The sequence below is a fragment of the Kribbella sp. NPDC000426 genome, assembly GCF_040300265.1.
Classification (GTDB): domain Bacteria; phylum Actinomycetota; class Actinomycetes; order Propionibacteriales; family Kribbellaceae; genus Kribbella.
On record NZ_JBEPDK010000006.1, the window covers coordinates 277,646 to 335,316 of the forward strand.

A 57,671-nucleotide genomic window follows, 5' to 3' on the forward strand; every position below is an offset into this window, starting at 1 on the left:
TGATCGCCGTCAAGGCCGAGCACGGCCTGCACCAGCCGCACGTCTTCGTCGGCGACGACGGCTCCGGCCGTGCCCTGTACCTGCACAGCGGCCGGGCCCTCCGCCGCGCGGCTGTCTGATTCCCGCTGATTCCCGGAGGCAACATTGCGATCCGTACGCACCACTCTGGCAGCCGGAGCCCTGGTCACCGGTCTCGTTGGCAGTCTGGCGCTCTCCGCCTGCAGCTCGGGCGAGCAGACCGCCGGCACCGGCGGCCAGGCCGCCGAGGGCAAGACGATGACCATGGCGATCAGCGCCGATCCTGGCAACCTCGATCCGCAGTTCACCTCGTTGTCGGTCACCATGCAGGTCGACTGGTTCCTGTACGACTCGCTGGTCGGCATCAGCCCGGACGGCAAGCAGGTGCCCGGGCTGGCCGACAAGTTCGAGGGCAACAGCACCACTGCGAAGTACACGCTGCGCAAGGGAGTCACATGCGCGGACGGGAGCCCGCTGACGGCCAGTACGGTCGCGCAGAACATCAACTTCGTCGGCGACCCGGCCAACAAGTCCACGCGGATCGGCGTGTTCATCCCACCGGGTGCCAAGGCGACGGCTGACGACGCGACCGGCATAATCACCGTGACTGCTCCGGCTCCGGATGCGTTCCTCGTCCGCAACGTCGGCGGGCTCCACATCGTGTGCAGCAAGGGAATGAAGGACCGCAGCATCCTCAAGCAAGGCTCGGACGGCACGGGCATGTACACAGTCGCAGAGGCCGTCCCGGGCGATCACTACACCCTCACCCGACGCAAGGAGTACGCGTGGGGACCAGGTGACTTCAAGCGGGGCCAGGCCGGTCTACCGGACAAGGTCGTCCTGAAGGTCGTCAGCAACGAGACCACAGCGGCCAACCTGCTGCTGTCCGGGCAGGTCAACATCGTCGCGATCGCCGGACCGGACAAGCAGCGGCTCCAAGCTCAGAAGACGTTCCAGCGTGAAGCAGGCACACCCCTTGGTGAGCTCTGGTTCAACCAGAAGGCCGGTCTGCCCACAGCGGACCTCGCAGTACGCAAGGCGCTCACACAGGCCCTCGACCTGACCCAGCTCGGCAAGGTGCTCACCAGTGGGACCGGTTCGCCGACCACCCGGCTGGTTGCCCCCGGCATGGGTCCGTGCTCCGACGACACCGTCACCGGCAACCTGCCCGGTCACGACCTGGACGCGGCCAAGGCAGCCCTCGACGCGGCAGGCTGGCGACCCGGACCGGGCGGCATTCGGCAGAAGGCCGGCCAGAAGCTGTCCTTGGTCTTCTACGCACCGACCAGCCTCGGCCCGACGATGCAGTCCGCCTCTGAACTCCTCCAGAAGGCGTGGAGCGACCTGGGTGTCGACGTGTCTCTCAAGCCCGTCTCGACCGCGGAGATCAGCACGGTCGTCCTCGCCGGCCAGGGCACCTGGCACGCCGGGCTGATCCCGCTGACGGTGTCGCTGCCGAGCCAGCTGGTCAGCTTCCTGTCGGGCACCGGTCCCCCGAACGGCAGCAACTTCTCCTCGATCAAGAACCCGGAGTACGACGCTGCCGTGGCCAAGGCCGCCGCGATCCCCGGAGCCGACGGCTGCGCGGACTGGGCGACCGCCGAACGGGCCCTCTTCAAGCAGGTCAACCTGGTGCCGTTCGTCAACGCCACCGTGCCGATCTTCGGCAAAGGCGCGACGTTCGACCTGAGGGAAGGCAGCGTGATGCCGTCGTCGATCAAGATGCTGAGCCAGTGACGGCCACCGTCAGCGCGCCGGTCCTCACCACTCACCCGTGGCTGGGGTTCGCCGTACGGCGACTCGGCCGGCTGGTCGGCTCGGTCCTCGTCCTGGTCAGCGCTGCGTTCCTGATGATCCACCTGATCCCCGGTGACCCGGTCCGCGGAGCACTGGGACCTGCTGCCGCGCAGAGCCTCGTCGACGCCCAGCGTGCTTCGCTGGGCCTCGACGACCCGCTCTGGCAGCAGTACCTGAACTTCCTGCACCACCTGGTGACCGGCAACCTCGGTACGTCGATCACGACCGGACTACCTGTCTCCGACGTCATCCGGGATCGCCTGCCGGCCACAGTCGAGCTGGCCGTCGCAGCGTTCCTGGTGGCGGTGCTGATCGCAGTACCGCTGGGGCTGGTTATGGGAGTCCTCACACGCGGCGGGCGGCGGCCACGGGCAGAGCTTGGCTTCACATCGACCGCTGTGGTGTTCGCTGCGATTCCTGAGTTCCTGTTGGCAGTTGGACTCGTCTACGTGTTCGCAGTGTCGCTGCACTGGTTCCCCGTCGCAGGACGCGGCAGCGTCGCGTCGTACGTGCTGCCGGTGTTGTCGCTGGCTATCGGTCCAGCTGCCGTGCTCGCGCGGATCTGCCGTGTGGAGCTGCTGGCAGTGCTGCAGACGGACTACCTGCGCACTGCCCGAGCAAAGCGACTGCCAGCCGCGGCCATCTACCTGCGGCACGCTCTGCCGAACGCGGTAACAGCAACGATCACGCTGGGCGGTCTGCTGCTCGGCGGCATGGTCGCCGGGACGGTACTGGTCGAGAACGTCTTCGGCTGGCCCGGACTCGGCAGCACGATCGTCTCCTCGATCATCGCGAAGGACTACCCGCTGGTGCAGGGAGTGGTCCTCGTGTACGGCGTCGGCGTACTGCTGGTGAATCTGGCCGTCGACGTGACGCTCGCCCTACTCGATCCCCGATCCACCATCAGGGAGAGCTGATGCGCCGTTGGACGGCCGTACTGCGAACCCCCGTAGGTGCCGGCGCCGGACTGCTGCTGCTCGGCGTACTGCTCCTCGCCGTGTTCGCTCCGGTCCTGTGGTCACACCAGGCGAACGCTATCGACACCGACCACCTGCTGCAGGGATCGTCTGCGCAGCACTGGCTCGGCACGGACAACCTGGGCCGGGACATCTTCTACCGGGTCCTGGTCGCATCGCGTACGTCGATCCTGCTGGCGCTGCTCGCGACCTCGATCGCTGTGGTCACCGGTCTTGCACTGGGCAGTGCTCCCGCGGTCCTCGGCAAGCGGGGCGGTCGATTCGCGACTGCTGTGGTGAACATCGCCGTCGCCTTTCCGGGGCTGTTGCTCGCGCTGTTCTTCGCGGTCGTGTTCGGAGTCGGAGCGAAGGGCGCCGTACTGGCGATCGGCTTCGCGGGCGCGCCGTCGTTCGCGCGGCTGACGCAGACGCTGGTCGCAGGGGTCGCGGAGCGCGACTTCGTCGCGGCTGCGCGGATCGCGGGCGTCGGCCGGTTCCGGATGCTCGTGCGCCACATCCTGCCGAACATCGCCGAGCCGCTGGTGGTCAACGCGACGATCGGCGCGGGCGGCACGTTGCTCGCATTCGCGGGGCTGTCGTTCATCGGACTGGGCGTACAGCCGCCCGCCTACGACTGGGGCCGGATGCTGGGCGAGAGCCTCAGCGGCATCTACGTGCACCCGGCCGCAGCACTCGCTCCTGGTGTCGCCGTGGTCATTGCGGGGCTGGCGTTCAACCTCTTCGGCGAGGCTGTGGCGAAGGGCCTCGGCGTACAGGTCCCTCGAGCGCGGTGGACCGACCGTACGCCGGAGGCCACGCCGGCTCGCGACGACGACAACGACGCCGTGCTGGTGGTGGAGGACCTGCACGTCAGCTTCCCCGGTCCGGTCACACCGGTCTCTCCGGTACGTGGTGTGAGCTTCACGATCCACAAGGGCGAGATCGTCGGCGTGGTTGGTGAATCCGGCTCCGGCAAGAGCCTCACCGCGCTCGCTGTCGCCCAGCTGATCGAGCAGCCGGGTGAGGTGCGTGCCGCCGAGCTGTCGTTCCTGGGCGCTCCCCTGCTCGGCCGGCTGCCGGTCCGCAGTACTGCGGCGGTCCGGCGACGGCTGCTGGGTACGTCGTTCGCCATGGTGTTCCAGGACCCGATGACGTCGTTCAACCCGACCAAGCGGATCGGCGTACAACTGGCTGAGGGTGCACGCGAGCATCAGGGCCTGACCCGGCGTGCAGCGATGGACCGGGCGATCGACCGGCTCCGGGCGGTCCGAGTGCCTGCGGCGGAGCGCCGGGCGCGGCAGTATCCGCACGAGTTCTCCGGCGGTATGCGGCAGCGTGCCATGATCGGCATGGGCCTGATGGGTGCGCCGGCGTTGATCGTCGCCGACGAGCCGACCACGGCACTCGACGTGACCGTCCAGCGGCAGGTCCTGCGGTTGCTGGAGACGATCCGCACCGAGGACGATGTCGCGGTGCTGCTGATCAGCCACGACATCAGCGTGGTCGCACAGATCTGCGACCGCGTGCTGGTGATGTACGCCGGACGCATCGTCGAGGACCTCCCTTCGACGGACCTGGCCACCGGCGCACGGCATCCGTACACGCGGGCGTTGCTGGCCGCCGTACCCGATCTGGACACCGCGCTCGACGAACCGCTCGCAGTCATTCCCGGGCGTCCGGTGGATCCGGCGCGGTTGCCGGAGGGGTGTGCCTTCGCGGCGCGGTGTGCGTTCGCGTCGGACCGGTGCCGGGCCGAGGACCCTGTGCTGGTCGATCAGGTGGCGTGCTGGCATCCACAGGCGCAGGCTGAGTACTCGAACTTCCGGACGGGGCAGCGATGAGCGAACTGCGCTTCGAAGGCGTGACGGTCCGGTACGGACGTGCGCTGACAGCCGTCGACGGCGTGGATCTGACAGTGCCGTCGGGACAGGTCGTCGGACTGGTCGGTGAGTCCGGGTCCGGCAAGTCGACCCTGGCGCGTGCGGCTGTCGGGCTGGCCGAGCCTGCGGACGGGCAGATCCTGCTGGACGGCGTACCGCTGCATCATCGGCCGGGAGCTCGGCGACCACTGCAGATGGTGTTCCAGGATCCGTACTCCTCACTGGATCCACGGATGACCATCAGTGACTCGATCGCCGAGGCAATGCCAAGAGGGCCGAGAGCGGACCGCCGAGACGAGGTGGTGCGGTTGCTCGAGCTCGTCGGACTGGACGCCGACCGCATCTCGGCGTACCCGGGTGCGTTGTCGGGCGGGCAGCGGCAGCGGGTCGCGATTGCCCGCGCGCTGGCAGGCAAACCAGAGGTGCTCATCGCCGACGAGATCACCTCGGCGCTGGACGTGTCGATCCAGGGCACGGTGCTGAATCTCGTCCGCACATTGCAACGCGAGCTGCGGTTGTCGATGCTGTTCATCTCGCACAACCTGGCCGTGGTGCGGTACGTCAGCGACATCGTCGCGGTCATGTACCTGGGCCGGATCGTCGAGGTCGGGCCGGCCCACGACGTACTCGGCAATCCGCAACACCCTTACACCAAAGAGCTTCTCGCGGCGGCTCCGCGACGCGGCTCGACCTCGTTGCCGCCGCCGGACGAGGCCTTGGTCGCGGACGCCGAGCCGGCTGATCCGCATCATCCGCCGGCCGGTTGCCGGTTCCATCCGAGGTGCCCGATCGGTCCGCTGATCCGGACCGACCGCGAGCACTGCCTGACCCTCGATCCCACCGCTGAGGCAGACCACCGTCTGCATCGCGCCGCCTGCCACCACGCAGCCGGCGCACTCCGGGCCGTCGGCCCGAGCCCGCTCATGGAACTCAAGGAGGACTCCCAGTGACACGTCTGCGCATCGACGACCTGACCGAGCTTGCCGTACCGGAGCAGCCGGCGCTGTCGCCGGACGCGGCCCAGCTCGTCTACGTCCTCCGGACCACCGACGCGAAGGCCGACCGGACGCTGCGGAGCCTGTGGCGGGTCCCTGCCTCCGGTGGTACACCGCAGCAGCTCACGCGCGGCGACGCGGACTCGACGCCCGTCTGGTCACCGGACGGGACGCAGCTGGCCTTCCTGCGGTCCAAAGACGGCCCGGCACAGATCTGGGTGCTGCCGGCCGGAGGCGGCGAGCCGGAGCAGCTCACCACGCTGCCACTGGGTGCAGGAACGCCGAGGTGGAGTCCTGACGGGACGCGGATCGCCTTCTCTGCGCCGGTCGACATCGCGGGGGCCGATGAGCACGCGCCCATCGCCACCGAGCGACTGGACTACCAAGCCGACGGCGCAGGCTGGCTGCGGACGGTCCGCAAGCACCTGCATGTCGCTGAGGTCGAGTCAAAGGAGTGCCGTCAGGCCACCGAGGGAGACTGGCACGCCGGCGACCCGGCCTGGTCACCGGACGGCGCCCGCCTGGCTTTTGGGGCTGCCACCTCACCTGACGCCGACCTGACACCGACGGCTCCTGCCTACGTGCTCGACGCGTCAGATGCCAAGGCTCGGCCGCAGCTGGTCGGTCTGACTGACGGACTTGCCGGCACGGTGACCTGGACTGCTGACGGCGCGGCACTGCTCATCGTCGGCATGCAGTCGGGGCCGGTCGGTCACGCCGGTCTGTTGCGGCTCTCGTTGGACAGCGGCGAGGTGGTGAACCTGGCTGCTCCGCTGGACCGCAACGTGATGTCCGGCGGAGCGGCGTACCCGGGTGCGCTGCCGACACTCACCGACGACGGCAGCACCGTCCTCTTCGCTGCTCGCGACCGTGGCTGCACACACCTGTACTCCGTGCCTGTTACGGGCGGCACGCCGCAGCACGTGTTCGGCGAGGCGGGACAGGTCGTGTCCGGGCTGTCCGTCGCCGCTGGTGTCGCGACGTTCGCGTTGAGCACGCCCACGTCGCTCGGAGAGATCGTCACGCTCGACCTGGCCACCGGTGCGCAGACCACGCTGACGACGCTGACGACGTACGGCGAGAAGGACGTCTTTGTCCGGGTAGAGCGCGAGTTCACCATCTCGGACGGGACTGTGGTCTCCGGCTGGCTCGTTCGCGACCCGGAGGCCGAAGGGCCGCAGCCGCTGCTGCTGGACATCCATGGCGGTCCGCACAACGCGTGGAACGCCGCCGCCGACGAGGTACACCTCTACCACCAGGAGCTGGCCGCCCACGGCTGGACTGTGCTGCTGCTCAACCCCCGTGGCAGCGACGGGTACGGCGAGGAGTTCTTCAACGCAGCGCTCGGAGCCTGGGGTACGGCGGACGCCCGCGACTTCCTCGAGCCGCTCGACGAACTGGTTGCCGAGGGCATCGCTGACGCCGACCGGCTGGCCGTGGCCGGCTACAGCTACGGCGGGTTCATGACGTGCTACCTGACCAGCCGCGACGACCGGTTCGCCGCAGCGGTCACCGGCGGCGTGGTCAGCGACCTCACCAGCATGGCCGGTACGTCGGACATGGGGCACTTCCTCGACGTGTACGAGCTGAACAGCGCCACCGACTACAGCTCCATGTCGCCGTTCGCCGAGGTCGGCAAGGTGGCAACGCCGACGCTGATCCTGCAGGGCGACGCCGACGTACGCTGCCCGGTCGGACAGGCCCAGCAGTGGCACACGGCGCTGCGTGAGAACGGCGTACCGAGTCAGCTGGTGCTCTACCCGGACGCCAGTCACCTGTTCATCGTCGAGGGCCGTCCGTCCCATCGCCTCGACTTCAACCGGCGCATCCGCGACTGGGTCGAGCAGTACGCCGGTGACGCGAGCGGTCCGGGCCGGGCGAAGATCGACGCGGCACACTGGCAGCGTCGACTCACCACGCTGGCTGCCCGGCACGGCGTACCTGGCGCGACGCTCGGGATCCTCCGGGTGCGGCCGGGGGCGGAGGACGAGCTGGTGGAGGCGGCAACCGGCGTACTGAGCAAGGACACCGGGGTGGAGACCACGACCGAGTCGGTCTTCCAGATCGGCTCTATGTCGAAGGTCTGGACTGCGACGCTCGCACTGCAGCTTGTCGACGAAGGCCTGCTCGAGCTGGACGCACCGATCAGCCAGGTGCTTCCCGAGCTGCAGCTCGGTGACCCTGACGTCGCCAAGCAGGTGACGATGCGACACCTCCTCACACACACCAGTGGGATCGACGGAGACGTCTTCACCGACACAGGTCGCGGCGACGACTGTCTGGAGAAGTACGTCGACCTGCTCGCGGACGTCGTACAGAATCACCCGCTGGGCGCTACCTGGTCGTACTGCAACTCCGGCTTCTCCTTGGCCGGCCGTGTGATCGAGAAGCTCACCAACTCCACCTGGGACCAGGCGCTGCGGGACCGGATCATCACACCGCTCGGTCTGAAGAACACGGTCACGCTGCCTGAGGAGGCGCTGCTCCGGTCGGCCGCGGTCGGACACGTCAGCGAGGGCGAAGAGGAACCGAAGCGCGCACCGGTTTGGGGACTCCCACGGTCGTTGGGGCCTGCCGGACTGATCACATCGACCGTGGCTGACGCGCTGGCATTCGCACGACTCCACCTGAACGACGGTGTCGCGCCTGACGGCACCCGGCTGATCAGCGAGGCTTCGGTGACTGCGATGGCCGAGCAGCAGGCGGAGCTGCCGGACAAGTACTCACTGGGCGACTCGTGGGGACTCGGCTGGATCCGATTCGGCTGGGACGGCCGGCGGCTGATCGGGCACGATGGCAACACGATCGGGCAGGCCGCGTTCCTGCGGGTGCTGCCGGACGAAGGGCTGGCCGTCGTACTGCTGACGAACGGCGGCCACACGCGTGACCTGTACGAGGACCTCTACCGGGAGATCTTCGCGGAGCTGGCCGGGGTCTCGATGCCCACACCGCTCTCGCCACCCGTGGAGCCTCTGACGGTCGACGTACGCCGGCACGTGGGCCGGTACGAGCGCTCCAGCACGATTCAGGAGGTGCTGGTCGACGACGAGGGCCCACTGCTGCGGATGACGATCACCGGACCGCTGGCCGAGCTCCTGCCGGACCCGACGGAGGAGCTGCGCATGACCCCAGTAGACGAGAGCGGCGACCTGTTCGTGGTGCGGGCGCCCGGTGCGCTCACGTGGACGCCGGTGACGTTCTACTCGCTGCCGACCGGTGAGAAGTACCTGCACTTCGGGGTCCGCGCCACACCGAAGGTCGGCGGATGACGGAGTCGGTCTTCGCGGCGCAGTTGCCGCAGATGCTCGCGGATCTCGAAACCCTGGTCACGTGTGAGTCGCCGTCGTCGGATGTCGCGGCGGTGGCTCACAGCGCGGACGTGGTGGCTCAGCTCGGAGCGGAGCGGCTCGGGTCCAAGCCGGAGTACATCGTCGTGGACGGCTGCACACATCTGCGCTGGCGTCTCGGCGACGGGCCGCGCCGGGTCCTGGTACTGGCACATCACGACACCGTCTGGCCTCTTGGTTCGCTGACCACGCACCAGTTCACGAACGAGGACGGCGTACTGCGAGGGCCGGGGTGCTTCGACATGAAGGCCGGCCTGGTGATGGCCTTGCATGCGATCTCGACGTTGCCATCAGCAACCGTCACGCTGCTGGTGACCGGTGACGAGGAGCTGGGCTCGCCGTCGTCGCGCGAGCTGATCGAGACCGAGGCTGCGGGCTGCGTCGCCGCGCTGGTGCTCGAGGCGTCGGCTGACGCCGGTGCGCTCAAGCTCGAGCGGAAGGGCGTCTCGCTCTACGACGTACGCATCACCGGGCGGGCGGCGCACGCGGGGCTCGAGCCCGAGCTCGGCATCAACGCCTCGGTCGAGGCCGCACACCAAGTGCTTGCTATCAGCAACCTTGGCGACGCCGAACTCAGTACGACGGTGACGCCGTCCCTACTGACGTCGGGGACCACGCGGAACACGGTGCCGGCCGCCGCGGCGTTCTTCGTCGACGTGCGGGCGTGGACCGCCGAGGAGCAACTGCGCGTGGACGAGGCGATGCAGGCACTCCGGCCGGTGCTGCCCGGGAGCTCGCTGGAGATCATCGGCGGACCGAACCGGCCGCCGCTGGAACGCAAGATGTCCGAGGAGCTGTACGCACGGGCCTCCCGGGTCGCGGCCGATCTGGGCCTGCCGGCCTTGCGCTCGGTCGCCGTCGGCGGCGCATCGGACGGCAACTTCACGGCCGGCATCGGTACGCCGACCCTCGACGGGCTGGGTGCCGTCGGTGGTGGCGCCCACGCCGACGACGAACACGTCCTGGTCGCCGAGCTCGCACCGCGGACAGCGTTGCTGGCGGCGCTGATGGCAGACCTGCTGGACACGCCATGACGCTCGATCTGAGCCCGTCGATTACCGCCGCCACGGAAGCGGGTATCGATGCGGCGGCTGCGGCCGGAGTGCGGGTGCGCGAGTTGCGCGAGCTGACCGAACTCGACGAGGTCTACCGCCTCTACGACTCGATCTGGCGGCCGGACCCAAGCAATCCGCCCGTGACGACCGAATTGCTGCGGGCGTTGACGAAGGCAGGCAACTACGTCGGGGGCGCCTACGACGGGGACGAACTCATCGGCGCCTGCGTAGGGTTCTTCTCGGCTCCGGCGGAGGTCTCGATGCACAGCCACGTGGCCGGGGTGTCGGGGTCGGCGCGCGGGCGGAATGTCGGGTTCGCGCTCAAGCTGCATCAACGCGCCTGGGCCCTGCGCCGGGGAGTGTCGTCGATCTCGTGGACGTTCGATCCGTTGATCCGGCGCAACGCCTACTTCAACGTGGCCAAGCTCGCGGCGCAGCCGACGGAGTACCTGACGAACTTCTACGGCGACATGCGCGACGGGATCAACAGCGGCGACGACACCGATCGGTTGCTGGTGCGCTGGCAGCTCGATGCTCCAGCTGTCGAGGCCGCTGCGGCTCGGCAGGCAGTCGTGGCCGACGTCGGGTTGATGCCTGAGGCAAGGGTTGCGCTGGCGTGCGGTGCGGACGGGTGGCCGGCGGTTGCCGGTCCTGCAGGCGACGGCGTCGTGCTGGTCGCCGTACCACCTGATGTCGAGGGGTTGCGGCGTACCGATCCCGGTGCGGCGAAGGCGTGGCGGGCCGCGTTACGTGAGGTCCTGGGCGGGTTGCTGGCCGACGGTGCGCGGGTGAGCGGGTTCGATCGGGCCGGGTGGTACGTCGTCGAGCAGAAAGGGTTGTGATGAAGCTGACCGGATTCGAACTGCGGCGGATCTCGATGCCGTTGGTATCGCCGTTCCGGACCTCGTTCGGCACCGAGACGACGCGGGACGTGCTGCTTGTGCGCGCCGTGAGCACGGAGGCCGAGGGGTGGGGCGAGTGCGTCGCGATGAGCGGGCCGCTGTATTCCTCGGAGTACGTCGATGCGGCGGCCGACGTACTGCGGCGGTTCTTCGTACCCGCGCTGGCTTCGGTGGACTCCGCGGTCGAGGTCGGCCCGGCGCTGGGCCGGTTCCACGGGCACCGGATGGCGAAGGCTGCCGTGGAGACCGCCGTACTCGATGCGGAGCTGCGGGCTGAGAACCGTCCGCTGGCTCGTGAGTTGGGTGCCGTGCGGGACCGGGTCCCGTGCGGGGTGTCGGTCGGGATCATGAACTCGATCGGCGAGTTGCTCGACGCGGTCGGCGGCTATCTCGAGCAGGGGTACGTGCGGATCAAGCTGAAGATCCAGCCCGGGTGGGACATCGAGCCGGTGCGCGCGGTGCGGGAGCAGTACGGCGACATCCTGCTGCAGGTCGACGCCAACACGGCGTACACGCTGGCCGACGCGCGGCACCTGGCGCGGCTCGATCCCTTCGATCTCCTGCTGATCGAGCAGCCGCTGGACGAGGAGGACGTGCTCGGGCACGCGGATCTGGCTCAGCTGATCAGTACTCCGGTGTGCCTGGACGAGTCGATCACGTCGGCGCGCGCGGCGGCCGCAGCGATCCGGCTGCGGGCCTGCGCGATCGTCAACATCAAGCCGGGTCGTGTCGGCGGCTATCTGGAGGCGCGGCGGATCCATGACGTCTGCGTCGCCAACGACATCCCGGTCTGGTGCGGCGGCATGCTGGAAACCGGCATCGGCCGCGCCGCGAACGTTGCCCTGGCCGCCCTACCCGGCTGCACGCTGCCCGGCGACACGTCGGCCTCGGACCGGTACTACCGCACCGACATCACCCCGCCGTTCACCCTCGACGACGGCCACCTGCCGGTGCCGACAAGCCCCGGCATCGGCATCGAGCCGCTCGAGACCGAACTGGCCGCGGTAACCACGAGCACCGAATGGCTGCCACTCTGAGGCCTAGGCTGGGGGCCGGAGGTGATCGGTGACGAATCGACCGCGGGCGAGTCTCGGCCGGGTTCTCGACGACTTGGGCGCGACCTTGCTGGAGCTGGTGCACGGGGATCCGGACGGGCCGGCGGAGATCGGCGGGATCGTCATCCTCGATCCGCTCGACGAGCCCGTGCTCCCCTCGCACGCCCTCGTCCTCGGCGTCGGCCTGCACGAGCCCGACCGCATCGCCGACGTACTGCGTGACCTCGGTCGTCAGCAGGCCGCCGGGCTGGTCGTCCGCTCCCCCATCGCGGCCGGTGACCTGCTGGCAGCCGCGGTGGCCGAGTCCGGAGTCGCCCTGCTGGCGTTGACCCGGGGCGCGTCGTGGGACCAGCTCGCCGTACTGCTGCGGTCTCTGCTCGCGGACGGCGACGTCGGTGAGGTGCAGACCCTCGCGGGCATGCCCTCCGGCGACCTGTTCGCGCTCGCCAACGCGACCGCCGCGCTGCTCGACGCGCCCGTGACGATCGAGGACCGCAGTTCGCGCGTGCTCGCGTTCTCCGGACGGCAGGACGAGGCCGACACGGCCCGGGTGGAGACCGTGCTCGGCCGCCAGGTGCCGCAGCGGTACTTCCGGCTACTGACGGAGTACGGCATCTTCCGCGAGCTGTACCGCACCGACCGTCCCGTGCACGTACCGCCGTTGCCGACCACCGGCGAGACCTTCACGATCCCGCGGGTCGCCGTCGCGGTCCGCGCCGGCGACGAGATCCTCGGCTCGATCTGGGCCGCCGTCCGCGACCCGCTCACCCCGGAGCGCTCCCAGGCCCTGTGCGACGCCGCGAAGTTGGTTGCCTTGCACATGCTTCGCATCCGCGCCGGTGCCGACGTCGAACGCCGGCTGCGCGCCGACCTCGTCAGCACGGCGTTGGAAGGCGGCCCCGGCGCGCGAGCCGCCCTGGACCGGTTGGGGCTGGCCGATCAGCACGTCGTCGTACTCGCTCTGGGGATCATCGCCTTCGACTCCGAAGACTCCGTGGTCCAGACCGACGAATCGCTGGTCAGCCAGGCCGGACTGGCCGGGGAGCGTCAGCGGCTGGCCGATGCGTTCGCCATGCACCTGGGCGCCGTGCATCCGCGGGCTGCTGCCGCGTTGGTGGGTGATGTCGCGTATGGGCTGATACCGGTGCGGCCGGACCGGTCCGACGGCGAGGAGCGCGCCGTACGTATCGGCAAGCACTTCCTCGAACGGATCGGCGACCGCGTCACAGCCAGCATCGGAGTAGGCCCTGTCGTTGCTGAGGCTGCGCATCTACCCAACGCGCGTGCTGGTGCCGACCGTGCTCTCCGCGTACTGCGAACCGGGCGTGGCGCGCCACGGGTCGCACGACTCGCGGATGTCCACGTCGACACCCTCCTGCTCGAGCTGCGCGACCTGATCGAAGCGCGCGGAGACGAGCCGACCGGTCCGATTGCCCGTCTGGTCGCGTACGACCGCCAGCACAACACCGACCTGGTCGAGACGCTGAGGGCGTGGCTGGATGCGTTCGGCGATGTCGCCGCGGCTGCTGCGGCGGTGTACGTGCACCCCAACACGTTCCGGTACCGCCTGCGCCGCCTGGCCGAGGTGGGCGGGCTGGACCTCGACGACCCCGACTCCCGCTTCGCAGCGATGCTGCAGCTCCGACTGGTCAGCCCACCGCACCGCCAGATGACCCGCTGAACCGCCATCCTTCCGGAGAGCAATCGCGGACGAGGGGACGGGGCGCATGACCGACTGGTGGCGGGAACGACGGCAGAACGAACAGCTCGAAGACCTGCAGAGCGAGATGTCCTATGCGCGACAGGAGACGTCGCGACTGCAGTCCCAGCTGTCCAAGATCCAGGGCGGCCTACAGGAACGCGTCAACCGCCTCTCGACGGCCTTCGACGCGTTCGTCGAGCTATCCGACCTCCGCTACGAGATGTCCGGCTACCTCCCCGCCGCCGAACTACGCCGCTACACCAGCCAAGTCCTGACTGCCATGGCTTCCGACACTCCACTCCCACCACCCACCGAACCCGTCCCGCAGTACTGGCTAGGACCAGCCACCGAGGCCCTGATCACCCTCGCCTCCGCGCAGGACGTGCAGGCGCCCGGCCCTGGGCAGGACGAGCAGGCGCTCGGTGTGGCGATGGGGCTCGACGGGCGGCGTACGGCGACGTTCCTGTCGCTGGCGTTGGCTGCGCTCGGGCAGCGGCATCAGGTACGGAGCGAGTGGCTGGACGTGGCGTTCGGCGTACTGCCTGCAGACGGGACGGTTACCCGCGTGCAGCGGGTGCTGTGGGCTACCGCAGCACGTGGTGGGTTCGGTGCGGACGGTCTGGAACTGGTGGTGAAGCGGCTGCAGTCGGCCGCACCACCGGCGGACTGGCTACCGAAGCTCGAGAAGCGCGGCGAAACCCCGCCCTCCTCCGGCACCCGTTTCGAGGCCGTTGCGGAGCAGGTGACCGCGCGCATCCGCCTCGGCCGGGTCCGCTCCGCTGTCGAGTCGATCGCAGGGAACACCGAGGCCCGCGAACCGGCTCCCACTGTCAAGTACGACTCCGCGGGCAGCACCGCCGCGGTGCTGCGGCTGTTGATCTCTGAGGGGAGCGAGCCGGAGCGGGAGTCGTTGGCGCGGGTTGCCGTGCTGCGGGCTCAGATCAGTGGTGCCGGGGAGTCAGCTGCGGAAGGGCTCGAGGACTCGGTCGGTACGGTCGAGGGGCTGCTCGCCGACGACCTGGGCCAGAAGGACGACCCGCACCTGGCGGCGACCGTACTGCGCGTCATCGGCCCGTCAGTACTCCCCTCGATCGAGGAGCTCGCGCGAGTGGCGGGTCAGCCGAGCCCGGCGCAGATCGACGTGGCCAGCGACGGCCACACGATCGCGGTCCGCCCGGACGGGCCCGACCAGCTCCAGCTGAGCACCGCCGTCTCGACCATCACGCGGTCCGCCGGCGTCGTGTCCACCGGCAAGTACGCCGTCCCAACCGCCCTCGTCGGCATCGGCGTAGTCGTGGCGATCGCTCTCGGCCTCGTGAACGCGATCTGGATCGTCGCCGGCGCAATCCTGATCGGCATCGGCGCCTTCCGGTACTGGAACCTCCGCACCACCAGCAAGGCCGACCAAGCAGCAGCCGCGGAACGAGCCACACGCCTCACCGAACGTTGCACCACAGCCACCACCCAACTAGCCGACTACACCAACTCCTCCGACGCCCGGCAGTCCTCCGTGGCGACCGACCTGACCACCATCCGCACCCACCTCACCACCTAGACCGCCGGCATCGGTTACTGGTTGCGCCAGGTGGACTGGTGGGTCCAGTGGATGACTTGGGCGGCTTGGCTGGTGTCGTAGAGGGACGTGGTTCCCGGTACGGCGGTGTGGATGGTGGTGTCAGGTGAGTGGGTCGCTAGGAGGGCTGTGGTGGGCTCGTGGCGGCCGGTGTCCTCGGCTGCGATGAGGAGGGTGGCGAAGCGGTTGTGGGTGCGAGGTTGGAGGGAGAGGGTGCACGCGCGGGCGGCTTCGGCCAGGTCGACGTAGCCCCAGAGGTTGCGGCGGTTGTCCTCGGGTGGGGCGTCGGCGATGTACCGGCGTACCTCGTCGGGCGTGAGGATCCAGTGGAAACGCAGGGCGGTGACCTGTACGCCGCGGCGGGCGTACGTCTGTCCCATACGTTCGAGGACGTCCTTGGTGAGCGCGTACGGGTCGACGTACCGGAGCTCGGTGTTCTCGTCGATCGGGACGTCCGGTGTGCCGATCTCCTCGGGAGACCATGCGGTGCCGTAGATCGACCCGCTGGAGGCGAGCACCGCGGTACGGATGCCTTGTTTCCAGGCTTCTTCGAGTGCGTTGAACGTCGTGATCGTGTTGAGCTCGAACAGACGGACCGGCTCGATGTTCTCGGGACTGGCGATGGCCGCGCAATGCACGATCGCGTCAGCACCACGCAGTGAACGGGCGACCGCGTCCCGGTCCATCAGATCGACCGCGTCAGGTCCGGCGAGGTCGGCTTCGATCACCTCGTAGCCGTCGGCGAGCAACTGCCGACAGACCTCCGCACCCAGCTTGCCTCGTGCCCCGCTGACCCAGATCCGCATCTGCCGCATGCTAGCCCGCCCAAGCGGCGGCCCGGCTCGGGAGGGGAGCCGAGCCGGACCGCTGGACCAGGTCTGGCGGGGTCAGGCCTTGCGCTTGGTTACTTCTTCGGTGGCGGTCGGGAGGACCTTGTGGAGGTCGCCGACGACGCCGAAGTCGACCAGTTCGAAGATCGGGGCCTCGGGGTCCTTGTTGACCGCGACGATCGTCTTCGAGGTCTGCATACCCGCGCGGTGCTGGATCGCTCCGGAGATACCGGCCGCGACGTACAGCTGCGGGGACACGGTCTTGCCGGTCTGACCGACCTGGTAGGCATGCGGATACCAACCCGAGTCCACCGCTGCACGTGACGCGCCAACGGCTGCGCCCAGCGAGTCCGCGAATGCCTCGACCGGACCGAAGTCACCGCCGGTACCGCGGCCGCCGGACACGATGATCGCGGCCTCGGTCAGCTCCGGACGGCCCGTCGCCTCCCGCGGCTTGGACTCGGTGATCCGCGCCGTCTTCGCCGCGTCGGAGATCGACACGTCGAACTCCTCGACCTCCGGGGAGGTCTCAGCGGCCTCTGGGGTGGCGGCGTTCGGCTTGACGGTGATGATCGGCGTCCCGTGCGTCACCTTGGACTTGACCGTGTAGTTGCCCGCGAACACCGACTGCGTAGTGACGGGACCACCATCACCGGCCTGCACGTCGACGGCGTCGGTGATCAGACCCGAGTCGAGCTTGACCGCGAGCCGGGCCGCGATCTCCTTGCCCTCGGCATTCGACGAGATCAGGATCGCCGACGGCTCCACCTTCGCCGCGACCTGCTGCAACGCCTCGGCCTTCGGCGCCACCAGGAACTGCGAGAGCTCCGGGCTCGACAGCGCGATCACCTTGGTCGCGCCGTACTGACCCAGCGCCGGCAGTGCGTCCTGCACGCCCTCACCGACGAACACGGCGACAGGCTCACCCAGGCGGCGGGCGATGGTGAGGAGCTCGGCGGTCGTCTTGCGGACCTTGCCCGCGGCGTGGTCGACCAGAACCAGAACGTTCGACATATCTACCCCGCTCCTCAGAGGAACTTGTTCGTGGACAGGAACTCGACGAGCTCGGCGGCGCCGCTGCCGTCCTCATCGGTGACGATCGTGCCGGCGCTGCGCGGCGGACGAGCGGTCACCTCGACCACTTCGGTCCACGCCGACGAGCCACCGACCTGCTCGGCGGTGAGCTCCAGATCGGCCAGCGACCAGGTCTCGACCGGCTTCTTCTTCGCCGCCATGATGCCCTTGAACGACGGGTACCGCGGCTCGTTCGCCTGGTCGGACACGGACAGGACCAACGGCAGCGTGCCCTCGATCGTCTCGCTCGCGGTGTCGCCGTCGCGGCGGATCCGGACGGTCTGCCCGTCGACGGTCACCTCCGAGCCCAGCGTCACGGCCGGCAGCCCGAGGCGCTCCGACACCATCGCCGGCACGACTCCCATGCCGCCGTCGGTCGAACCCATCCCGAACACGACCAGGTCGGCCTCGAGCTTGGCCAGCGCCTTCGACAGGATCAGCGAGGTCGCGACCGCGTCCGAACCGTGGATCGCGTCGTCGACCACGTGGACACCGGCGTCGGCGCCCATCTGCAGACCCTTCTTCACCGCGTCGGCGGCCTGCTCCGGACCGACGGTGAGAATCGTCACCTCACCGTCTCCGGACTCCTTCACGGTCAGCGCGGTCTCGACGGCATACTCGTCCAGCTCGGACAGCAACCCGTCGACACCGGCACGATCCACCGTGTTGTCCTCGGAGCGGAAGCGGCGGTCCGCCGTGGCATCCGGCACGAACTTCGCGCAGACGACGATCTTCATAGCGTGTGGGACCCCTTCTGGTTAACGGTCTCTCCCAAGCCTGCCACGGATGTTACCCGCGAGAAACATACGTCCCGTGCGAGTCCCATCACAGTCCCGGGCACCAGTCCGACTCAGTAGTCTGACTCGGGTGACCGAGACGTTACCGCTCACCGGCGAGAGGACCGCACCCGGGATCTGGCACGAGAACTATTGGTTCGCGCGCCACGACGCGGCCTATCGCTGGATCACGGCCCACCTGCAGATCGAGCGGACCGGCCGGATCCTCGACGCCGGCTGCGGCGAGGGCTACGGCACGGAGCTGCTCCGCCTGGCGGGCGCGGACTCCGTGACCGGTCTCGACTATGAACATACGACGTTGCGCCACGTCCGCCGGGTTTATCCACAGACCAATGTCGTCCGGGGCAATCTCGTCCAGACGCCGTTCGCGGACAGCGCGTTCGGTTTCGTCACCTCGATGCAGACGATCGAGCACCTGTGGGAGCAGCCGCGGTTCATCGCGGAGTGCGCCCGCATCCTCGCGCCGGGCGGGACCGTCGTCCTGAGTACGCCGAACCGCCTGACCTTCCCGAGCGGGAACTGGTACCACACGCGCGAACTGACCGCCGCCGAGTTCGTCGAACTGCTCGAGCCGTACTTCGACATCACACACGCGCTCGGTCTCCACCACGGCGAGCGGCTCACGGCGTGGGAGGCACAGTACGGCTCGTGTGTCGACGCGCAGCTCGCCGCCGAGCACGGCCAGTGGGACGACGACCTGGCCGCGCTCGTGCGGAGCACCACCTACGAGGACTTCGAGATTCGCCCCGGTCAGCTGGACGAATCTCTCGACCTCATCCTGGTGGCTACGGGCGGATGATGCGTTCGACGATCTTGCCCGCGATCAGGTAGACCAGCGCCGCGATACCCCAGTTGACGAGCAGGGTGTTCTTGGCGGTCTCGAGCCGGAACAGGTCCTTGAACGGGCCGACCAGATCATGACCGCGCTCGAGGATCCAGCGCACGATCTCGTTGCTCTGGTTGGTCTGGTCCAGCGCGGTGAACAGCGCACCGAGCGCCAGTACGGCGGCCGCCAGCACCGCGATCAACCAGATCAGCGACGCGATCAGGTTGCGCAGCTTCCGCACACCGGAGCCGACCGAGGACAACGCCTGCTTGCCCTTGCCGGCACCCGATCCCGACGCACCGCCCCGCGCCGTCGGCGGTTTGTTGCCTGAGGCACCTGTCGGGCCCGAGGGCTTCGCCCCCGGCTTGCCGACGGCCGTCCCGGTTGCGCCGACCGCGGCCGTCTCCTTCGCGGCACCGTCCGTGGCCGGCTGCTCGGGTGCGGCCTCCTCCGAGTCGGCCGCACCCGACGACGCCTCGGCCGCCGCCTTCTCCCGCGCCCGCTGCTCCGCGACGATCTCCGCCGCGGTCTTCGGGCGGGCCGTCTTGGTCGCGGTCGCCGTACCGGCGCCGGTCGCCGTACCCGCGGCCGGGCCGGTCGCCGTACCGGCGTCCTTGGCCGGCGTCACGTCCGCCTCGGCGGCCGCGCCCTTCTCGTTCTGCGTACCCACGTCGTCCATCTCCTCAGCCGGGGTCCGTTCCTCGTCCGTGGCCACCGAGCCCACGCTGTCCACCTTGCCGACCGTCTCGGCGGCAGCCGGCGGTCTCCTACGCCGACTGACCGGGACCGGGCGCGGCGACAACCGGCGGCGGGCACCCGCTACCGGGGCCGGCGCCGCTGTGCTGCCGTCTGCTGCCTGTGCTTCCGAGCTCATCCTTGCGTTCACGCCCATGTCTGGTTCGTTTGTTTCAAGCACTGGTTCCAACGTAGCGCGACCTGACGCCGTCGGCTGCGCGACGATCGGTACGGGATCGACGGCGCGCGTCCTGGCCTGCGTGATCGAGCCGTCGGCCGCCGCCTGGTCGAGCAACGACCGGGCCGCCGGATCGCCCGGATCGATCGCCGCCGGGTCCGCCACGCTACTTCTCCTCTCCGACGCTCAACCGGTCAGTCAGGTGATCACCGGCGTCCGACCGGACGTGGGGGCCATAGTGCCCGACTGGTGAGTAACTTGAGAACCCCTCACGGTCCTCTTTTTCACCATCTGCTTCTACCTCATCACCACCCGCATCCCCCTCATCGACGCTCCGGGGAACCGCGGGCGGGTTTTCAGCCGCAGCCGGAACAGGCGCGGACGCCGACGCCGCGTCAACCGGGGTAGGCGGCGCTGCCGGGGTAGGTGGCGCTGCCGGGGTAGGCGCCGTGGCCACGGTGGGGGCAGCGCCGGCCCGGAGTTGGGCGGCCGTCCTGTCGTTGGCGGCGGCGAGGCCGGCCAGGTACTTGCGTCGTTCGGCGCCGGCGGTGAACCGGGCCGAGCGATCGGCCACGACCACTGCCGGGATCCCGGCAGCCACGGCGTACGCCGGGATGTTGCCTCGGGCAACGCTGTTGGCGCCGATCACCACCCCGCGGCCGATATCGGCACCGCGGGTGACCGTCACCTTCGTTGCCAGCCAGCAATCCGGGCCGATGCGGACCGGGGACTTCACCAGGCCCTGGTCCTTGATCGGCAGATCGAGGTCCTCGGTCTTGTGGTCGAAGTCGCAGATATAGGTCCAGTCCGCGATCAGTGTCGACGCACCGATCTCGATATCCAGGTAGCAGTTGACCGTGACGTCGCGCGCGAACACGACCTTGTCGCCGATCCGCAACGTCCCCTCGTGGGCCCGCAACCGGGTCTCGTCACCGAGATGCACCCACTTGCCGAGGACGATCCGGCCGTGACCGGGCCGCGCCACGATCTCCAGATGCTTGCCCAGGAAAACGAAACCCTCGGTGATCACCTGCGGGTGGCGCAGCTTGAACCAGGCGAACCGCCAGTAGCGCTTCAGGTAGTACGGCGTCCACGCCCGGTGGCGCACCACCCAGCGCAGATTCGCCACGGACAGCAACCGCATCAACACACCCTACTGCTCCTACTGGGCCGAAGGCGCCACACCAGTGATGGAGACGTTGTAGTACAGCTCATCCGGTACGACGGTCGACAGCACCTTGTCCACCTTGGACAGCTGCAGCCACGACTTGTACGCGAACATCCGCCACCCGAACCCGAGCTTCTGCTCCGGTACGGCGGCCTCGAACGTCCGGATCGGCCACCCGACCCATGCCGCCAGCAACTCCTCAGTGACGGTCCGAACCTGCGAGGCCCCGGCCCGCGTAGCCATCCGCGCCAGCGTGTCCGGGTCGAACGTGTGCAGGTCGACAACGGCCTCCAGAGCAGCAGCTCGCGAGGACTCGTCCAGCTCGGACTGCGGCCGCCGCCAGTGCGCCAGGGCGGGGAGCTTGGTCACGTTCGTCGTCGCCCACCAGGTGAACCGGGACAGCCGTCGGGCCACGAAGTCGCCGTACCGCGTGGGCTCGCCGCAGATCACGAACCGGCCGCCCGGCTTGAGCACGCGCAGCATCTCGCGGAACGCCAGCTCCACGTCCGGGATGTGGTGGATGACCGCGTGCCCGATGACGAGGTCGAACGTGTCGTCGTCGTACGGCAGCTTCTCCGCGTCCGCGACCCGGCCCTCGATCGCGAACCCGAGCGTCTTCGCGTTCTTCTTCGCCGCCTCGACCATGCCCGGCGAGAGGTCGGTGACGTGTGCCTCGTCGAGGACGCCGGCCAGCTTCAGGTTCAGCGTGAAGAAGCCCGTACCGGCGCCGATCTCGAGCGACTTCCCGTACGGCCAGCCGCGTGAGCCGGCGATCGCGGTGAAGCGGTCCCGGGCGTAGTCGACGCAGCGTTCGTCGTACGAGATCGACCACTTCTCGTCGTAGGTCGACGCTTCCCAGTCGTGGTACAGCACCTGGGCGAGCTTGTTGTCGCTCCACGCGGCTTCGACATCTTCGGCGGACGCGGCGGGCTTCGAAGTAGCAGACATCACTTTCCCTTGAATTCAGCTTTGCCGGGACCGTTCTCGACGAACGACGTCATGCCGATCGAGCGGTCCTCGGTGGCGAACAGCGCGGCGAACTGCTGCCGCTCGATCTCCAGCCCGGTGGCCAGGTCGACGCCAAGACCGGAGTCGATCGATTCCTTGGCCGCGCGCAGTGCCATCGCCGCGCCGCGGGAGAACTGCGACGCCCAGGCAACCGCTTCCTCGTACACGGAAGCGGCCGGTACGACCTTGTCGACCAGACCGATCGTGAGCGACTCGGCAGCGTCGACGAAGCGGCCGGTGTAGATCAGGTCCTTGGCCTTGGACGGGCCGACCAGGCGGGACAGGCGCTGCGTACCGCCGGCGCCCGGGATGATGCCGAGCAGGATCTCCGGCTGGCCGAGCTTCGCGTCGTCCGCCGCGATCCGGTAGTCGGCGCAGAGCGCGAGCTCGCAGCCGCCGCCCAGCGCGTAGCCGGTGATCGCGGCAACGGTCGGCTTCGGGATCGCAGCGACCGCGGACAGCGACGACTGCAACGGACCGGAGCGCTTGGCCATGTCGGCGTACGACATGTCGGCCATCTCCTTGATGTCCGCACCGGCCGCGAACACCCGCTCGCCGCCGTAGATGACGACCGCCCGGACGGCGTCGTCCTCGGCCGCCGCGGTGGCGGCGGCCCGGATCTCCTCCTGGACCTGGACGTTCAGTGCGTTCATCTTCGGCCGATCCAGCCGGATCGTCCCGACACCATCACTCACGGTCAGGTTGACGAACTCGCCCATACTCCAAGCTCCCTACGGTTCCCGGGGACTACCCATCAGTCACATCCCCGGGAACCGTACCGGACCAGAGCAACCCGGTGTACTACGGGCCGCTAAAGATCGACGGCCTGCCCCGATGCCGCGGAGCGGCGGGCGGCGTCGACGATCTTCAGGGTGCGGAGGCCGACGGCACCGTCCGGCTGGGGTACTACCGCCGGCGGCTGACCGGCGACCGCCGGGCCGGCTGTGCGGACCGCGTCCAGGAACGTGTCCACCATTGCCTCGTCGAGGTTGCCGCCGATTCCCAGGAACACCTCGCCGTTGGCGTCCGTGCCGCCCACGTGCGGGAGGAACGGTTCGATCTCGACCGAGCCGTTGGTGCCGGTGACCTGCAGCGAGACGCCGCCCCAGGTCGGGCCGTTGTCGGGGACGCTCCAGGAGAAGTCGATGGTTGCCAGCAGCCCGTTGTCGTAGTTGATCGTGACCAGACCGCCGGTCTCCACCTCCACGCCCTTGTCCTGCTGCAGGATGCGGTTCGACGCGGCGTACACGCGGGTGGCGGACGCACCGCCGGTCAGTCCGTCGATCAGGTCCGCGCAGTGCACGGTGTGGTCGACCATGGCGCCTCCGCCGGCCTGCTTGGCGTCGACGAACCACTGCCGGGCGGCGTACGGGATCTTCCCGTTGTTCGTCCCCAGTACTGCGAACACGTCGCCGAGCCGGCCGGCCTCGACGTTCGCCCGCAGCTGCAGGTACGACGGGGCGAAGCGGACCGGGTACGCGACCATCAGGATCACGCCGGCCGCCTCGCACGCTGCCAGCATCGCCTCGCCGTCGGCAACCTCGGTGGCCAGTGGCTTCTCACACAGGACGTGTGCGCCCGCAGCGGCAGCACGCTCGACCAGTGCGCGGTGGCCGGCGTTCTCGGACGTCACGATGACGGCATCGGGTCCCCATGCGAACAGCTCGTCGTACGTGTCGACGTACGGAATGCCGAACATCCCGGCGAGCTCGGCGCCACGCGGGCCGTCGTCGGGTGCAGAAGCGCCGTCGGGGTCGGCGGCCAGCACCTCGACATCCGGCATCGCAGCGAGCAGATGCGCGTACGAACCGGCGTGGACGTGGGCAAACGAAGCCAGAGCAACCTTCAGGGTCATGCCACTGCTCCACTCGAGACGAAGGTCTTCATGTCGATCGGCTGGCCGGACTCCATCGACGCCCGCGCCGCCTCGGCCAGGTAGACGGCGGTCGCACCGTCGGATGCGAGCACCCGCGGATCCGGTCCGCCGCGCAGCCCAAGGGCCAGCTCACGCAGCTGCGTCAGGTAGGGGCTCTCCCCCAGCGTCGACGCCGGAATCAGCAGATCGCCGCCGGCACCGCCGTTCTGCAGCTCTTCCTTGTAGCCGGTGTCACCCTCCGACGTGAACTTCAGTACGCCGGTGGACCCCGCCACCTGGAACCCGGTCTGGAACGTCGTACCCGTCGCTCCCCAGGTCGCCCGGCAGTGGCTGATGGCGCCGGACTCGTGCGTCAGCGTGACATGGGCCGCCACGTTGACCGGGCTGATGCCGTCGACGGTCGGCGGGTTCTGGACGGCGTACACCGTGGTGACGTCGCCGCACAGCCAGCGCGCCTGGTCCAGGTCGTGCACCATCAGGTCCATGATCACGCCGCCCGAGCGGGCGACTTCCCGGTACCAGCCGGCGCCGGCCGGCGAGGACGCCTGCCGGTAGAACCGCGCCACCGCGACCTCACCGATCCGCCCGGCCCGGATGGCGTCGTACGCCGCCTTGTACTCCGCGAAGTACCGGACGACGTGGGCCGGGTACAACCGGACGCCGGCCGCGTTCGCCGCGTCGATCACCTCGTGCGCGTCGGCCGCGGTGAGCGTCAGCGGCTTCTCGCAGATCACGTTCTTGCCCGCCTTGATCGCGGCCAGCGTGATCTCCTTGTGCGTCGCCGACGGTGTGACGATGTCGACGAACTCGGCCTCGGCCAGGCAGGCGTCCAGCGAAGCCACGACCTCCAGCCCGTACTGCTCCGCCAGTTCTTCTGCGCCTTCCAGCGAGTACACCAGGACCCTGGCCCCGAGGGCCTTCCACGCGGCCACGTGGACGTGGCTGATGTTGCCCGCACCGATCAGACCCACGGTCAGACCGGCAAGCTCTTCCGACATGAGATCCCCTAGAACCACAGGTGGGTAAATTAGTAACGGTCCCTGCGTATCACTGCGCACAGACGTTCGCAACCACCGTCTCACGAACATAAGTACCTCACTATCGAGAACTCACCCCGAACTGTGCAGAATGTGCCGGTGAAAGAAGCGACCGCCGCCCCGGATGCTCCCGGCCTGACCGCCGGTGCTGATCCGCGTCCGGGCGCAGTGGTCCAGACCGATGGGACCACCTTCACGCTGTGGGCTCCGGCCGCCGAACGGGTCGAGCTGGCCCTGATCGCGGACGACGGCAGCCAGCGGAACCTCGACCTCAGTCACACCGGTGAGTTCTGGACCGGGTTCGTGCCGGGCGTCGGCGCCGGCCAGCGGTACGGATACCGCGTGCACGGTCCGTTCGACCCTTCACACGGTCTGCGTTTCAACCCGTCGAAGCTGCTGCTCGATCCTTATGCGCGGGCGGTCGACGGTTCGCTGGACTTCTCCAGTCCGCTGATCTACGACTCGTCCGACGGCGATTCGGCCGGTCATGTCCCGGTCGGCGTGGTCGTCGCGGACTCCGCTCCGCCGCCGCCGATCAGCAAGCCGGTCCACTGGGGCGAGACGGTCATCTACGAACTGCACACGAAGGGGTTCACCAAACGGCACCCCGACGTACCTGAGCATCAGCAGGGCACGTACGCCGGGCTCGCGCATCCGTCGGTGATCAAGTATCTGACCGAGCTCGGCGTGACGTCGGTCGAGTTGTTGCCGATCCACCACTTCCTCACCGAGCCGTCGATCGCCGCGCGGGGTCTGCCGAACTACTGGGGGTACAACAGCCTCGGTTTCTTCGCGCCGCACGCGCCCTACTCGTCGTCGGGTTCGCGCGGTGAGCAGGTCGCGGAGTTCAAGGCGATGGTCGCCGCGTTCCATGCCGCGGGCATCGAAGTGATCCTCGACGTGGTCTACAACCACACTGCCGAGGGCGGGTTCGACGGGCCGACGCTGAGCTTCCGCGGCATCGACAACCGCGCCTACTACCGGCTCGCACACGGGGCCGCGATGTACGACGTGACCGGGACCGGCAACTCGGTCGACACCTCGCACCCACAGGTACGGCGGCTCGTGATGGACTCGCTGCGCTACTGGGTCGAGGAGATGGGCGTCGACGGTTTCCGCTTCGACCTCGCGGTGACGCTGGTACGGAACGAGCGGCACGAGGTGGACATCCCCGGGCATCCGTTCCTCGCCGAGGTCGCGGCCGATCCGGTGCTCGGCCGGGTGAAGCTGATCGCCGAGCCGTGGGACGTAGGCCCGTTCGGCTACCAGGTCGGCAACTTCGGGCCGCCGTGGTCGGAGTGGAACGGTAAATTCCGCGACAGCGTGCGTGACGTCTGGCGCAACACCTCCGACGGTGTGAAGGACCTTGCGTACCGGCTGTCCGGCTCGAGCGATCTGTACGGCGACGACGGGCGCTACCCGTACGCGTCGATCAACTTCGTCACCGCGCACGACGGGTTCACGCTGCGGGATCTGGTCAGCTACGACCACAAGCACAACGAGGCGAACCACGAGGACAACCGCGACGGCACCGACGACAACCGCTCCTGGAACTGCGGTGTCGAGGGCGAGACCGACGACCGGCGCGTGATCGCGTTGCGCAAACGCCAGATGGCGAACCTGATGTCGACGCTGATCCTGTCCACCGGCGTACCGATGATCACCGCCGGCGACGAGTGTGGCCGGACGCAGGACGGCAACAACAACGCGTACTGCCAGGACGACGAGATCTCCTGGTTCGACTGGTCCCTACCGGCCGCCTGGTCCGACCAGCTGGAGCTGACGAAGCAGCTGATCGCGCTCCGGGCCGCACACCCCGCACTGCGCCAGTGGCACTACTTCTCCGGCCAACCTGTCGTGCCCGGCGGCCGCAAGGACCTGTCCTGGATCGCTCCCCACGGCGGCGAGATGACCGACGCCGACTGGTTCGACGGCAACCTCCGCACCATCGGCATGTTCCTGGCCGGCGACGCCCTGAGAGCCACCGACACCGAAGGCAACGCCCTCACCGACAGCTCCTTCCTCCTGGCCCTCAACGCCACCCCGCAAACCCAACCCGTAGTAGTCCCGGACGCCTCCTGGGCCCCCGCCTACGAGGTAGTCCTCGACACCAGCCACAGCATGGTCACCGAAGTAGAAGCCGGCGCCACCGTCCCCCTGGCACCCCGCTGCCTGGTCCTGCTCCGCGCGCTCTAACACGTCTTCCGGTAGAGCCGCTCCCCGAAGTTCTCCCGCCACTCCGCCGCGGTCAGATCCCGCCCGGCCATCCGGCACGCCATCTCGACCGCGTGTTCCAGGCGGGTGTCCCAGTAATAGACACCGTCGTCGTACGACGCGATCACCACGGTATGGCTGTCCGGCAGGAAGTCGGCGGTCACCAGTTGCTGGTTCGGCGTCATGATCGTGCCGAGCAGCGCCGCGCTCTTGCCGTCGAAGAGCGCGATGCCGCCGTCCCAGCCGGCCGTCACCAGCAGCGCGCTGTCGGCCGAGAACGCGATCCCGTTGACCAGGCCCTGGTGGACGATCCGCGGCGCGGCGAGGTACTCACCGGTCGCGGGGTCGATGATCACGGCGTCGCCCTTCTCGCTGCCGATCGCCACCCGGGTCCCGTCCGGCGAGTAGGTCACGATGCTGGGGTATTTCATCGGGAAACTCCCCCGCCGCAGGATCCGCCCGGCCACGAGGTCCACTACTGCCCAACGATCGGACGGGACGTCCAGCCAGCTGGAGATGTTGCGGCCGCCGATCACCAGGAAGGCGGTCCGGTTGTCGGGGCTCGCCGACAACCATGCGATCGGGCCGCCGACCTGAACGGGTTTGCTGACCGGACGGAGGGTTTCGGCGTCCACCAGCGTCGCGAACCCGGATTGGTCACCGACGACCAAGCGGCTGCCGTCGCGTCCGCTGTAGTCGAGGTCGCCGATCCTGCCGGCCGTCACCTTCCGCGCGACCACCAGGCGACCGGTCCGGGTGTCCTCCACCATCACCTGCCCGGCCGTGTTGCCGAGCGCGAACCTGTCCCCGCTCGGGTGCCACGTCCCGCAACTCCAGGTCAGCGCACCGAGGTGCGTCGCGTCGAAGTGGACGACCTTGTCGGTCGCGGTGTCGACGAATTCTCCGTCAGGTACACCGGCATCCAGGTAGGCGGGATCGTAGTTGAGGAGCCGGTAGTAGCTCCGCCCGCCGGGAGCGATGAAACGACAGCCGTAGGCGAAGCCGGGCGGCGCTTTCTGCTGACTCAGCAGGTGCTGGCGACCGGTGAGATCCCAACTCCGCAAGGCACCGTCGCCTGCCGAGGTGTACAGCGTGTCGTCGCGCGGGCTGAAGGCGCCTGCCAGAGAGTCTCGTTCGGACAGCGGTATGTTCTCCAACGTCGCTCCGTCGGCGGTGTCCCAGACGATGACGTGATAGTCGGCGCCGAGCGACACCACCGACCTGCCGTCGTGCGAGAAGCGGACATTGAGCGGGTTGGCCCGATGTCCTTCCAGACGGTGCAGCGTTGCGCCGGTCGCTGCGTTCACGAGCACGACGACGCCGTAGTCACCGGCGGTGGTGTCCCGCGCCTCCTCCGCGAATGCCAGCGTCTTGCCGTCAGGCGCAATATCGGACACGACGAAGACGAGCTCCGGCTTCGACCACAGTTGCTTGCCGGTAGCAACGTCGTACGCCGCAGCCGGTTTGCTCAGATAGAGCCGGTCGCCGGCCGGGCTGACGACGGCGTCCTGGACGGACGCGGCGGCCAGCGGCATGACTCGTCGTACGGACGGCGCGCGGCCCGGAGCGACGTCCCAGACAAAGACTGCACCGCTGCTGAAGTCTTTCGTCACGCCGTTGCCGTAGTAGTGCAGTACTGCGACGAGAGAACGGCCGTCGTGGCTGTAGGTGACATGGGTCGCGCGGGCGGGTGTCTTGGTGAACCCGGGCAGATGGCGACCGGTCGGCTTCAAGGTCGTGGGATCGAGCAACACCACCGGCTCGGTGGTCGGAGGCGGCGTCCCGACAGCGAGTTCGCGATCGCCCGGGCTGAGCGCGATCGGATCCATGTAGTCCAGATGATCCGCACCGCCCGACCGGTTCGGCGGCTTGTACGACGCGAGTGGTTTGCCGGTGGTCAGGTCATAGCTGAGGACATGGCCGCTGGCCGCAAAGATGTAGGCCCGCCGGCCGTTCGCACTCACCTCGAGGCCGTACGAATCCACCTTCTCGGTCTCGATCGAGCTTGTCAGCTGCGGGTGTTTGGCCATCGTGGCCAAGAGGTTCGACCGGGACTCAGGCGAGTCATGCATGCGGACGGCGGCCACGGCAAGCAGCAGCGAGGTGTCGATGTCGGTCTCGACGACGGCCTTCGCACCTGCACGGCCGGCCGCCGCGATCGTTGCTGACTGTTCCGCGGCTGTCGCCTGGCGGTCGGCACGCCGCGCCTGGCCGGTTGCGAGGAATCCCGCAATGAGCGCGCCGACGAGTAGGAATGCGGCGGTGCCGAGTGCGACGCGTAGGCGGCGGTTGATGCGGATCTCCTGGCGGGCGCGGGTTTCGGCCGCGCGGAGTTCGGCGTCGGCGAGGCGTTCGCTTGCAGTGAGGAAGTCTCGTTCGACGGCCGTCAGGTCAGGTGCGGCCTGGTCACGCCACTGCAGCGCCTTGGCGAGGCGGACACCTCGGTAAAGCTCGCTGTCGGGGCGGGCAAGGGAGTCCCAGGAGTCGGCTACCTGGGTTAGGTGGTGGAGGATCTGCTGGCCTTCCAGGTCGTCGTCGAGCCAGCCGCGTAGGCGTGGCCAGGCTCGGGCCAGGGCTTCGTGTGCCAGTTCCACAGATTCGTCGTCGCTGGTGACCAGTCGTGCGCCGATGAGTAGGTCGATGAGCTCGTCGGACTCGGGCCCGGTGACGACTGTGCGTCTGGGCAGGCGACTGCGGCTGGGCTCGCCGTCGGGGCCGGGAGCGACGAGACGGAGCAGCAAGGCCTTCAGCAGCGGGCGCTGTTCCGGGGTGAGCCGTGCGTACACCTGCTCGGCCGACTGCGCGACGGCTCCCTTGATGCCGCCCGTCGCGCGGTAGCCGGCGACGGTCAGCGTGCGACCTTCCCGGCGTTGCCAGGTCTCCGCAAGTGCGTGTGACATCAGCGGCAACGCACCCGGCTGACCTGCGACCTCAGCGATCAGCACGTCGACCAGGCCGGGTTCGACGACCACTGCGGCCAGGCGTGCTGGTTCGGTGATGGCCGACCGGAGTTCGGCTTCGGACATGCTGCCGAGCAGATGCAATCCCGTTTCGACGACGTGCGCGAACTCCGGGTGGAACGAAAGGTCGGCGAAGCGATCGGCCCGGAAGGACAGGACGAGTGGAGCCTCGGCAGCGTGATCGGCGAGCCGGGTGAGGAACGTCGTACGTTCGGCGATGTCCTGACAGAGCGAGAAGGCTTCCTCGCATTGATCGACGACCAGGGTGGGCAACGGTCCGTGCCCAGGTAGCGCACTGGCCAGCGCGGCCATCGGGTGTTGCCCAGGTGTGATGGTCGCGACCCGGCGCCCGTCGCGCAGCAAGGACGCGGCGATACCGGCCCGGATCAGCGAGGACTTCCCGCAACCGGACGGACCGACGACCGCGAGGACCGAGCTGTCCGCGAGCTTCCGCAGCCCGGCCGCGACCTGGGACTCGCGGCCGAAGAACAGTTCGGCGTCGTCGAGGTCGTACGGCTTCAGGCCTTGGTAGGGGCACACTCCGCTCGGCTCCGGGAGTGCGTCCGGGACCGCCAGGTCCGGGTCCTGCCGCAGGATCGCCTGCTCGAGTCCGTCGATCTCCGAAGTCGGGTCGAGCCCGAGTTCGCTGCCGAGCACCGAGCGGAGCCGGCGGAGGGTCTGCAGCGCCTCACCCTGCCGGCCGTCGTGGTACTGCGCGGTCGCGAGCAGGGCCCATCTCCGCTCGCGCAACGGTGCCGCCGCGACCATCGCCTGCGCCGTACCCAGGATGGTCCCGTGACCACCTGATCGCAGCGCCGACTCGACGTACAGCTCCTCCGCGAGCTGGCGCAGTTCCTCCAGACGGGCGATCTCGATCCGCGCCGGGTCCCAGCTCGAGACCTCCTCGAACGGCCGGCCGCGCCACAGCGTCAGTACGTCGGCGAGCAGCGCTGCCGCCCGTTCCGGGGCATCGGTGAGCAGAGCCCGGGCCCGATCAAGCGCGTGCTCGAATCGCCGGCTGTCGATCTCGTCCTGCGCCACCGCCAGCCGGTAACCGGCCGGCGAGGTCTCGATCGCGTGATTGCCGAGGACTTTGCGCAACCGGACGACGCAGCCCTGCAGCACTTTGGTTTCCGACGCGGGCGGTTCGTCGCCCCAGAGGGCATCGGCCAGCGCCCCAGCACTCACAACCTCTCCTGGATGCACTGCCAGCGCGGCCAGGACGACGCGATCGCGCCGTGCGAGGTTCTTCCGCCCCCCATCGACTGTGAGCGGGCCGAGTACGGCGATACCCACGTTTCCGACTCTCCGACCGTTGCCGGTGCTCGTCAAGGGCTTCGATACCGCGCTGATACCGGTGGCAGCGGGGCCGATACCGCCTGGCTGGAGAACGGTGCTTGTCCAGTTCGATCGGAAGTCGGAAGAGGTAGACCGATGAGTAGCAAGTCCACTCGCACCCCGAAGCACTCCATGTCCCGCCGGCTCACCCGGCTGGTCGCAGGTGCCACGCTCGGCATCTCCGCTTTGACCATCGCGGCGCCGGCAATGGCGATCAACAAGCCCGAGCCGTCGGGTGGGTGCGTCGATCGGACCCTGATCACGCCGATCATGCCGGCCTCGCCCCCGCGCGGATCGCATGTGCCCGTCGAATGCCCGACCCTGGACGGACCGCCACTGCCGCCCGAGCCGACGACACAGCTGCCGGCCACGGCGGATGTCAGCGACTCGGTCGACCTGAGCTCGGCCGGTCTCGGGGCGCTGGCAGGGATCGCGCTCGGTGGCGCGGGTCTCGGCGTCATGCTGGCGATCCAGCGTCGCCGCGACCGCTCCGCCTGATCCGGGCCGCCAGATCCGGGCCGCCAGATCCGGGCCGCCTGATCAGAGCCGCAGGCCGGGCTCCTTCTCGGGAGTCCGGCCTGCAGTTGCGTGTTCAGGAGGTTGTTAACCTTCCGCCTGTACATTTTTCGGTCACCTGGTGTTTACCTCTGGGGGGATCGATGTTCTTGCTGCAGCGGGGGCGTGAGCGGACTACGCCTATTGGGGCCTTGCACCGGGCGATCATGCGGTGGGGGGAGGCTGAGCGGACCGGGTCACGGTTGGCTGTTCAGCGCTGGGTGGATGGCGTGGCGTACGTCGACGTACAGGCTCGGACCTATGCGGAGTACTGGACGCGGCAGAACACAACCGCGTTGTCGGCCGACGGACCGCTCTGGGTAGTGCTAGGTGACTCCACGGCGCAGGGGCTCGGTGCGTCATCGCCGCTGCATGGGTACGTCGGGCAGGTGCTCAACGCGCTGCGTCGGAAGGGGACGCCGTGGCGGGTGCTCAACTTGTCGCGGTCCGGGGCGCAGACGCGGCATGTGCTGGACGACCAGCTGCCATTGCTCGGGGGCCTAACCCCTGCACTGGTGACCTGTGGCATCGGCAACAACGACATCCTCGCTACCCCGCCGAAGCGGTTCCGCGACCACCTCCGTCAGGTGATCGACCGGCTGCCCTCGTCGTCGGTTGTGATGGACCTGACCGTTCCGGACCGGCTCTGGCGGGTGGGCGGAGCTGTGAGCCCGTACGTCGCCGGCATCAACCAGCTGATCAGCAACACGGCCACGGCCCGCGGACTGCCGGTCGCCGAGGTCTCCCGGTACGCCCGGCCGCCATGGCGCGGCATGCTCGCCCCGGACGCGTTCCACCCGAACAACCTGGGCTACCGGCGCCACGCGGACGCTCTGCTCGCCGCACTGCCGGCCGGCGTACTCAAGCCCTGAGCAAGCGCTCCAGTCGGCTCAGCGTCTTGGCGCTCTCCTGCCGGACCCGGATCGGCAGGATCGCCGCACGGCCCGGTACGCGAATGCCGCCGGTGAGTGCGACGCGCGTACCACCGCCAGGCTCGGCCGCGACCGCCATGCCGATGATCACGAACCGGCTCTGCAGCCAGCACCACCCCGGCCGGAACTGACCCGTCAGCCGCGCACGCTGACCGCGCTTGCCCTTCGCCAGTACGACGACCCGGTCGCCGTCGCGCTCGAGCACAGTTGCCGAAACGAAGTCGGCCTGGATCTCGGCGAACACCTGAAGGTCGGCAAGCATCGCCCGCACCCGATCCGGGTCGGCCATCAGGACCCGTTCAGTGACGGCAGCACCAGGCACACCCGCCGCGAGCGCGCGGAACCGCTCGACGTCCGTCAACTCGATGGTCGGCCAATCGGTCATGATCTCCACGCCTTCCGGAAGCTCGCCCGCGCACGGTGCAGCCGCGACTTCGCCGTACCCGCCGGGACGTCGAGTACGGCGGCCGCGGCCTGCTCGTCCATTCCTTCGAGGTCCCGCAATACCAGGACCGCGCGATGCTCCGGCGACAACCGCCGCAGCACGTCCCGTACGTCGACCGCCAGCTGCGGATCGTCGGCAGCAGGCAGATCCGCGAGCTCGGCCGGCTGCTGCCGCTGCCCCCGCCGCGCAACGCGGACCGCCTCGCGTACGGCGATCGCGCGCGCCCATCCGAACAGCGCCGCCGGATTCTCCAGGCCGCGCAGACCGCGGAAGATCGCGATCAACGCCTCCTGCGCCGCGTCGGGTCCGTCGCGGAGGGCGATCGGTCCGCAGATCCTCCCGACGTACGGCGTGAGCGCGTCGAGCACGTCGTTCATCGCGACCGTGTCGCCGCGCTGCGCCGCGCGAACAAGCTGCTCCTCGATCATCCGACGAAAGCGGCCTGCGCGGCCGGATATACCTGCTCACCCGGCTGGTAGGCGTAGGCAGCCATGGCGACCACTGTAACCACAGCAACTGGTCCTGCTACCGCAGCGGCCTTCAGCCACCGTGTTCGCAGCAGTCTGATGTCAGCAACGCACAGTGCGATGCACGCCGGCGTGTAGAGCAGCAGGTTGAGCCAGAAGAACGCAGTACCCGCGCTGGTGAAGATCCACACCAAGCCGAGAGCGGCTCGTGTGGCCAGGCCTGCCGCGAGGCCGGCTACTACTACGCGGGCGGCCGCGGATCGGTCAGACCGGAGTACCGCGAAGGCCAGTAGTAGGTGCAGTGCTGCGAGTGGCAGCACCACCTGCGGAGCGAATGAGACTTGAATGCCGAGGACCGCTCGGGAGAGTGATCGCTCGTCGGGCGCGGGCCAGGTGGCGCCTGTCGCCCAGTAGATGTGCAACGCCGCGAGCAGGACATGCGTGCCTGCGACGATCCTTCGAGACCCCATCCCGACCCCTCCTCAGATGTACCTGACATCCGCGAAGAGGAGTCGTTCGGTCGAGACGTTCCCTGCGTGACGCAGGTCTCACGCCTCTGGGGTCTTCGGGGGCTCGGGGACGACCGGAGCGTCGGCCAGGAGCAGGTAGAGCGAACGGCGTGCCTCGGCCAGAACCTTGGCGGCAGCGGTGCGCTGCTCTTCGGAGCCGGTGCGGGCGACCTGCCGAGTGGCCGAGGCCAGCTCGTCGATCAGTCCGCGCAGGTCGGCTGTCGGGCCCGCGTTGGCGAAAGCTGCGAACGGGTCGACCGCTGTCTCGCGACGGCCTTCGACGTACTCACGGCCGGCGTCGGTCAGCGTGACGAGCTTGCGGCCGGCTTCCGCGGTCACGGTGACCAGGCCCTCGTCCTCCAGCTGGTTCAAGGTCGGGTAGATCGCGCCGGGGCTGGGGGTCCAGCGCCCGTCGCTGCGGTCGGCGATGGCCTGCATCAACTGGTAGCCGTGCATCGGCTCCTCGGCAAGCAGCATCAGGACAGCCGTACGGACGTCACCGCGCGGCGCCCGGCCGCGACCGGAACCACGCCCTCCGCCGCGCCGGGGGCCACGCTCACCGCGACCCCTGAATTCGCCACGTTCGCCACGTTCACCGCGACCTCCGTGCATCGGCATGCCTTCTCCCATCCGCGGTCCACCGCGTCGGGGGTGATGGTGGCCGCCTCGGCGGCGGCCTCTGATCTCGTTGGGGGTGTTCATAATATCCTCCTCGATATTCTTCATGACACTAACGATATATCGTTACCGTCTTCAACACAACCCCCTTCCCAAAACTCGGTTGCGGGCGGTCGCCGGCGTGCCGAACGTGGGGAGATGGACACCTTCGAGGAACTGATGGGTGAAGTGCTGTCGACCGCCGACCGGTTCGGCCACCGCGAGCACGTGCGGCTGACCTGGCTCGCCGTACGGCGGTGTGGGACGGCCGGCGCGGTCGACCTGGTCAGCAGCGGGATCCAGCGGACGGCGCGGTACGCGGGGGCGCCGCAGAAGTACAACGCCACCGTCAGCAGGGCGTGGGTCGAACTGACGGCGTACCACATGAACGAGGCGCCGGACGAGAGCTTCGACGACCTGCTCGAGCGCAACCCCGGTCTGTTGAACAAGCGCCTACTGACCCACTTCTACGAACCACGCACCCTCGCATCACCCCAAGCCCGCACCGGCTGGGTAGAGCCCGACGTGAAACCGTTCCCGACGTGACGCCGCCGCAAGCGGCGAGCCCGACTCGCGACGATCCCAGAGCGAGCCAGCTGCGTCTCACCCGGAGCGGGCGGCTCCCCCCATCCCCCGCCACGAGCGAAGCGAGTGGCGGGTGCTTTACCTTGCCCCTGGGGCAGAGGGTTTGATGAACGCGTGTTGACGATCAGTGAGTTCGGGCGACGGACCGGGCTTTCCCACAAGGCGTTGCGGCTGTACGACGTGTCCGGGCTGCTCGCGCCCGCCCAGGTCGACCCGGCCAACGGCTACCGCTTCTACGAGGAAGCGCAACTGGAGCGGGCCCGACGGATCAGCGTCATGCGTCAGCTCGACATGCCGCTGGCCACGATCGCCGAAGTACTGGCGGGCACCGACGAGGAGGGCCTGATCCGGCTCGACCGCTGGTGGGCCGCCGAGGAGGCGACCACCGAAGCGCGCCGCTCCACCCTGCAGTACCTGCGCGACCGCCTGTCCCGATCCGGTACGCCGGGACTCGCGCCGCGACCGGTCCTGACCCGGGACGTGCCGACGACCAAGATCGCGTCGATCCGCGCCGACACCAACCAGCAGTTGCTGGTCGGCATCATCGTGACGTGCACCGACGAGATCATGGCGTACCTGCGCGCGGCCGGCGCGAGCGCGACCACCGGGTCGTGGGTGATCTTCCACGGCGCGGTGACGCCCGAGGGTGAGGCGACGGTCGAGGTGTGCGTGCCGTTCGACGGTCTCGTCGACCCGGCCGGCCGGATCGGGATCCGGGTCGAGCCCGCGCACCGGGAGGCGTACTGCACGATCACGATGAACGAGTGCGCGTACCCGCGGATCATGCTCGCCTACGACCTCGTGACGGACTGGGTCCGGGCGGCCGGCGTACCCGAAGCGGGTCCGCCGCGTGAGGTGTACCGCCCGGACTGCCAGCTGATCCCCCGCGACGAACCGGCCGTCGACATCGCTCTGCCCATCCTCGAAAGGAACCCCTGATGGACTACCAGACCCAGAGCCGGTTCAGCGACCCCGGCGAGTACGCCGGGCTGTTCGACGCCTTGCCGGACGACATCCCCGGCATCGCCGCTGTGACGCGCGACCTGATCATCCACTACCGCGCGGGCGGTATCGAGTTCACCGGCGAACGTCTCGCCGAGATCGACAGCCGGTGGGTGTCGGCGATCCTCGCCACGGACCAGAAGCGCAACGGTACGCCGCTCGCCGCACCGCGGAAGCCCTTCGACCGGGTCGTCGGATGCTGCCGCGACCACACGCTCGTGTTCGTCTCGGCCCTGCGGCACAAGGGAATCCCGGCGCGCAGCCGGGTCGGCTTCGCGGAGTACTTCGCCGAGGGGTTCAACCACGACCACGTGGTCGCCGAGTACTGGAACGGCGAGCGGTGGGTGATGATCGACACCGAGCTGGATCAAGCCGCCTACCCGTTCGACGTGGAGGACATGCCGGCCGGCCCGTTCCGATCGGCCGCGGACACCTGGCTCGGGTACCGGTCCGGCGAGCTGGACGGCGACCGGTACGGCGCGGATCCGAACCCGGACGCTCCGCTGAAGCTGCACGGCGGCTGGTTCATCCGCAACTACGTGCACTACCAGCTCGCACACCTGAACGGCGACGAGCTCCTGCTCTGGGACAACTGGGGCGCGATGACCGACACGCTTGACGGCGCCGACCTCGACCTCACCGACCGGATCGCCCGGCTGATGGTTGCCTCTGACAACGGAGACGAGACCGCGACGAAGGAGGTCAACGAGCTCTACGGCAACGACCCCGACCTGACCTTCGCCGGGCGCTCGTTCCACACCTCACCCGCCAGTGCACCGCCCTTCGCCTGGATCGACCTCAGCTGACGAGATCCGCGACCACTTGGTCGATGCTGTTCAGCAGGGAGATGTGACCGTCGCCCGGCAGGAAGTGGAAGGTGCAGCCGGAGACGTGCGCGGCGAGCCAGTGACCGTGGTCCGCGGGGACCATCCGGTCCTGGTCGCCCTGCCAGATCGCCACCGGGGTGGTGATCTGGTCCAGGGGGAAGCCCCAGTCCTTCACGAACGCGAGGTCGTCGTCGCGCCAGCCGGCGATGCTCTCGGCAACGGAACGCCGGCACGAGGCCGCGAGCCAGTCCAGGATCGGACCGGTCATCGCGGCCTTGTCGACCTCGGACACCAGGTCGCCGAAGGCAGCCGCCAAGTCAGCGGGCGCCGCGGAGGCCAGTCCGCTCGACTCCGCCTCCAGCAGTGGCTCGAGAGCCTCGCGGCCGTTGAAGGCGGCGCCGAACTCGGCCAGGTTCTCCTCGCCCATACCGACCATGAAGTCCAGCCCGTCCGCGTTGGCCGGTCCCACGCCGGCCACCGACGCCGCCGCGATACAACGCTCCGGGAGCAGGGCCGCGCACGCCAGCGAGTGCGGTCCTCCCCCGGACATGCCGATGCTGTAGAACCGGTCGGCGCCGATCGCGTCGAGCAGTGCGGCGGTGTCCGCGGCAACATCCGCGATCGACCGCCCGGGGTGCGGCGTCGAAGCGCCGTACCCGGCCCGGCCGGGGCTGACCAACCGCAACCCGTGCCGCACGGCCGACTCGGCGAGCGGACCGAACCGCACCGCTGCACCCGGGGTGCCGTGATGGAACACGAGCGGTACGCCGTCCGCCGGTCCCTCGATCAAATACTCCAACTTGCGGCCATCGGCGAGCTGCACGAACTCCATGCCGCACAGCGTAGCTTTAGCCGACGCCGTTCCGGAGGGCGTCGAACAATCGGTCCAGCCGGACGCGATGGTCGGCGGCCACGTTCTTGGGGGCGTCGCCCGCGGTCATGCGGCGCGCGGTCTCGACGAGTACGGCGGTGTAGCCGGCGATGAAGAACGCGGCCAGGAGTGACGCATCGCCCTCGAACGCGGGGTCGCGGTCGAGCTCTTCCGCGAGCGTCTGCTGGAGCTCGGACGCGATCTCCCGCGACCGGGCGATCAGCGCGGGCGAGGCCGCGACGGTCCGGTAGAACGGGACCGATCCGTCCTTGATCCCGGCCAGCGCATGCTCCTCGTCGAGCAGCCGGACGGTTGCCTGCTGCAACGACGTCAGTACGTCGGCGTCGCGGTCGCGGACGGCGGAACGCAGTACCTCGACCGCGTCGTCGGTGCGGTCGAGGAGCAGGTCCTCCTTGCGGGGGAAGTGCTTGAACACCGTCACGCTCGAGACGCCGGCCGCGCGGGCGACCTCGGCGACCGTGACGCCGTCGAACCCGCGTTCGAGAAACAGCCGCGTCGCCACGTCCGAGATCCGGGCCCGCGTCTGCGGTCCGCCCCGCGCATCGGTTCTGGGCATCTTCCCTCACTTTCTTGCGTCACTAAGCTTAGTAAGTTAACTTAGTGGCATGACCTCCACACCGACAACCGTCATAGCAGCTCACCCGCCCCACTCGCTGCGGGACGCGTGGGTGGCGCTGGCCGGACTGTCCGCGGTGTTCCTGTTCGAGATGCTCGACAACTCGATCCTGAACGTCGCCCTGCCCACGATCGGGCGCGAACTACACGCCTCGACGACCGCGCTCCAATGGGTGACCGGCGCGTACGCCGTGGTGTTCGGCGGGCTGATGCTGGCGTTCGGGGCGATCGCCGACCGGTTCGGGCGGCGGCGGATCATGCTGACCGGGCTGGTGCTGCTCGGTCTCGCAAGCCTGGCGACGGCGTTCGTCTCTACTGTGGAGCAGCTGATCGCCGTCCGGGTGGCAATGGGGGTCGCCGCCGCGATGACGACGCCGGGGTCGCTGGCGTTGTCGTTCCGGTTGTTCGAGGACGACGACCGACGGGTCCGCGCGACGACGCTGATCTCGACCGTGGGTCTGGTCGGGCTGGCAGTCGGTCCGACGGCAGGCGGTTTCGTGCTCGCGATCGCGCCGTGGCAGGTCCTGCTGCTGGTGAACGTGCCGGTCGCCGTACTCGCTCTCATCGGGGTGCGGCTCGGCATCGCGGCGGACGTCCCGGCCGAGCTGCACCGGGATCCGATCGACATCGCGGGCGCGGTGCTGGGTACGGCGACGATCGTGCTCGCCCTGGTCGCGCCGACGCTGTTCGTCCACGAGGGGGCGGGCTCGTGGGCACCGTGGGCGACGACCGCAGCCGCTGCCGTCGGCGCGGTCCTGTTCTACCTGCGCGAGCGTTCGGCGAGGTATCCGCTGCTCGACCCGAAACTCGTTGCACACCCGCTCGTTTCGAGCGGTCTGGCCTTCAAGGCCGCGGCGGGTCTCGCGACCGCCGGCCTGGGTTACCTCGTCACGCTCCAACTGCAGCTCGACTGGGGCTGGTCCCCCGCGCTCGCCGCGATCGGCATGCTCCCGCAGGTCGTCGTACTCGTCGCGGGCGGTGCCCTGATCGGCCCGTTCGTACGACGGGTCGGGCTCGGCCGGGCTGCGTGGATCAGCGCCGGAGCCGTGGTGATCGGTCTCGCGGTCTACGGATCGTTGAACCGCTTCGGCTATCTCTGGGTGGCCGTCGCCCTCGTGCTCGTCGCGGCCGGCATGCGCGTCGTCGGAGTGGTTGCCGGGGTCAACGTTCTCCGCGGCCTCCCGGAGAACCGCACCACGATCGGCGCGGCACTCACCGACACCGCCACCGAGGTGACGTCCGGAGCCGGTCTGGCTATCGCCGGCACGCTCCTGGCCGTGATCTTCACCGGCCCGATCACCACGCCGCATTGGACCGCCCACCAGACCACCCTGTTCCACCAGGCAACCACCACGGCCGCGCTGACCCTCACCGCCCTCGCCGCGGCATTGGTTGCCTACGGCATCGTCCGCACCCGCAGGCACGGACAGACACAAAACAACCCCGCCTGGTGAGGCAGGCGGGGCTGTGTCTTTTGTGTTGTGGGCTCAGAACTCCGAGCCGGCGGGTAGATCGGGAGTGGTCGGGTCGTCGGGGTCGGACGGGCCGGCGGCCAGGCCGAGTTCGGCGACGCTGGCGAGAGCGACGTGGTTCGGGACCACGCGGACCGTGTAGCCGAACGGACCCGTGCGGTCCAGCTTCAGCTCGCCGTCGTAGCGGTGCCGGTTGCCCTCGTACGTCTCCGCCAGCGACAGCGACGCGCGGACCGGGTCCGTGATCTCGTCGTTGGCGTCGACGCGGCCGTGCAGGACCTCGACACAGATGTCGTCCGGAGCGAGATCGCCGAGCGCCGCGAAGGCGCGGATCCCGACGGTCGTGCCGAGCTGCGGCACGTCGCCAAGACCCTGCAGCTCCACGTGGTCGACGCGGATCTGCGGCCAGGCCGCAACCACCTTCTGCTTCCACGCGGCCAGCTCGCGCGCACCGTCGTACGTCGAGTTCAGCGAACGCGACGACTTCGCGGCCGGCACGTACAGCTGCTCGACGTAGTCGCGCACCATCCGGGTGGCGAGCACCTTCGGGCCCAGATCCTTGATCGTGTTCCGCAGGTTCTGGATCCAGCGGGCCGGCACGGCGCCGTCGTAGAAACGCGGCGCGACCTGCTTCTCGATGAGGTCGTACAGCGCGTGCGCCTCGAGGTCGTCACGCCGGTCGGTGTCCTCGACGCCGTCCGCGGACGGGATCGCCCAGCCGAACTCGTCGTCGTACCACTCGTCCCACCAACCGTCGCGGATCGACAGGTTCAGCGCACCGTTCAGCGCCGCCTTCATACCGGACGTGCCACTCGCCTCGTAGGGACGCAGCGGGTTGTTGAGCCAGACGTCGCAGCCCGGGTACATCGGCTGGGCCAGCGCGATGTCGTAGTCCGGGACGAACACGATCCGGTGCCGCACGTCCGGGTCGTCGGCGAACCGGACGACCTCCTGAATCAGCTTCTTGCCGCCCTCGTCGTGCGGGTGCGACTTGCCCGCGATGACGATCTGGATCGGCCGCTGCGGGTGCAGCAGCAGCGCCTTCAGCCGCTCCGGGTCGCGCAGCATCAACGTCAGCCGCTTGTACGACGGGACCCGCCGGGCGAACCCGATCGTCAGGATGTCCGGGTCGAGGATCGAGTCGACCCAGCCCAGCTCGGCCTCGCTCGCGCCGCGGTTGATCCAGGACTGCCGGACCCGCGCCCGGGTGTCGTCGATGAACCGCTGCCGCAGCAGCCGCTTCGTCTCCCAGATCTGCTGGTCGGTGGTCTTGTCGAGGCCGTCGAAGATGTCCTCGTCCGCGGTGTAGTTCGCGTAGGTGAGGTCGTGGATCTCACGCGCCACCCAGGTCGGCGCATGCACGCCGTTGGTGATCGAGGTGATCGGTACGTCGGTCGAGTCGAAGCTCGGCCACAGCCCGGAGAACATCCCGCGGCTGACCACGCCGTGCAGCTTCGACACACCGTTGGCCCGCTGCGCCAGCCGCAGGCCCATGATCGCCATGTTGAACAGCGCCGGGTCGCCGCCCTCGAAGTCCTCGGCGCCGAGGGACAGGATGCGGTCGATCGGCACCTCGGGACCGAACACGTCGGCCGAGAAGTGCTGCTGGATCAGCTCGACCGGGAACCGGTCGATACCGGCCGGGACCGGGGTGTGGGTGGTGAACACGGTGCCGCCGCGGTTGACCTCGAGCGCGGTGTCGAAGTCGAGGTCCTTCTCGGCGGCCAGCTCGCGGATCCGCTCCACGCCGAGGAAACCGGCGTGACCCTCGTTGGTGTGGAACACCTCGGGCGCCGCGTGACCGGTGATCCGGCAGTACGTGCGGACCGCGCGGACACCGCCGACGCCGAGCAGCAGCTCCTGGAGCAGCCGGTGCTCGGTGCTGCCGCCGTACAGCCGGTCGGTCACCTCGCGCTCGGACGGCTCGTTCTCCTCGATGTCGGAGTCGAGCATCAGCAGCGGGACCCGGCCGACCTGGGCGACCCAGATCTGCGCGTGCAGCTGCCGGTTGCCCGGCAAGGTCAGCGTCACGGTCGCGGGTGCGTCACCATCCCGGAGCAGGCTGATCGGCAGCCCGTCCGGGTCCACCAGGGGGTAACGCTCCTGCTGCCAGCCCTCACGGTTCAGCGACTGCGTGAAGTACCCGTGCCGGTACAGCAGGCCGACGCCGATCAGCGGTACGCCGAGGTCGCTCGCCGCCTTCAAGTGGTCACCGGCGAGGATGCCGAGACCGCCGGAGTACTGCGGGAGGACGTGGGTGATGCCGAACTCCGGGGAGAAGTACGCCACCGCGTTCAGCGGCGATCCGGCGCTCTGGAACCACCGGTCTTCGGTCACATAGCTGTCCAGGTCGGCTACTGCCAGTTCCAGCCGGCGCAGGAAAGCGTGGTCGTTGGCCAGCTCGTCGAGCCGGGCCGCCGGGACCTCACCGAGCAGCTTGACCGGGTCACCGCCGGTGCTCCGCCACAGCTGCGGGTCGACGGCCTCGAAGACATCCTGCGTCTCCGGGTGCCAGGCCCAGCGGAGGTTGTTCACCAGGGTGCCCAGGCCGGTCAGCGGCGCAGGCAGGACAGGGCGGACGGAGAATCGTCGTATCGCTCGCACCGGGACACCGTACCGGGCCGGGGTGCGCAAAACACCTTCGGCGTGCATCGATCTTGCAACGCGAGCAAGATTTTGCAGGCCCGTGTGTCACCGGCGGCTACTGGGAACCGATAACGTCAGTCCTGTAGTTCCGACTTGCTGACATCCGGCCAGACACAGGGAGTTCATCCACGCCATGACTGGGCGCATCCCGATCACCGAGGTCACCCCGACCGTCGACGCCGGAGCGTATCCGGCCAAGTCGGCGGTCGGCGAGACGTTCACCATCGCGGCCACGGTGTTCCGTGAGGGCCACGACGCGGTGAACGCGAACGTCGTACTGACGTCGCCGTCGGGACAGACCAGACGCATGCTGATGAGTCCGGTGGGCCAGGGCTCGGACCGCTGGACCGTCGACGTGACGCTGCAGGAGCAGGGCGCGTGGACGTTCGCGGTCGAAGGCTGGAGCGACCCGTACGGGACGTGGCGGCACAACGCCGAGATCAAGGTGCCGGCCGGCCTCGACGTCGACCTGATGTTCGCCGAGGGCGCCGCGTTCTTCGACCGCGCGGCGGCCGGCGTACCACCGGCAGTGCGGGCCGACCGAGGGACATTGAGCGATGCCGCACACGCATTGGCGAACGGCGCCTTGCCGCCGGAGGCCCGTTTGGCTGCAGGCATCTCGCCGCAGGTCCGCGCGGCCCTCGGCCGGTATCCGGTGCGTGAGCTGATCACGTCCTCGGAGACGTACCCGGTGTGGGTCGACCGGACCCGCGCGCTGTACGGCAGCTGGTACGAGTTCTTCCCGCGCTCCGAGGGTGCGACGTACGACGAAGAGTCGGAGCAGTGGACCTCCGGCACCTTCCGTACTGCGGCGAAGCGACTCGAAGCCGTTGCGAAGATGGGCTTCGACATCCTCTACGTGCCGCCGATCCACCCGGTCGGCCACTCGTTCCGCAAGGGCCCGAACAACACGCTCGACCCGAAACCGGGCGACCCGGGTTCGCCGTGGGCGATCGGCTCCGAGGACGGCGGCCACGACGCGATCCACCCCGAGCTCGGCACGTTCGAGGACTTCGAGTACTTCGTCGGCCGCGCCCGCGAGGTCGGGCTCGAGGTCGCGATCGACCTTGCGCTGCAGGCGTCGCCGGACCACCCGTGGGTGAAGGACCACCCGAAGTGGTTCGCGAAACGCGCCGACGGCTCGATCGCGTACGCCGAGAACCCGCCGAAGAAGTACCAGGACATCTACCCGATCAACTTCGACGACGACCCCGAAGGCATCTACGCCGAAGTACTGCGGATCGTCCGGCTGTGGATCTCCAAGGGCGTCACGGTGTTCCGCGTCGACAACCCGCACACGAAGCCGGTCAACTTCTGGGAGTACCTGCTCGGCGAGATCCGCAAGACCGACCCGGACGTGGTGTTCCTGTCCGAGGCCTTCACCCGCCGGCCGATGATGCGCGAGCTGGCGAAGGTCGGCTTCCACCAGTCGTACACGTACTTCACCTGGCGCAACGAGAAATGGGAGCTCGAGGAGTACCTCACCGAGCTCACCAAGGAGACCGCGCACTACCTGCGCCCGAACTTCTTCGTGAACACGCCGGACATCCTCACGGCGTACCTGCAGTACGGCGGTCCGGGCGCGTTCAAGATCCGTGCGGCGATCGCGTCGACGTCGTCACCGGCTTGGGGTGTGTACGCCGGGTACGAGCTGTTCGAGCATGTCGCGCTGCGGCCGGGGTCCGAGGAGTACCTGGACACCGAGAAGTTCCAGCTGCGGCCGCGCGACTGGGCTGCCGCCGAGGCGGAGGGGCGCTCGCTGGCGCCGTACATCACGCTGCTGAACAACATCCGCCGCCGGCACCCGTCGCTCCAGCAGTTGCGCAACCTGTCGCTGCACACCGTCGACGACGAAGCGATCATGTGCTTCTCGAAGCGCTCGACCGCCCCCGACGGCCACACCGACACCGTCATCGTCGTGGTCAACACCGACCCGCACTCCGTCCGCGAGTCGATGGTCCACCTCGACATGGCCGCCCTCGGCATGCGCCCCGAAGACACCTTCACCGTCTACGACGAAATCAGCGGCGCCACCTGGCGCTGGGGCCAACAGAACTACATCAAACTAGACCCCAACGCCGAACCCGCCCACATCCTCGCAGTACGCCGAGGCCAGGCCTGAACCGAGCGGAGATCGCGTCGCTCGGTCGTCCCCGGCGTTCATAAGATGCGCTGATGGACATCGAGCTGACGCAGTGGCAGGAGAGCTGGGCGAAGGACTTCGGCGAGCTGGCCGCTCGCATCAAGACCGCCGGCGGTCCGTCCGTGCTGCGGGTCGATCACATCGGTTCGACGTCCGTCCCGGGGATGACGGCGAAGGATGTGATCGACGTCCAGGTGATCGTGCGGCAGTTGCCCGACGAGAAGCTCGAGAACGGACTGCTCGACGCCGGGTTCACGCGGTCGCCGGGCGCACACGAACTGCGCGATCACGTACCGGACAGCTGGGACGGTGATCCGTCCGCCTGGGACAAGTGCGTGTTCCGCCCACCGGCGGCGACCCGGCCGGGCAACGTGCACGTCCGGATCGCCGGCAACCCCAACGAGCGTTATGCCTTGCTCTTCCGCGATTTCCTGACCGCGGACCGCGGCTGCCGCGAGGCCTGGGCGTGCTTCAAGCAACGGCTGGCACCTGAGGTGGACACGCTCAACGCGTACGGCCGGGTCAAGGACCCCGCAAGCGACGTACTGATGGCCGCCGCCGAGCGATGGGCAGCCAGCACCGGATGGCAACCCCCTCGGCGCTGAGCCGAGCGCCGGCGGTCCGGAATACCCGGGCGGGTTGGCCTCCTGGGGACTGACGATAGGCAATGGCTTATCTCCAGTGCCCAGGAGGTGGTGCCGGCCGCGCGGGGTTGGTTCAGAGCGGCACAGTCTCCGGGTATTTGAGGCCGGCGCCGGTGTTGAGGGCTACTACTTGGTCGTCTGCGCGGATCCAGCCGGACTCTCGCAGGGTGCGGATGGCGGCGAAGTTGGCGGCGCCTTCGGGGCAGATGAACGAGCCCTCGAGGCGGGCGACGGCATGTTGTTCGGCGAGGATGTCCTCGTCGTCGACCGCGACGGCGCAGCCGTCGGTCTCCGCGATCGCCTGCAGGACGAGGAAATCGCCGAGGGCCTTGGGGACGGTGATGCCGAAGGCAACGGTCTGGGCGTCGGGCCAGGGTTCGCTCTCGGGGAGGCCCTTCTCCCAGGCGCGGACGATCGGCGCGCACCCGGTCGACTGTACGGCGACCAGCCGCGGCAGCGGGCCGGAGATCCAGCCGAGGGCGAGCAGTTCGTTGAGCGCCTTCCAGATGCCGATGATGCCGACACCGCCGCCGGTCGGGTAGACGATCACGTCCGGCAGCTTCCAGTTCAGCTGTTCGGCGATCTCCAGGCCCATCGTCTTCTTGCCCTCGATGCGGTACGGCTCCTTCAGCGTCGACGCATCGAAGTACCCGGTCTGCTCCCGCACGTACGCCGCCGCGTCGCCGATCAGCCCGTCGATCAGCACCAGCTCAGCGCCGACGACGGTCACCTCACGCCGGCAGATCTCCGGCGCCGCGATCGGCATCGCGATCAGCGCCTCCATGCCGGCGCGCGCGGAGTACGCCGCCCACGCCGACCCGGCGTTCCCGTTCGTCGGCATCGCGATCTTCCGTACGCCGACCTCGTACGCGCGCGACACCCCGACGGCCGCGCCCCGCGCCTTGAACGTGCCGGTCGGGATCAGCCCCTCGTCCTTCATCAGCAGCCGCTCGACCCCGAGCTCGGCGCCGTACCGGGGCAGCGGCAGCAGCGGCGTCATCCCCTCCCCCAGCGTCACCACGTTGTCGGGCGATCGCACCGGCAGCAGCTCGTGGTACCGCCACAGATCCGGCGCGCGCTCGGCCAACGCGGCCGGCGTCACCGTCACGGACGGCAGGTCGTACCGCGCGAGCAGCGGCGATCCGCACGGGCAGAGCCCGATGATCTGGTCGGCGTCGTGGATCGCTCCACAACGAGGGCACTCGAGATGACTCAGCGCAGAGAAGGTCACACCTGCAGAAACTACCGTTCCTGCTCAACGGGTACCCGATCAGACCGGGTCGGACGTCCTCAGCCAGGCGGCCACGCGCTCGGCCACCATGATGGTCGGCAGGTTGGTGTTGGCGGCCGGGATCGTCGGCATCACCGATGCATCGGCGACCCGGAGCCCGTCGACGCCGTAGACCCGGCCTCGGGCGTCCACGACCGCGTCCCGGTCGGGGTCGGTGCCCATCCGGCAGGTGCCCACCGGATGGCGGTAGGAGGCGACGCGGCTGCGGACGGACTCCGCGATCGCGGCACGGTCGTCGTCGGCGACGGCCGGCCCGGGCGCGATCTCGGTGCCGGTGACGAGCGTGGCGAGCGGCTCGCTGCGGGCGATCCGGCGGGCCTCGACGGTGGCGTCGACCATGCGGGCGAGGTCATCGGGGTGCCGAAGGTGTGCGACGTCGATGCGCGGCGGATCGCCCGGGTCCGCGGATCGGAGCCGCACCGATCCCTCCGATCGCGGCGCCATCAGCCCGGCGACGATTCCGAAGACCGCGCCGGACTCGCCGACCTCACGGCCGACGGGGAACGGTCCGGCCGCGAAGAGGTGGAGGTCCGGCGTTCCACCCGCCGTCGGAGAGAGCGTGGCGATCGCCTGGAACCGCGGTCCCGCGGCCGGTCTCGTGGGGAGGTCGACGGCAACGATCGGGTGATCGATCAGATGCTCGCCGACAGCCGGCAGATCCACCACGACGTCGATGTCGAGACGGGACAGACGGACGGCGGAGCCAACGCCCGAGCGAGCCAGGATCACCGGACTGCCGTAGGTGCCGGCCGCCAGTACGACGCGGTGCGCTTCGAGCAGTTCGCCCGTTGTGGAGCGCACGCCGACCACGCGGCCGTGCGCGATCTCTATCCGCGCGATCGTCGTGCCGGAACGTATGGCGAGGTTCGGTCGGTGCCGGGCGGCGGCGAGGTACGTGACGGCAGTGCTCATCCGCAGGCCGTCCCGGACGTTGCGTGGAGTCGGCCCGACGCCGATTGCGCCTGGTCGGTTGTGGTCCTCGACGTACGCGTGCCCGGCCTGGACGGCGGCATCGATGAACGCTCGCTGGATCGGGTTGAGCTCGTCGACCGGATGGCGGCGGATCGGGACCGGACCGTCGATCCCGTGCCACTGGTCGGCGAAGTCCAGGTCAGATTCCAGCCGCCGGAAGAACGGCAGGACCTCGTCGAAGCTCCACCCCTGATTGCCCAGAGCCTGCCAGTGGTCGTAGTCGGCCGGCGCTCCGCGCAGCGCGAAGCAACCGTTCGTAGCTGAACAGCCGCCGATCAACCGCGCTCGCGGCAGCGGGATGCGCCGGTCCAGCAGGTCAGCCTCGGCGTGATAGCCCCAGTCGTGCTCAACGGTCGGCGCGGAGGCGTCGGCAACATCGGCCGGCAATTCGTCCAGGGTCGGATAATCCGGCCCTGACTCGACCAGCAACACCGAGCACCCCGCGTCTTCACTCAGCCGGGCCGCCAGCACGCAACCTGCGGTGCCGCCCCCCACCACGATCACGTCGGCGCTCATCCGGCCTCCCCCTGACCTCACGATCGCACGATCCGCGTGCAGCCACGAGCCCGGGCCCAGACATCCTTACCCCGCGCGGAGATCCGTGATCATCGGGCGTTGGTGATCGGTGAGACGGAAGCCGATGCCGCGGACGGCGTCGATCGTGACCGTGGTGCCGAGTTCGTCGAGTTTGCGGCGCAGGCGCTTCACCACCGAGTGGACGTCGGCGGTACCGCGGTCGTTGAGATCGCGCCAGACCGTCTGGTGCAAAGCGTCGTACGACCACACCCGCAACGGCGTCGACATCAGCCGGGTGAGCAGGTCGTGCTCGAGGTCGGTCAGCTGGATCTCGCGGTCGCGCCAACGGGCCACCGAGCGGGCCCGGTCGATGGTGAGTACGTCGGCATCCGGCTCGTCTCCCGAGGCCCGGACCGCGCCGGCTTCGACCGCATCGGGTTCCGGGGGTTCGGGGTGCTCGGGCGCGGCGGGCGGCGGCTGCTGCGCGGGAACCAGCAGCCTGCGCAGTTCGTCGAGGCTGGAGACCAGCAGCAACGGCGCGACGTCGTCGACGAGCTCGGCCAGCCGGACGCGTTGCTCGGCAGAGGCCGAAACCGCGATCAGCAGCGGGAACGGCTCGTCGTCGGATCCGGTAGTGGTCAGGTCTATACGGGCGGTGACCATCTGATCACGATGTCAAGGGCTGCCTCAGATCGTCAACGAATTGCCAGCCTTTGCCCAGGTTGCCTCGATTCGCCCTACAGCTAGTCACATGTTGCTCACCAGGTGTGCTTGTTACCACGTTGTTCTGACACATAGATTCCACGTCAGGCTTGCGGTGTCACATGCCGCGACCTGGGGGGCACAGTGCGTCTTCGCGCCCTCCTGCAGCAAAGACTCGGGGGAGTCGAGCTCGGGGTCGTTCAAGTGAGGGGCTGCAGAGATGTCACAACCACGAAAGGGACTCACCAGATCTGTGGTGAGCACCCTGGCGGCGCTGGCCGTCGTAGCGACCGGGATGGCCGCCGCCGGCCAAGCCCAAGCGTCGCCTCCGACGAAACCGGAAGCCACGCCATCGCCCGCCGCCAAGATCAAGCCGGAACTCATGGCGAAACTGGACGGGAAGGACGCCAAGTCCGCAACGGACTACTGGGTCCGTTTCGGCGCCAAGGCCGACCTGACCGCCGCCAGCAAGATCACCAACTGGAACGAGCGCGGTACCGCCGTGGCGGCCGCGCTGAAGAAGGCCGCCGCGGACAGCCAGAAGTCGATCCGCGCCGAACTGGACGCGCAACACGTGAAGTACCAGGCGTTCTGGGGTACGAACGCGATCCGGATCGAGAGCGGATCGCTCGCCCTGGCCCAGGACCTGGCCACCCACACCGAGGTCGAGGGCCTGTACGCCCCCGTCCAGATCGAGGTACCGAAGGTCACGCCGGGCCAGCAGGAGAAGGCGGTCCAGGCCGTCGAGTGGGGCGTCGCGAACATCAAGGCGAACCAGGTCTGGTCGCAGTACGGCGACAAGGGTGAGGGCATCGTCGTCGCCAGCATCGACACCGGGGTCCAGTACGACCACCCGGCGCTGGTGAAGCAGTACCGCGGCAACAACGGCGACGGCACCTTCGACCACAACTACAACTGGTTCGACGCGGCCGGCACCTCGCCGAACGCACCGTCCGACGGCAACGGCCACGGCACCCACACGATGGGCACCATGGTCGGCGACGACGGCGCGGGCAACCAGATCGGTGTCGCCCCGGGCGTGAAGTGGATCGCCGCGAACGGCTGCTGCCCGAGCGACGCCGCGCTGATCTCGTCCGGCCAGTGGATGCTCGAGCCGACCGACCTCGCCGGGCAGAACCCGGACGCGAGCAAGCGGCCGAACGTCATCAACAACTCGTGGGGCTCGACGTTGCCGTCGAACGACCCGTTCATGGAGGACATCACCCTGGCCTGGACCGCGTCCGGGATCTTCGGTGCGTTCGCCAACGGCAACAGTGGTGAGGGCGGCTGCAACACCTCCGGTTCGCCGGGCAGCCTGACCAGCAACTACTCGGCCGGCGCCTACGACATCAACAACAACATCGCGTCGTTCTCCGGTCGCGGGGTCGGCCAGGACGGCACCATCAAGCCGAACATCTCGGCCCCCGGTGTCAATGTCCGGTCCAGCCTGCCGGGTAACACCTACGGCGCGTTCAACGGTACGTCGATGGCAACGCCGCACCTGACGGCCACTGTCGCCCTGCTGTGGTCGGCATCGCCGTCCCTGAAGGGTGACGTCGCGGCCACGCGGGCGCTGCTGAACCAGACCGCTATCGACACGCCGAACAGCCAGTGCGGCGGCACGGACGCGAACAACAACGTCTTCGGTCAGGGACGTCTGGACGCGCTCGCGCTGCTCAACGCTGCGCCGATCGGCGACACCGGCACGCTGTCCGGCACCGTCACCGCCGCCACCGGTGGTGCGGCCCTCGCCGGCGCCAGCGTGACGATCCAGGCCGCGGGCCAGCCCGACAAGACGCTGACCACCAGCAGCAACGGCACGTTCTCGTCGGTGCTTCCGGCCGGCGACTACACGCTCACGGTCGCGTCGTTCGGGTACAAGACCCAGACCGCCACGGCCACCATCACCACCGGTCAGACCACCACCAAGAACTTCGCCCTGGAGAGCACTCCGCAGGTGAGTGTGGGCGGTACCGTCACGGACGGCTCCGGCCACGGCTGGCCGCTGTACGCGAAGGTGTCGGTAGAAGGCCCGGGTGGCGTGTTCGACTACACGACCCCGAGCAACGGCCGCTACAGCCTGAAGGTCCCGTCCGGTGCGGACTACTCGCTCAAGATCGAGACGAAGTACCCGGGCTACCAGACCGTCAGCCAGCCGATCACCGTCGGCAGCGGCAACCTGACCAAGAACATCTCGGTTCCGGCCGACGCCGACTCGTGCACCACCGCGCCCGGTTACAAGTGGGGCTCGGACGGCGTCTACGAGACGTTCGACGCCGGCACCACGCCGAGCGGCTGGACCGTCGTCGACAACAAGGGCAACGGCCAGGTCTGGCAGTTCAACGACCCGGGCAACCGGGGCAACCTGTCCGGCGGCAGCGGCAAGTTCGCGGTCATCGACAGCGACCGGTACGGCCCCGGCGGTCTGCAGGACACCTCGATGGTCAGCCCGGTCGTGGACCTGAGCGCGGTCACCGCCCCGGTGATCCGGTTCAACCAGGACCTCAACTGGCTCAGCGGCGAGAAGGCCGACGTGGACCTCTCGATCGACGGCGGCGCGACCTGGTCGACCGTACTGACCCAGATCTCCGACCTCCGCGGCGTCAAGGAGATCGCGATCCCGCAGGCGGCCGGCAAGTCCGCCGTACAGGTGCGGTTCCACTACTGGGACGCGGCGTACGCCTGGTGGTGGGAGGTCGACAACGTACTGATCGGCAGCCAGGTCACCTGTGTGCCGACCGGCGGCGGTCTCGTCGTCGGCAACGTCAAGGACGCCAACACGAGCGGTTTCGTGAACGGCGCGGTCGTCACCCGTGACGGCTCGTCGGAGAGCGCGACCACCGTGGCGACGCCCGAGGACACCGGTCTCAACGACGGCTTCTACTGGCTGTACTCGTCCGTGGACGGCGACCAGGTCTTCACCGCCAAGGCCGGCAACTACGTCAGCTCGACCGCGACCGTTCCGGTCGAGGCCGACTGGACCACCACGGCCGACTACTCGCTGAAGGCCGGCCAGCTGTCGGTCACGCCGGGCAGCATCACCGGCAACCTGAAGCTGCCGACCGGCACCGTGACCAAGTCGTTCAAGGTCACCAACACCGGCGGCGCGGATGTCGACGTGAAGTTCGGTGAGAAGGACAGCGGCTTCGTCCTGGAGAACGCGAACGGCACCAAGACCACCAAGGCCGAGGTGGAGAGCGGGGTCGGCGCACCGCTGCAGCGGCTCGCCGTGAACACCTCGTTCGCCCGGATGCTGTCGGGCAAGACCGGTGCCGCACCGGTCGCCGCGAAGCCGCAGGCGGCTCCGTGGGCCGACATCGCCGACTACCCGGCGACCGTGATGGACAACCGCGTCGTCAACCTCGACGGCAAGGTCTACTCGATCGGCGGCGGCAACGGCAGCGCGTCGACGGCGAACAGCTACGTGTACGACCCGGCCACGATGGCGTGGACGGCGATCGCCCCGCTGCCGGGTGCTCGCAACGCCATCACCGTCGGTGTCGTGGGCGGCAAGATCATCGCCAGCTCCGGCTGGGCGGACGCCGGCCCGGCGCCGGAGACCTGGTCGTACGACCCGGCCGCCAACGCCTGGTCCGCGCTCGCGGCCAACCCGGCTCCGCGTGCGGCCGCCGGTCAGGCCGTGCTCGACGGCAAGCTGTACGCCGTCGGCGGGTGCACCACGTCCGGCTGTCTGCCGATGAGCAACACGGTGGTCCGCTACGACGCGGCCGCCAACACCTGGGAGACGCTGGCGAACTACCCGCAGTCGGTCGCGTTCGCATCCTGCGGCGCCATCGACGGCAAGCTGTACTGCGCCGGCGGTAACGACGGCACGAACTCGCTGAAGTCGGCCTACGTCTACGACCCGGGAGCAGACTCCTGGACCGCGATCGCGGACGCTCCGTCCGACCACTGGGCGGCGTCGTACGCCGTCGCCGGCGGCAAACTGCTCGTCGTCGGCGGTGTCCAGGCCGGTGCGGTGACCAACGCAGGGTTCTCGTACGACCCCGCGTCGGACAGCTGGACCGCGCTGCCGAACGCCAACCTGCCGCGGTACCGCGGTGGCGCGGCGTGTGGCTTCTACAAGATCGGTGGCTCGTCCGGCAGCTTCAACGCCACCGTGGACAGTGAGGCCCTGCCGGGTCTCGAGGACTGCTCGGAGTCGTCGGCGGACGTGAGCTGGATGTCGCTCGACAAGACCGAGGCCACGCTGGCCCCGGGACAGTCGACGACCGTCAAGGTCACGCTCACCGCGAACGTCGACCAGCCCGGCGCCTACAGCGGCGCCGTGACGATCGGCGAGAACACGCCGTACAGCGTGCCTGCCGTCGGCGTCACGATGAACGTCACCCCGCCGAACACCTGGAGCAAGCTGCAGGGCACCGTCACGGGCGTCAGCTCGTCCGGCGCCACCGCCGCCCTCCCGGGCGCGATCGTCGAGGTCGACTCGTGGGCGCAGTCCTACACCTTCATCACCGACAAGAACGGCCAGTACGCGTACTGGCTCGACCGTCGCAACAACCCGCTCACCCTGATCGCCGCCAAGGACGGCTACAAACCCCAGACCCGCACCACGAAGCTGGTAGCCGGCACACCGGTCACCGAAAACTTCGCCCTGAAGTCGATCAAGTAGTCACCTAAGTAGAAAGCCCGGCCCCCGGACCACATGGTCCGGGGGCCGAGCCCTTTGTGGAATGTTCTGGTCGGCAGGCGACGAATAGTTTCCGGAAAGCGCGTCAGGTCGTCGGCAGGAGGTGGAAGCCGACGCCTCGGACTGCGTGGATGGTGACGGTGGCGCCGAGGTTGGTGAGTTTCTGGCGGAGGCGTTTGACGACGGAGTGGATGTGCGAGCCGTGGCCCAGGTGCTCGTTGCCCCAGACGGCGTGGTGGAGGCGCTGGTACGTCCAGACGCGGCCGGGCTCAGTCACCAAGCAGTGCAGGAAGTCGTGCTCCAGCCGGGTCAGCGGCATCTCGCGGTCCTTCCAGCGGACCACGCGGCGGTCGACGTCCAGGCGCAGTTCGGCGACCGGCTCCGGTACCGCCCTGATCGGTTTGGCGACCGGCACCACCGCCGGAGCCATCACCGCCGAACTCGGCGCGATCGTGACTCCGGTGAGCTCCAGGAACGCGCGGGCCTGGTCCGCGCTCGACACCAGCAGCAGTGCGTCGGCCTCGCCGAGCAGGCGGGCCAGGTGTACTCGTTCGGCCGTGGACGCGGCCACGCCGATGATCAGTGACGAATCGGACGACCTCTCCATCGACATCACAGCAAGCCCCTCCCGGTCGACAAGCCCGCCACAAGTACGGTTCACGGCGCGAACTAAGTCAAGCGATTCGTTGCGCACCGAGCTGGCACATATGCGTCCTGTCCGAGACAGGACAAGTTCCCACGGACAGCTTCTGCAGAAGGAAAATCGGCGACGCTCCCCCGCAGAGTGTGCGGAGCCGGGGCGATGCGGAGTAGTCTCCTCGCGCACGGCCACTCTGACCGCATCCACGGAGGAACAGTGCCCGGTCTGGTTCGGCGGCCGCTCATCATCTGGTTGCTCGCGGCTCTCGCAGTACCTGTACTGCTGACGGCTGTGCTGATTCCCGCCAAGGCCGACACCACCGAGGACGACCTCCGGGACCGTACGGTCGCCGCGCTCAAGGCCCGCGGGATCGAGAACGCGGCCGTCGATTTCGACGGGCGGGACGCGAAGATCGTCGTCTCCGGTGACGCGGATCCGGCGCAGGTCCGGGAGATCGCGGCCGGGGTCGAAGGGGTCCGCTCGGTCCGGGTCGAGGGCGGGGCTACGCCGACACCGACTACTACCAGCGAGCCGGCCGAGGAGTCCGGCGTACCGGCGTTCGAGGTCGGGCGGACGGATCGGTCGATCCGGGTGCAGGCGCCCGTGCAGAGTCAAGCGGTCAAGGACGCGCTGTCCGCGGAGGTCGACCAGTTGCTCGGCCCGGACCGGCAGTACGACGACCGGACGACGATCGACGCGGCCAACGGGCTCGCCGATGCGGCGACGCTGTCCGCGCTGCTGCGGGCGCTCGCGATCGGGTCGGGCGACGCTTCTGTGCGGTACGACGGGGACACGGTCACGCTGTCAGGTGAGGTGCCGGACCAGGCGACCAAGGCGACCGTCGGACGGGCCGCTGCGAAGGCCGTGCCCGGTGCGGTTGTGGCCGACCAACTGCAGCTGCCGACGCCGCCGAAGACCGCGCTGAGCGAGCCGTGCCGTACGTTCCAGACCCGGCTGGCCGAGTTCAACCGGGTCTACAAGATCAACTTCCTGTCCGGTACGTCGATCGTCAACGACGCGTCGAAGCCGTCGGTGGTGCGGGCGGCCGCAGTACTGAAGACGTGTACGACGGTGCGGGTCGAGGTGGCCGGTCATACCGACGATCTGGGTTCGCCGGCGACCAGTCTGCCGCTGTCCGAGCGTCGTGCTGCCGCTGTGAAGGCGGAGCTGGTGCGGCTCGGGGTCAATGGGAACCGCATCCTCGCGCACGGGTACGGGCAGGCCTTCCCGATCGCTTCCAACGCCACCGGCGCCGGGCGGATCGCGAACCGCCGGGCCGAGCTCCGAGTAGTGCAGGGGAACTGAATGAGTTGGCTGATCGCCGAGACCTGGATCCTGCTACTGGTCGCCTTCGTCCTGGGCAGCGCGGCCGCATGGCTCGTCCACCGACTGGTGCGGGGGGCACACGGATGAGCTGGCTGTTACGCCACAACTGGCTGTGGTCCCTGCTCGCCTTCTTCCTCGGCGCAGCCATCACCTGGCTCCTCCTGGACCGCCGCCGCCCAGCACCCGCCCTCGCAGACAGCCAGCTCGAGGAAGAACCAGTCCTCGTCGGGGCCGGCGTGGGCTCAAAGACCACCGCCACACCTCGGCCACGCAGCGCGCCCCAAACAGCTGCCCCACCACGGCCGCCCGCCACACCACAGGCACCAGCACCGCCGGCAACTGCCGCGCCGGAGGCTCCTGTCCAGGAGACGCCGCAGCCTGTCTTCTCGCGGGTGATGGAGGCGGAGCCGACGCTGTTCGACGTCGACATGGCAGCCCCGGAGCCGCAGACGACGGTCGACGTACCACCCGGACGGTACGGCGAGGGCTCGGCAGACGCCGTACCGCACCAGGGCCCGCCGGACGGGTTCACGATCAAGGGCAATGCACAGTCGATGCTGTTCCACACACCGGATTCGCCGTACTACGGCCGCACCAAGCCCGAGGTCTGGTTCCGCACCGAGGCCGACGCCGAGCGAGCCGGTTTCACCAAGTACACCCGCCGCCCCCGCAAGTCCGCCGACCCCCGCGACTGAGGATCCCCTGTGCCCCAGCTCCACGTCCCGTACGTCGTAGAACAAGACGAAGACGGCACCTGGCTCGCCGAAGCCGCCCTGACCCCCGACATCTTCCTCCAGGGCGAAGGCGAAACCCGCGAAGCAGCCCTAGAAGACCTCCGCACCTCAATCACCCAAGCAACAGCCGATTCCGGCATCCCCGACCACCTCGTCATAGACCTCCCGTAACTGACCCACTCCCGGTCCTACGATCGCGACAACACTCAGTAGCCAGGAGGCGAAGTTGCAGCGAGACATCACAGTGTCCTTCGTCGTTACCGAGGACACGGAGGACGGCGGCTGGACAGCCTCGGCAGCCCTGACCCCGGACGCGTTCGCGAACGGTGAAGGTGAAACCCGTGAAGCCGCGATCGAGGACCTGAAGTCCGCCCTCGTGGCGCTGGCCGACGTGGTAGGCATCCCCGAGCAATTGGTCGTCACGCTCGAGGACGCCTGATGGCGAACAAGCCCCTGGAGGCCGGAGATCCGGCGGAGCCGGACGGCGTGTTCACGCCGGACGCGGTCATCACGCCTGACGACCGGCTCTTTCCCTACGACAAAGGGCAACCGCCCGCGACCGAGGCGGTGAAGAGGCGGCCCCGGCGGCTGCGCGGCGGAGGCCGGCGCGGGGCCGCGCAGTACACGCAACGGGAGCAGGAACGCGGACCCCGGCGCTGACCGCGGGCCTGTTGGTACGACTGTGTGCGAGCCCATTTGCTTGTACTGGCGAAGGGCCGTCAGACTATGCGGAACGCCTTGCGGGACCGTCCGACCGACGGCGTCACCACATCACCGCGGTACCTCCCGGGTTCTTCCGGGATCAATGCACTGCCCTCCCCTTTTAGGTGCGCCCGAACGGGGTACGGGAACTAGGTTTGGAGACACCCGATGGAGGTGAGCGTGACCGACATGCTGCCGGAGCAGCACCACGGACTGACGAAGAGTGACCCGCTGTGGTTCAAGCGGGCCGTCTTCTACGAGGTCCTCGTGCGGTCCTTCAAGGACTCGAACGCCGACGGCATCGGCGACCTGCAGGGTCTGACCGAGAAACTCGACTATCTCGAGTGGCTCGGGGTCGACTGCCTCTGGTTGCCCCCGTTCCAGCCGTCACCGCTGCGCGACGGCGGGTACGACGTCGCCGACTA

49 protein-coding genes (2 of these 49 running past the window's edge) are annotated in these 57,671 nt (G+C 68.8%); 28 read left to right on the forward strand and 21 right to left on the reverse strand.

The window, feature by feature from the left end:
* The 11 genes in view from ABT313_RS30000 to ABT313_RS30050 are tightly spaced (at most 46 nt apart) and all read left to right on the forward strand, a layout consistent with a single transcriptional unit that may run on beyond the window.
* Window positions 1–119: the 3' portion of a serine hydrolase domain-containing protein gene (locus tag ABT313_RS30000; protein ID WP_350860734.1), read on the forward strand. It extends 1,270 nt beyond the left edge of the window; only the last 119 of its 1,389 coding nucleotides appear in the window; the start codon falls outside the window, past its left edge; the stop codon is at window positions 117–119.
* Window positions 120–144: 25 nt separating this feature from the next.
* Window positions 145–1,755, forward strand: coding sequence for an ABC transporter substrate-binding protein (locus ABT313_RS30005; RefSeq protein WP_350860736.1), 1,611 nt, complete (start codon window positions 145–147; stop codon window positions 1,753–1,755).
* Window positions 1,752–2,732 (forward strand): ABC transporter permease, encoded by a 981-nt coding sequence (locus tag ABT313_RS30010; RefSeq protein WP_350860738.1) that lies wholly within the window; start codon window positions 1,752–1,754, stop codon window positions 2,730–2,732. Before ABT313_RS30005 ends, ABT313_RS30010 begins: the two co-directional genes overlap by 4 nt.
* On the forward strand, window positions 2,732–4,612 hold the full coding sequence (locus tag ABT313_RS30015) for a dipeptide/oligopeptide/nickel ABC transporter permease/ATP-binding protein (protein ID WP_350860740.1): 1,881 nt from the start codon (window positions 2,732–2,734) through the stop codon (window positions 4,610–4,612). The genes ABT313_RS30010 and ABT313_RS30015 overlap by 1 nt, the downstream gene beginning before the upstream one ends.
* A complete protein-coding gene (locus ABT313_RS30020; RefSeq protein ID WP_350860742.1) occupies window positions 4,609–5,601 on the forward strand; it encodes an ABC transporter ATP-binding protein in 993 nt (330 codons plus the stop codon). The genes ABT313_RS30015 and ABT313_RS30020 overlap by 4 nt, the downstream gene beginning before the upstream one ends.
* Window positions 5,598–8,915 carry a serine hydrolase gene (locus ABT313_RS30025; RefSeq protein ID WP_350860744.1) on the forward strand — a complete coding sequence of 1,106 codons (3,318 nt, stop codon included), beginning with the start codon at window positions 5,598–5,600 and terminating at the stop codon, window positions 8,913–8,915. Before ABT313_RS30020 ends, ABT313_RS30025 begins: the two co-directional genes overlap by 4 nt.
* Window positions 8,912–10,027 carry a M20 family metallopeptidase gene (locus tag ABT313_RS30030; RefSeq protein ID WP_350860746.1) on the forward strand — a complete coding sequence of 372 codons (1,116 nt, stop codon included), beginning with the start codon at window positions 8,912–8,914 and terminating at the stop codon, window positions 10,025–10,027. The genes ABT313_RS30025 and ABT313_RS30030 overlap by 4 nt, the downstream gene beginning before the upstream one ends.
* Window positions 10,024–10,890, forward strand: a complete 867-nt coding sequence (locus ABT313_RS30035; RefSeq protein ID WP_350860748.1) for a GNAT family N-acetyltransferase — start codon at window positions 10,024–10,026, stop codon at window positions 10,888–10,890. Before ABT313_RS30030 ends, ABT313_RS30035 begins: the two co-directional genes overlap by 4 nt.
* A complete protein-coding gene (gene menC / locus ABT313_RS30040) occupies window positions 10,890–11,987 on the forward strand; it encodes an o-succinylbenzoate synthase (RefSeq protein ID WP_350860750.1) in 1,098 nt (365 codons plus the stop codon). Before ABT313_RS30035 ends, menC begins: the two co-directional genes overlap by 1 nt.
* Window positions 11,988–12,015: 28 nt before the next feature.
* Window positions 12,016–13,686 carry a PucR family transcriptional regulator gene (locus ABT313_RS30045; protein WP_350860752.1) on the forward strand — a complete coding sequence of 557 codons (1,671 nt, stop codon included), beginning with the start codon at window positions 12,016–12,018 and terminating at the stop codon, window positions 13,684–13,686.
* 46 nt (window positions 13,687–13,732) lie between these two features.
* Window positions 13,733–15,262, forward strand: a complete 1,530-nt coding sequence (locus ABT313_RS30050) for a hypothetical protein (RefSeq protein WP_350860754.1) — start codon at window positions 13,733–13,735, stop codon at window positions 15,260–15,262.
* Between the two features lie 14 nt (window positions 15,263–15,276).
* Here ABT313_RS30050 and ABT313_RS30055 read toward each other — a convergent pair whose 3' ends face one another.
* The 3 genes from ABT313_RS30055 to ABT313_RS30065 form a co-directional block, all read right to left on the reverse strand.
* The gene (locus tag ABT313_RS30055; protein WP_350860756.1) at window positions 15,277–16,086 is read right to left on the reverse strand and encodes an NAD-dependent epimerase/dehydratase family protein; all 810 of its coding nucleotides are present in this window, start codon (window positions 16,084–16,086) and stop codon (window positions 15,277–15,279) included.
* 81 nt (window positions 16,087–16,167) lie between these two features.
* Window positions 16,168–17,124: an electron transfer flavoprotein subunit alpha/FixB family protein gene (locus ABT313_RS30060; protein ID WP_350860758.1), complete on the reverse strand. Its 957-nt coding sequence runs from the start codon at window positions 17,122–17,124 to the stop codon at window positions 16,168–16,170.
* A gap of 14 nt (window positions 17,125–17,138) precedes the next feature.
* A complete protein-coding gene (locus ABT313_RS30065) occupies window positions 17,139–17,921 on the reverse strand; it encodes an electron transfer flavoprotein subunit beta/FixA family protein (RefSeq protein ID WP_350860760.1) in 783 nt (260 codons plus the stop codon).
* A 130-nt stretch (window positions 17,922–18,051) separates the two neighbouring features.
* On the opposite strand from ABT313_RS30065, the gene ABT313_RS30070 reads away from it, so the two are divergent.
* Window positions 18,052–18,780, forward strand: a complete 729-nt coding sequence (locus tag ABT313_RS30070) for a class I SAM-dependent methyltransferase (protein WP_350860762.1) — start codon at window positions 18,052–18,054, stop codon at window positions 18,778–18,780.
* On the opposite strand, the gene ABT313_RS30075 is transcribed toward ABT313_RS30070, so the two are convergent.
* The 6 genes from ABT313_RS30075 to ABT313_RS30100 all read right to left on the reverse strand — a co-directional run bounded on the left by ABT313_RS30075 (window position 18,767) and on the right by ABT313_RS30100 (window position 24,770).
* Window positions 18,767–19,885: a hypothetical protein gene (locus ABT313_RS30075; RefSeq protein ID WP_350860764.1), complete on the reverse strand. Its 1,119-nt coding sequence runs from the start codon at window positions 19,883–19,885 to the stop codon at window positions 18,767–18,769. The two genes, ABT313_RS30070 and ABT313_RS30075, sit on opposite strands and share 14 nt — an antisense overlap.
* 1 nt (window position 19,886) lies before the next feature.
* Entirely contained in the window at window positions 19,887–20,864 is a 978-nt protein-coding gene (locus ABT313_RS30080; protein ID WP_350860766.1) for an acyltransferase, read from the reverse strand.
* Between the two features lie 18 nt (window positions 20,865–20,882).
* A complete protein-coding gene (locus ABT313_RS30085) occupies window positions 20,883–21,836 on the reverse strand; it encodes a class I SAM-dependent methyltransferase (RefSeq protein WP_350860768.1) in 954 nt (317 codons plus the stop codon).
* Window positions 21,836–22,615, reverse strand: a complete 780-nt coding sequence (locus ABT313_RS30090; RefSeq protein ID WP_350860770.1) for an enoyl-CoA hydratase/isomerase family protein — start codon at window positions 22,613–22,615, stop codon at window positions 21,836–21,838. Before ABT313_RS30090 ends, ABT313_RS30085 begins: the two co-directional genes overlap by 1 nt.
* Before the next feature lie 92 nt (window positions 22,616–22,707).
* The gene (locus ABT313_RS30095) at window positions 22,708–23,751 is read right to left on the reverse strand and encodes a Gfo/Idh/MocA family protein (RefSeq protein ID WP_350860772.1); all 1,044 of its coding nucleotides are present in this window, start codon (window positions 23,749–23,751) and stop codon (window positions 22,708–22,710) included.
* Complete coding sequence (locus ABT313_RS30100) at window positions 23,748–24,770, reverse strand: Gfo/Idh/MocA family protein (protein ID WP_350860774.1); 1,023 nt, start codon at window positions 24,768–24,770, stop codon at window positions 23,748–23,750. Before ABT313_RS30100 ends, ABT313_RS30095 begins: the two co-directional genes overlap by 4 nt.
* Before the next feature lie 174 nt (window positions 24,771–24,944).
* Here ABT313_RS30100 and glgX point away from each other — a divergent pair, with 174 nt between their 5' ends.
* Complete coding sequence (gene glgX, locus ABT313_RS30105) at window positions 24,945–27,005, forward strand: glycogen debranching protein GlgX (protein WP_502884041.1); 2,061 nt, start codon at window positions 24,945–24,947, stop codon at window positions 27,003–27,005.
* On the opposite strand, the gene ABT313_RS30110 is transcribed toward glgX, so the two are convergent.
* Entirely contained in the window at window positions 27,002–31,279 is a 4,278-nt protein-coding gene (locus ABT313_RS30110) for an nSTAND1 domain-containing NTPase (RefSeq protein WP_350860778.1), read from the reverse strand. The genes glgX and ABT313_RS30110 overlap by 4 nt on opposite strands.
* A 138-nt stretch (window positions 31,280–31,417) precedes the next feature.
* Here ABT313_RS30110 and ABT313_RS30115 point away from each other — a divergent pair, with 138 nt between their 5' ends.
* The gene (locus tag ABT313_RS30115; protein WP_350860780.1) at window positions 31,418–31,819 is read left to right on the forward strand and encodes a hypothetical protein; all 402 of its coding nucleotides are present in this window, start codon (window positions 31,418–31,420) and stop codon (window positions 31,817–31,819) included.
* Window positions 31,820–32,106: 287 nt separating this feature from the next.
* A complete protein-coding gene (locus ABT313_RS30120) occupies window positions 32,107–32,748 on the forward strand; it encodes an SGNH/GDSL hydrolase family protein (protein ID WP_350860782.1) in 642 nt (213 codons plus the stop codon).
* Here ABT313_RS30120 and ABT313_RS30125 read toward each other — a convergent pair.
* From ABT313_RS30125 to ABT313_RS30140, 4 genes are all read right to left on the reverse strand, one after another.
* Window positions 32,738–33,193, reverse strand: a complete 456-nt coding sequence (locus tag ABT313_RS30125) for a hypothetical protein (protein ID WP_350860784.1) — start codon at window positions 33,191–33,193, stop codon at window positions 32,738–32,740. The two genes, ABT313_RS30120 and ABT313_RS30125, sit on opposite strands and share 11 nt — an antisense overlap.
* A complete protein-coding gene (locus tag ABT313_RS30130; RefSeq protein ID WP_350860786.1) occupies window positions 33,190–33,681 on the reverse strand; it encodes an RNA polymerase sigma factor in 492 nt (163 codons plus the stop codon). The genes ABT313_RS30125 and ABT313_RS30130 overlap by 4 nt, the downstream gene beginning before the upstream one ends.
* On the reverse strand, window positions 33,678–34,190 hold the full coding sequence (locus tag ABT313_RS30135) for a DUF3995 domain-containing protein (protein ID WP_350860788.1): 513 nt from the start codon (window positions 34,188–34,190) through the stop codon (window positions 33,678–33,680). The genes ABT313_RS30130 and ABT313_RS30135 overlap by 4 nt, the downstream gene beginning before the upstream one ends.
* A 78-nt stretch (window positions 34,191–34,268) precedes the next feature.
* Window positions 34,269–34,706, reverse strand: a complete 438-nt coding sequence (locus tag ABT313_RS30140) for a PadR family transcriptional regulator (RefSeq protein WP_350860790.1) — start codon at window positions 34,704–34,706, stop codon at window positions 34,269–34,271.
* A gap of 339 nt (window positions 34,707–35,045) precedes the next feature.
* Between ABT313_RS30140 and ABT313_RS30145 the strand changes: the two genes are divergently transcribed.
* The 3 genes from ABT313_RS30145 to ABT313_RS30155 all read left to right on the forward strand — a co-directional run bounded on the left by ABT313_RS30145 (window position 35,046) and on the right by ABT313_RS30155 (window position 37,279).
* A complete protein-coding gene (locus ABT313_RS30145) occupies window positions 35,046–35,432 on the forward strand; it encodes a hypothetical protein (RefSeq protein ID WP_350860792.1) in 387 nt (128 codons plus the stop codon).
* A 153-nt stretch (window positions 35,433–35,585) separates the two neighbouring features.
* A complete protein-coding gene (locus tag ABT313_RS30150) occupies window positions 35,586–36,410 on the forward strand; it encodes a MerR family transcriptional regulator (RefSeq protein ID WP_350860794.1) in 825 nt (274 codons plus the stop codon).
* Window positions 36,410–37,279 (forward strand): transglutaminase-like domain-containing protein, encoded by an 870-nt coding sequence (locus ABT313_RS30155; RefSeq protein ID WP_350860796.1) that lies wholly within the window; start codon window positions 36,410–36,412, stop codon window positions 37,277–37,279. Before ABT313_RS30150 ends, ABT313_RS30155 begins: the two co-directional genes overlap by 1 nt.
* On the opposite strand, the gene ABT313_RS30160 is transcribed toward ABT313_RS30155, so the two are convergent.
* Together ABT313_RS30160 and ABT313_RS30165 are read right to left on the reverse strand one after the other, a co-directional pair.
* On the reverse strand, window positions 37,272–38,132 hold the full coding sequence (locus ABT313_RS30160) for an alpha/beta fold hydrolase (protein ID WP_350860798.1): 861 nt from the start codon (window positions 38,130–38,132) through the stop codon (window positions 37,272–37,274). The genes ABT313_RS30155 and ABT313_RS30160 overlap by 8 nt on opposite strands.
* Before the next feature lie 16 nt (window positions 38,133–38,148).
* A complete protein-coding gene (locus ABT313_RS30165) occupies window positions 38,149–38,748 on the reverse strand; it encodes a TetR/AcrR family transcriptional regulator (protein ID WP_350860800.1) in 600 nt (199 codons plus the stop codon).
* A gap of 49 nt (window positions 38,749–38,797) precedes the next feature.
* On the opposite strand from ABT313_RS30165, the gene ABT313_RS30170 reads away from it, so the two are divergent.
* Entirely contained in the window at window positions 38,798–40,261 is a 1,464-nt protein-coding gene (locus ABT313_RS30170) for an MFS transporter (RefSeq protein WP_350860802.1), read from the forward strand.
* A gap of 33 nt (window positions 40,262–40,294) precedes the next feature.
* On the opposite strand, the gene glgP is transcribed toward ABT313_RS30170, so the two are convergent.
* Entirely contained in the window at window positions 40,295–42,883 is a 2,589-nt protein-coding gene (gene glgP / locus ABT313_RS30175; RefSeq protein WP_350860804.1) for an alpha-glucan family phosphorylase, read from the reverse strand.
* A gap of 175 nt (window positions 42,884–43,058) precedes the next feature.
* On the opposite strand from glgP, the gene ABT313_RS30180 reads away from it, so the two are divergent.
* Together ABT313_RS30180 and ABT313_RS30185 are read left to right on the forward strand one after the other, a co-directional pair.
* Window positions 43,059–45,047, forward strand: a complete 1,989-nt coding sequence (locus tag ABT313_RS30180; protein WP_350860806.1) for an alpha-1,4-glucan--maltose-1-phosphate maltosyltransferase — start codon at window positions 43,059–43,061, stop codon at window positions 45,045–45,047.
* Between the two features lie 53 nt (window positions 45,048–45,100).
* Entirely contained in the window at window positions 45,101–45,673 is a 573-nt protein-coding gene (locus ABT313_RS30185; protein ID WP_350860808.1) for a GrpB family protein, read from the forward strand.
* A gap of 112 nt (window positions 45,674–45,785) precedes the next feature.
* On the opposite strand, the gene ABT313_RS30190 is transcribed toward ABT313_RS30185, so the two are convergent.
* From ABT313_RS30190 to ABT313_RS30200, 3 genes are all read right to left on the reverse strand, one after another.
* On the reverse strand, window positions 45,786–46,943 hold the full coding sequence (locus tag ABT313_RS30190) for a threonine synthase (RefSeq protein ID WP_350860810.1): 1,158 nt from the start codon (window positions 46,941–46,943) through the stop codon (window positions 45,786–45,788).
* Between the two features lie 39 nt (window positions 46,944–46,982).
* On the reverse strand, window positions 46,983–48,491 hold the full coding sequence (locus ABT313_RS30195; protein ID WP_350860812.1) for a GMC family oxidoreductase: 1,509 nt from the start codon (window positions 48,489–48,491) through the stop codon (window positions 46,983–46,985).
* Window positions 48,492–48,557: 66 nt separating this feature from the next.
* Complete coding sequence (locus ABT313_RS30200) at window positions 48,558–49,154, reverse strand: winged helix-turn-helix domain-containing protein (RefSeq protein ID WP_350860814.1); 597 nt, start codon at window positions 49,152–49,154, stop codon at window positions 48,558–48,560.
* Window positions 49,155–49,449: 295 nt separating this feature from the next.
* Between ABT313_RS30200 and ABT313_RS30205 the strand changes: the two genes are divergently transcribed.
* Complete coding sequence (locus ABT313_RS30205) at window positions 49,450–53,826, forward strand: S8 family serine peptidase (RefSeq protein ID WP_350860816.1); 4,377 nt, start codon at window positions 49,450–49,452, stop codon at window positions 53,824–53,826.
* 103 nt (window positions 53,827–53,929) lie between these two features.
* On the opposite strand, the gene ABT313_RS30210 is transcribed toward ABT313_RS30205, so the two are convergent.
* Entirely contained in the window at window positions 53,930–54,451 is a 522-nt protein-coding gene (locus ABT313_RS30210; protein WP_350860818.1) for a winged helix-turn-helix domain-containing protein, read from the reverse strand.
* A 249-nt stretch (window positions 54,452–54,700) separates the two neighbouring features.
* Here ABT313_RS30210 and arfA point away from each other — a divergent pair, with 249 nt between their 5' ends.
* The 6 genes from arfA to treS form a co-directional block, all read left to right on the forward strand.
* Window positions 54,701–55,789 carry a channel-forming protein ArfA/OmpATb gene (gene arfA, locus ABT313_RS30215; protein WP_350860820.1) on the forward strand — a complete coding sequence of 363 codons (1,089 nt, stop codon included), beginning with the start codon at window positions 54,701–54,703 and terminating at the stop codon, window positions 55,787–55,789.
* Between the two features lie 104 nt (window positions 55,790–55,893).
* Window positions 55,894–56,505, forward strand: coding sequence for a sunset domain-containing protein (locus tag ABT313_RS30220; protein ID WP_350860822.1), 612 nt, complete (start codon window positions 55,894–55,896; stop codon window positions 56,503–56,505).
* A gap of 9 nt (window positions 56,506–56,514) precedes the next feature.
* The gene (locus tag ABT313_RS30225) at window positions 56,515–56,715 is read left to right on the forward strand and encodes a hypothetical protein (protein WP_350860824.1); all 201 of its coding nucleotides are present in this window, start codon (window positions 56,515–56,517) and stop codon (window positions 56,713–56,715) included.
* A 55-nt stretch (window positions 56,716–56,770) separates the two neighbouring features.
* A complete protein-coding gene (locus ABT313_RS30230; protein ID WP_350860826.1) occupies window positions 56,771–56,983 on the forward strand; it encodes a hypothetical protein in 213 nt (70 codons plus the stop codon).
* Window positions 56,983–57,204 carry a hypothetical protein gene (locus tag ABT313_RS30235; protein WP_350860828.1) on the forward strand — a complete coding sequence of 74 codons (222 nt, stop codon included), beginning with the start codon at window positions 56,983–56,985 and terminating at the stop codon, window positions 57,202–57,204. Before ABT313_RS30230 ends, ABT313_RS30235 begins: the two co-directional genes overlap by 1 nt.
* 210 nt (window positions 57,205–57,414) lie before the next feature.
* A protein-coding gene (treS, locus tag ABT313_RS30240; protein WP_502884036.1) for a maltose alpha-D-glucosyltransferase crosses the window boundary here: on the forward strand, window positions 57,415–57,671 show its start. The gene runs 1,459 nt beyond the window's last position; only the first 257 of its 1,716 coding nucleotides appear in the window; the start codon lies at window positions 57,415–57,417; its stop codon lies beyond the right edge, outside the window.

Excerpts from the sequence above, each read along its gene's own strand:
- ABT313_RS30015 (WP_350860740.1), top strand. The coding sequence starts at position 2,732 with ATGCGCCGTTGGACGGCCGTACTGCGAACCCCCGTAGGTGCCGGCGCC.
- ABT313_RS30020 (WP_350860742.1), top strand. The coding sequence starts at position 4,609 with ATGAGCGAACTGCGCTTCGAAGGCGTGACGGTCCGGTACGGACGTGCG.
- ABT313_RS30030 (WP_350860746.1), top strand. The coding sequence starts at position 8,912 with ATGACGGAGTCGGTCTTCGCGGCGCAGTTGCCGCAGATGCTCGCGGAT.
- ABT313_RS30035 (WP_350860748.1), top strand. The coding sequence starts at position 10,024 with ATGACGCTCGATCTGAGCCCGTCGATTACCGCCGCCACGGAAGCGGGT.
- menC (WP_350860750.1), top strand. The coding sequence starts at position 10,890 with ATGAAGCTGACCGGATTCGAACTGCGGCGGATCTCGATGCCGTTGGTA.
- ABT313_RS30050 (WP_350860754.1), top strand. The coding sequence starts at position 13,733 with ATGACCGACTGGTGGCGGGAACGACGGCAGAACGAACAGCTCGAAGAC.
- ABT313_RS30055 (WP_350860756.1), bottom strand. The coding sequence starts at position 16,086 with ATGCGGATCTGGGTCAGCGGGGCACGAGGCAAGCTGGGTGCGGAGGTC.
- ABT313_RS30060 (WP_350860758.1), bottom strand. The coding sequence starts at position 17,124 with ATGTCGAACGTTCTGGTTCTGGTCGACCACGCCGCGGGCAAGGTCCGC.
- ABT313_RS30065 (WP_350860760.1), bottom strand. The coding sequence starts at position 17,921 with ATGAAGATCGTCGTCTGCGCGAAGTTCGTGCCGGATGCCACGGCGGAC.
- ABT313_RS30080 (WP_350860766.1), bottom strand. The coding sequence starts at position 20,864 with ATGCGGTTGCTGTCCGTGGCGAATCTGCGCTGGGTGGTGCGCCACCGG.
- ABT313_RS30085 (WP_350860768.1), bottom strand. The coding sequence starts at position 21,836 with ATGTCTGCTACTTCGAAGCCCGCCGCGTCCGCCGAAGATGTCGAAGCC.
- ABT313_RS30090 (WP_350860770.1), bottom strand. The coding sequence starts at position 22,615 with ATGGGCGAGTTCGTCAACCTGACCGTGAGTGATGGTGTCGGGACGATC.
- ABT313_RS30095 (WP_350860772.1), bottom strand. The coding sequence starts at position 23,751 with ATGACCCTGAAGGTTGCTCTGGCTTCGTTTGCCCACGTCCACGCCGGT.
- ABT313_RS30100 (WP_350860774.1), bottom strand. The coding sequence starts at position 24,770 with ATGTCGGAAGAGCTTGCCGGTCTGACCGTGGGTCTGATCGGTGCGGGC.
- ABT313_RS30115 (WP_350860780.1), top strand. The coding sequence starts at position 31,418 with ATGAGTAGCAAGTCCACTCGCACCCCGAAGCACTCCATGTCCCGCCGG.
- ABT313_RS30125 (WP_350860784.1), bottom strand. The coding sequence starts at position 33,193 with ATGACCGATTGGCCGACCATCGAGTTGACGGACGTCGAGCGGTTCCGC.
- ABT313_RS30130 (WP_350860786.1), bottom strand. The coding sequence starts at position 33,681 with ATGATCGAGGAGCAGCTTGTTCGCGCGGCGCAGCGCGGCGACACGGTC.
- ABT313_RS30135 (WP_350860788.1), bottom strand. The coding sequence starts at position 34,190 with ATGGGGTCTCGAAGGATCGTCGCAGGCACGCATGTCCTGCTCGCGGCG.
- ABT313_RS30140 (WP_350860790.1), bottom strand. The coding sequence starts at position 34,706 with ATGCTGCTTGCCGAGGAGCCGATGCACGGCTACCAGTTGATGCAGGCC.
- ABT313_RS30145 (WP_350860792.1), top strand. The coding sequence starts at position 35,046 with ATGGACACCTTCGAGGAACTGATGGGTGAAGTGCTGTCGACCGCCGAC.
- ABT313_RS30155 (WP_350860796.1), top strand. The coding sequence starts at position 36,410 with ATGGACTACCAGACCCAGAGCCGGTTCAGCGACCCCGGCGAGTACGCC.
- ABT313_RS30160 (WP_350860798.1), bottom strand. The coding sequence starts at position 38,132 with ATGGAGTTCGTGCAGCTCGCCGATGGCCGCAAGTTGGAGTATTTGATC.
- ABT313_RS30165 (WP_350860800.1), bottom strand. The coding sequence starts at position 38,748 with ATGCCCAGAACCGATGCGCGGGGCGGACCGCAGACGCGGGCCCGGATC.
- ABT313_RS30170 (WP_350860802.1), top strand. The coding sequence starts at position 38,798 with ATGACCTCCACACCGACAACCGTCATAGCAGCTCACCCGCCCCACTCG.
- ABT313_RS30180 (WP_350860806.1), top strand. The coding sequence starts at position 43,059 with ATGACTGGGCGCATCCCGATCACCGAGGTCACCCCGACCGTCGACGCC.
- ABT313_RS30185 (WP_350860808.1), top strand. The coding sequence starts at position 45,101 with ATGGACATCGAGCTGACGCAGTGGCAGGAGAGCTGGGCGAAGGACTTC.
- ABT313_RS30195 (WP_350860812.1), bottom strand. The coding sequence starts at position 48,491 with ATGAGCGCCGACGTGATCGTGGTGGGGGGCGGCACCGCAGGTTGCGTG.
- ABT313_RS30200 (WP_350860814.1), bottom strand. The coding sequence starts at position 49,154 with ATGGTCACCGCCCGTATAGACCTGACCACTACCGGATCCGACGACGAG.
- ABT313_RS30210 (WP_350860818.1), bottom strand. The coding sequence starts at position 54,451 with ATGGAGAGGTCGTCCGATTCGTCACTGATCATCGGCGTGGCCGCGTCC.
- ABT313_RS30220 (WP_350860822.1), top strand. The coding sequence starts at position 55,894 with ATGAGCTGGCTGTTACGCCACAACTGGCTGTGGTCCCTGCTCGCCTTC.
- ABT313_RS30235 (WP_350860828.1), top strand. The coding sequence starts at position 56,983 with ATGGCGAACAAGCCCCTGGAGGCCGGAGATCCGGCGGAGCCGGACGGC.